The organism is Catellatospora sp. NPDC049133, assembly GCF_040648455.1.
Lineage (GTDB): Bacteria > Actinomycetota > Actinomycetes > Mycobacteriales > Micromonosporaceae > Catellatospora > Catellatospora aurea.
The window spans coordinates 1-47,651 of sequence record NZ_JBEZDT010000056.1; the positions used below are offsets into that span (position 1 = coordinate 1).

The window sequence follows — 47,651 nt, forward strand, 5'->3', positions numbered from 1 at the left end:
GCTAAGCCCTCCAGCGCCGATGGTACTGCAACGGGGACGTTGTGGGAGAGTAGGACACCGCCGGACAAACATCGCTGTTCAAGGCCCGACCGTCACGGTCGGGCCTTGACGCGTTCATGGACCTCTTTTCGGGCCCCTATGCCACGGGGCCCTTTTGCATATCCAGGATCAGGGGCGTAGCAGCTCCAGCAGACGTGTGGCCTGATGCTGATCACCGGCGCTGTTCCGTCGACCCGTGGCACGAGTGCCCCGTCGCCGCGCTGTACCAGATGTCACCGGTAATCATCGAGCCGCCGCCGACACAAGAGCAGGGTGACAATCGCCATCGCAGTAGGGAGTTCGCATGGGCCCGCCGCCCGGCCGCGACGAAGGCTGGTTCACCAAGATTTACGACGACCACTACCAGCAGATCCTTCGGTACGGCCGGCGGCGCCTGGCCGACGAGGACGGACCGGCCGAACTCGCGCAGGAGGTGTTCGCGGTCGCCTGGCGTCGGCGCGACGAGGTGCCCGAACACTGTCTGCCCTGGTTGTACGGGGTGTCTCGACGGCTGCTGGCCAACCAGTGGCGGGCCCGCCGGGCCGCCGGGCGTCAGGTGCCGATCACCGAGGCGGACGCCCTGCGGGTGCCCGGCTCGGCAGGCGCCGACGCGACCGTGGGGGTGGCCGACGTCGGGGCTGCCATGCGTTCGCTGTCCGACCTGGACCAGGAGATCCTCCGCCTGATCGGCTGGGAGGAGCTGACCGTCGCCGAGGCGGCGCAGGTGCTCGGTTGCAGCCGTACGACCGCGGCGGTGCGGCTGCACCGTGCCCGCGGACGGCTCACCGCCGCCATGTCCGCTCCGCTCACCCCGTCCGTGGCACATCGCAAGCTGGCCCGATCGTGAAAGGACTTGAGATGTTCGGAGTACAGCGGACCCGTACCCTGGTCGGCCCTGCCGATCCGGCACGCCGTATGCCGGCGGAACCGCCCCGCCTCTCGGCGAGCGAGCTGATCGCCTGGGCCGAGGCGACCGCCGAGCCGAGTACCGCGCCGGCTGCCGTGCGCAGCGCCGTCCGCCTACCGCGGCGAATGGTCCTCGCGACCGGGGCGATCACACTCGCGGCGGGTGCCGTGGCGGTCATCACGGTGCCGGGCGGGCCTGTCGAGGTGGAGCCGGGTCCCGCCGATCCGTCCGGCACGGGGGCGGGCCGGGTGCTCGTGCCGGTGGCGTACCAGCCGGGCACGGACGAGGCGGCCGGGCCCCGGCTGCGAGCGCTGGCCGACGGGCTGGTCGACGCGGCGTACGAGAGCAGCGCGGGCAGGTACACCTACCACCGCAGGCAGGTGTGGGGTGATCCGGTGATGACGTCGCCCGACGACCGGTTCTCGGTCGCCTTCTCCCAGGAGACGAAGGTCTGGTGGGCTCCCGGCGAGCCGGGGCGGCAGACCACCGTCATGGGCGTGCCGGAGTATCCGGACCAGGCATCGCGTGACTACTGGGCGAGCCGCCTGCCGGTCTCCGCGACGGCCTCGGCCGACGCGATCCCGCTGCCGCCGTTCGAGTCGGCGGCGCTGCCCTCGACGGGGCGGGAGCTGGCCAGGATGCTCAAGACCGAGCTGGGGGCCGGCCCCGCATGCAAAGAGACCAGCAGAATCTTCGGCCGGTACGCCGTACCGCGGCGGACCCGCGCCGAGATCCTACGCGTCCTCGCCGACGTGCAGGGTTTCCGCTGGCGTGGTGAGGTGACCGACCGGGCGGGGCGGGATGGGCTGGCTGTCACGTTCGACGACCGCGAGCACAGCCAGCAGCACCTGCTGATCTTCCACCCCCGGACGGGCGAGCTGCTCGCTTCGGAGCTGCTGACCCTCCACCCGGTACGCATGAACGCCTACGAGCTGATCCTTGAGACCGGCCGGACCGACCGCCTCGGCTGACCCGCGCCTGCCGGGCTACCCGCCTCGGGCGGCCCGGCAAGGCATCCGCCACGCGTGATCGATCATGAAGTTATGGCAGCGACACGCCGTCGAGCCGTGCCATAAGTTCATGATCAACGCGACGAAAGGTCAGGGGCGGGTGAGGGTGGTGGTGCGGATGGTGGTCATGAGGGGGGCGGCTTCGGTGGGGGTGCGGCCGGGGAACAGGGCCAGGGCGAGGCTGCCGTGGTCGGCCCAGCCGCAGACGGCCATGACGCCGTCAGGGGCGTCGGCGGCCCCGCATTTGAGGACGCCGCCCAGGTCGCCGGGGTCGTAGTCGGTGAGGCCGGTGACGCCGCCGGTCTCGTCCTCCATGAGTTTGAGCACCGTGTCGAGTTCGCGTTCGGGGCTGAACATGGTGGTGGTGCCGCCGAAGACCATGACGCTCTTCGCCGCGCCCTCGGCCGGGTCGGTGTAGATGCCGGTCGCCGTGGCGTCGAGTTCGATGCCGGCAGCGAGCGCGGTCAGCAGGTAGCCGGCGGTGTCCTTGGCCGCGGGGCTGTCGTCGCGGACCATCGTGCCGATCTTCTCGGGCATGGTGAGCTTCGCGTCGTTCTGCTGGGTGATCCGGATCAGCGTGGGGCCGAGCGTGAACGCGGCGGCGATCGCGCCCGCGCCGAGCACGGCCATGGCGGTGAGAGTCCAGCGGCGGCGCTTGCTGTGCGCGGCGGGGGAGTCCTCGGGCTCGACCGGGTCGGGGCCGGGCACCAGGCGCACGGCTGGCCGGGCGTACTGGGGGATCTCCACCGCTTCCGGTGCCGCCGATTCCTGGCGTACCTTCGCGTCCTGCTCTGACATGTGCCCACCTTCCGCCGACTCGCGGAGCCTAGCAAGCCGCAGCCTGCCAGCGGTGGACCCAAGGGAGCTTCGTAGAATCGGCGGGTGACCGAACACAGCCAGCAGCCGCGCGAGCCGCGCGCCCCGTCCTCGTCCGAGCTTGCCGCCGCGTACCAGCCCGGCGAGGTAGAGCAGCGGCGGTACGAGCAGTGGGTAGCCGCCGGTCACTTCGACGCCGACGCGAAGAGCGACAAGCCGCCGTTCGCCATCGTGATCCCGCCGCCGAACGTGACAGGTTCGCTGCACGTGGGGCACGCGCTCGATCACACCATTCAGGACTCGCTGATCCGCCGCAAGCGCATGCAGGGCTTCGCGGCGCTGTGGCTGCCGGGCATGGACCACGCGGGCATCGCCACGCAGAACGTCGTGGAGCGCAAGCTGGCCGCGGAGGGTCTGTCGCGTCACGACCTGGGCCGCGAGACGTTCGTCGAGCGGGTGTGGCAGTGGAAGGCCGAGTCCGGTGGCGCGATCCTCGGGCAGATGCGCCGCCTCGGCGACTCCGTCGACTGGTCGCGTGAGCGTTTCACCATGGACGAGGGCCTGTCGCGGGCCGTGCAGACCATCTTCAAGAAGCTGTACGACGATGACCTGATCTACCGCGCCGAGCGCATCATCAACTGGTGCCCGCGCTGCCTGACCGCGCTGAGCGACATCGAGGTGGAGCACAGCGACGACGAGGGCGAGCTGGTCTCCATCCGGTACAGCGACGAGATCGTGGTCGCCACCACCCGGGCCGAGACGATGCTCGGCGACACCGCGGTGGCGGTGCACCCCGACGACGAGCGCTACAAGCACCTCATCGGCACCGAGGTCGAGCTGCCGCTGACCGGGCGGCGCATCCCGATCGTCGGCGACGCGCACGTCGACCCGGCGTTCGGCACCGGCTGCGTGAAGGTGACCCCGGCGCACGACCCGAACGACTTCGAGATCGGCCAGCGGCACAACCTGCCCTCGATCACGATGATGGACGAGCGGGCGATCATCACGGTGCACGGGCCGTTCCTGGGCCTGGACCGGTACGAGGCCCGCCCGGCCGTGGTCGCCGCGCTGCGCGAGCAGGGGCGGATCGTGGCCGAGAAGCGCCCGTACGTGCACGCGGTGGGGCACTGCTCGCGCTGCAAGACGACGGTCGAGCCGCGGCTGTCGCTGCAGTGGTTCGTCAGCACCGGCCCGCTGGCCAAGGCGGCCGGTGACGCGGTGCGCGACGGCCGCACCAAGATCGAGCCCGCGGAGCTGTCGAAGCGTTACTTCGCCTGGGTGGACAACATGCACGACTGGTGCATCTCGCGCCAGCTGTGGTGGGGCCACCGCATCCCGGTCTGGTACGGCCCGGACGGCGAGGTCGTCTGCGTCGGCCCCGACGACGAGGTGCCCAGCGGTGACGGCTGGCGTCAGGACGAGGACGTGCTCGACACGTGGTTCTCGTCGGCGCTGTGGCCGTTCTCCACGCTGGGCTGGCCCGAGCAGACCGCCGACCTGGCGAAGTTCTACCCGACCAGCGTGCTGGTCACCGGCTACGACATCCTGTTCTTCTGGGTCGCCCGGATGATGATGTTCGGGCTCTATGCCATGGACGGCAGGCAGCCGTTCGACGTGGTGGCGCTGCACGGCATGGTCCGTGACCAGTACGGCAAGAAGATGTCCAAGTCGTTCGGCAACGTCGTCGACCCGCTGGACTGGATCGAGCGCTTCGGCGCGGACGCGACCCGGTTCACCCTGGCCCGCGGCGCGAACCCGGGCTCGGACGTGCCGGTCAGCGAGGAGTGGTGCCAGGGCTCGCGCAACTTCTGCAACAAGCTCTGGAACGCCACCCGGTTCGCCCTGATCAACGGCGCGCACACCGACGGCGACCTGCCCACCGAGCTGTCGACGATCGACCGCTGGATTCTGTCCCGGCTGCAGCACACCATCGCCGAGGTCGACGAGTACTTCGAGAACTACGAGTTCGCGAAGGTCTGCGACAGCCTGTTCCACTTCGCCTGGGACGACGTCTGCGACTGGTACGTGGAGCTGGCCAAGCCGGTGCTGACCGGCGACGACGCCGCCGCGGCCGAGCGCACCCGCCGGGTGCTCGGGCACGTGCTGGACCAGCTGCTGCGCCTGCTGCACCCGGTCATCCCGTTCGTCACCGACGAGCTGTGGTGCGCGCTGAACAAGGCCGAGGGCGACGCCTCGGTGATGGTCGCGGCGTGGCCGGCGGCGAACCCGGCGCTGATCGACGACGCGGCCGAGGCCGAGCTGGAGACGCTGCAGCGGGTCGTCACCGAGGTGCGCCGCTTCCGGGCCGATCAGGGCCTCAAGCCGGGTCAGCGGGTGGCCGCGCAGCTCGACGGGCTGGCCGCGGCCGGCATCGCCGCGCACGAGCCGCTGATGCGCTTCCTGGCCCGGCTGGACGTGCCCGGGGACGGCTTCACGGCCACCGGCACGGTCGCGGTCGCGGGTGGGGTGACGGTGTCCCTGGACACCCGGGGCAGCATCGACGTGGCCGCCGAACGGGCCCGCCTGACCAAGGACCGGGCCGCCGCCGAGAAGGAGATCTCGCAGGCCACGGCGAAGCTGGGCAACGAGGGATTCCTGGCCAAGGCTCCGGAGCAGGTGGTGGCGAAGCTGCGCGAGCGGCTCGCCACGGCCGAAGCCGACGTGACTCGCATCGACGCCGCGCTCGCGCAGCTAGGGTGACATTCGTGAGCTCTTCCGCTCAAGACGGACAGGACATGTCGTACGCCGAGGTGGAGGCCGCGCTGGACCGGCGCGGCTTCACCCGGATGGTCTTCGACCTCGGCCGCATCGAGGACCTGCTGGACGTGCTCGGCAGCCCGCAGCGGGCGTACCCGTCGATCCATCTGACCGGCACCAACGGCAAGACCTCCACCGCCCGCATGATCGACAGCCTGCTGCGCGCGCACGGGCTGCACACCGGCCGGTACACCAGCCCGCACCTGGAGACGGTCCGGGAGCGGATCAGCCTGGACGGGCAGCCGGTCGACGAGGAGCGCTTCGCCGCGGTGTACGCCGAGGTCGGGCCGCTGGCCGAGCTGATCGACGCGCGCAGCGACGAGCCGCTGACCTACTTCGACATGACCACCGCGCTGGCGTTCGCGACGTTCGCCGACGCGCCGGTGGACGTGGCCGTGGTCGAGGTCGGCCTCGGCGGCGCGGAGGACGCGACCAACGTGATCCAGGCCGGCGTCGCGGTGATCACGCCGATCGGGCTGGACCACACCGAGTGGCTCGGCGACACGATCGCCGACATCGCGCTGGCCAAGTCGGGCATCGTGCACGAGGGAGCCACGCTGATCTGCGCGCTGCAGCCGGAGGAGGCGATGGAGCCGATCCTGGAGCGCTGCGCCGAGGTCGGCGCGACCGTCGCCCGGGAGGGCAGCGAGTTCGGCGTCATCGAGCGCAACCTGGCGCTCGGCGGGCAGGTGCTGACGCTGCAGGGCCTGGGCGGGGTGTACGACGAGATCTTCCTGCCGCTGCACGGTGCGCACCAGGCGCAGAACGCCGCCCTGGCGCTCGCCGCGGTCGAGGCGTTCCTGGGCGCGGGCAAGGACCGGCAGCTGGAGGTGGAGTTGGTCCGCGAGGGCTTCGCGTCCAGCTCGTCGCCGGGCCGGCTGGAGCGGGTGCGCAACGCGCCGACGGTGCTGGTCGACGCGGCGCACAACCCGCACGGCATGGCCGCGACGGTCGCGGCGCTGACCGAGGAGTTCTCGTTCCGCCGTCTGGTGGCCGTGGTCGCCATGCTCGGCGACAAGGACGCCGAGGGTGTGCTGGAGTTGCTGGAGCCCGTCGTCGACGAGCTGGTCTGCGCCCGCAACTCCTCGCCGCGGGCGCTGCCCGCCGAGGAACTGGCGGAGATCGCGTACGAGATCTTCGGGGAGGACCGGGTGCACGTGCACGCCGAGCTGCCCGACGCGATCGAGGCCGCGGTGACCCTGGCCGAGGCGGACATCGACGCCGGCATCAGCGGCGTGGGCGTGCTCATCACCGGTTCCGTGGTCACCGTCGCCGACGCGCGGAAGCTGTTCCAGCGGTGAGCGGGCGGCCCGGGGCGGGGCAGGCGGAGCGCAGCGAGGAGCGGGAATGACCGAGCACAGCCACCCGGGTGAGGCCCCGGCAGGCTCGACGCCGGAGGGGCCCGCCGGGCACAAGCCGGGTGAGGCCCGCGAGCGGGATCTGCGGCTGAGCCTGGGCGGCAAGCCCAGCGGCCTGCGCAACCCGACGAAGGCCGTGCGCGGCCTGGGCGCGGGCACGCTGGTGCTGGAGGCGCTGGTGCTGCTGCTCGCGCTGATGCCGATCTGGGTGCTGCGCCCGCCGGGCGGCAGTATGGCCGCGGTGACCGTGGCGCTGGTCGCCGTCGTGGTGGCGATGGCGCTGACCGCCACCCTGCGCTTTTCGTGGGGCTGGCACCTGGTCTCGGTGTTCCAGGTGGCCCTGCTGCTGCTGGGCTTCCTGCACTGGGCGTTCGCGGTGGTGGGCGTCGTGTTCGGGCTCACCTGGGCCTACGTGTTGTACGTGCGCCGGACCGTGGCCCGCTAGGCGCGTGCCTTCCACTCGATGACCGCGATGCCGTGGCCGTCAGGGTCCTTGAACGAGGCCGCCCACAGTTCGAGGCGCTCGCCGTGGTTGACGACCCGCGGGGCGTAGGTGAACTTGACCCCGCGCACCTTCAGCTCCCGGTAGACCGCGTCGATGTCGCCGACCTCCAGGTTGAGGTGCACGTGGCGGCGGTTGACCGGGGTCAGCTCGGGGGTCGTGCGCAGCACCAGCCGGGTGTCGCCGGAGGCGAGCACCAGGTTGCCGGGCCCGCCGTCGATCTCGTAGAAGCCGAGCAGGTCGTGGTAGAAGACACGGGACCGGTCCAGGTCGGTGACCAGCAGCGTGATGCCGATGCCCTGAATCGACCCGGCCGAGGCGGGGCGGGCGTGCGGTGACGCGACGAGCAGGTCGTCGATGCCGGCTCCGGACGGTGGCGGCAACGCCACGGGTCCGGTGAGGGTGTCCGAGATCGCGGGCGCGGCCGGCTCCGGCACGTCGGCGAAGTCGATCACGTCGATGGAGGCGAAGTCCGGCGATTCCGCGTCCATCGGGGTGCGCGGTCCGGGAACGTCGCCGCTGTACAGCTCGCCCTCCAGGACGGCGACCGGCGCGGGCTCCTCGCGCGGCGCGGGCGGGCGGCGGTGCGGGCTCGGCTGGCGGCGGGGCAGCGGATCCGCGGTGGGCACCGCGTCGAGGTCGATCGGGTCGTCGTCGCGGAAGCCCGCGTAGGTGTCGTCGGACCCGTGGCGGTCGTCGTGACCCGGGTCGCCGTAGTGGCCCAGGTCGTCGTCATGGTGCGGGCCGTCGAAGTGCGGATCGTCGTAGTCGTCGCCCGGGTCGTGGTAGAACTCGTCGTCACCGTGGTCGAACGCCTGCTCGTAGCGCTCGCCGTGGGTGCCGACCTTCTCCCACTGGATCTTGATGCGGCGCGCGTCCGCGACGGCGACCAGGGCGGGCAGCGTGTCGCCCGCGTCCGGCCACTTCAGCACCGGGACCCGCGGGTCGTTCATGATCACGGTCTGCCCGGGGTGGCCGGGCGCGTCCACCAGCACCTGCATCTCGCAGCGGCCGAACTCGGCGCTCAACGGCGGTTCGGAGGCCTTCACCACGTGCACGGTGCCGGCCACGTACGCCTTGTCGGCGCCCAGCATCGACGCGGTGGTCAGCAGGGCCACGGCGACGACGACCATCGCCGCGCCGACCGCCCCCAGCGGCCAGCTGCCCAGACCCGCTGACATCGAGATGACGAACAGGCCCAGCGCGCCGAGGCACACGGCCGTGGTCACCCGGCCGGGCCGGACCGGTTTGCGCCCTAACCGTGCCAACGCGTGCCTCCCCGAGCGCCGTGTGCACGACCACAGCGCGCCGCCTCCCCGCAACGCTGTGTCTTCAATCCATGACCTTAGGCGGGTCCGTCGATCGAGGAAAGTGCAGTTCGGTAGGCTGATGAGCCCACCTCGTGTTGCCGCAGGTGGGGACATGTGTCGCCTTCAAGGAGGAAGTTCGTGGCGGAACGTTCGCTCGTGCTGATCAAGCCGGACGCGGTGCGCCGCGGCCTGGTCGGGGAGATCATCTCGCGTTTCGAGCGCAAGGGGCTGACCCTCGACGCGCTCATGCTGCGCACGATGGACTCCGACCTCGCCGACGCGCACTACGCCGAGCACGTCGAGAAGGCGTTCTATCCGCCGCTCAAGGCCTACATGACCGCCGGCCCGCTGGTCGCCGCGATCGTGTCGGGCGACGAGGCCATCGCGGTGATCCGCCTGCTGGTCGGCGCGACCGACGGCCGGGCCGCTGCCGCGGGCACCATCCGCGGCGACTTCTCGCTGTCGAACCGCGAGAACCTGGTGCACGCCTCCGACTCGACCGAGTCCGCCGAGCGCGAGATCAAGCTCTGGTTCCCCGAACTGTCGTAGCCCGTCCCTACGGTTGCCGCCATGTCGGTAGCCACCTATACCTACCCGGGACCCTCCGCGCTGACCGCGGAGGGTCTCGCGTTGCAGACCTCCGGCGGGTGCGGCGCGCATCCCCGGTTCTTCGACGGGTTCATGACCACCCCGCAGACCGTCGCGGCCGGCCTGCTCGCCGTCGCCGAGGTCGCCCGCGCCCGATACCACCAGCGCACCGACTGGGCCAGCCTCGACCCGGTGGTCACCGGCAGCGAGGACATGCTGCGCTTCGAGTCGTTCAGCGGCTGCTGCGGGGTGTACGCGCGGATGGACGTGCTGCCGTCCGGTCTGGACGGCGAGCGCCCCGAGCACGGCACCACCAACGTCGACGTGAACGTGCCGCTGCAGCTCGCGCTGGCCCGGGTCGGCGGGCTGGACCCGCTGCACCTGGCCGTCGGCCCGCAGGACCTGACCGTGTCCACCATGGACGGCTCCGTGGTCGAGCGCAAGGTGCCCCTGCCCGGCCGTTGGCTGCGCGGTTTCGCACAGGTTCACGCGGTCACCGCGGGCATGGAGCCGCGGGTGCGGATCAACGCCGCGGCGGCCGCCGAGTTCCTGCGCCGCCTGCCGAAGGACCGCAGCACGCTGTGGGCGGTGCCGGCCGGGCAGGGCCTGCGGCTGACCGCCCGGCCGGTGCCGGGCGCGGTCTGCCTGACCGGCGCGGACCGGCTCGGCGCGCTGCGCGGGCTGCTGCGGCACGCGACGGCTCTCACCGTGTACGGCCCGGCGGTGCGCGCCGGCAGCGCCGCCGTCGCGTCGGTGTGGGAGCTGGAGACTCCGACCCTGCGGCTGTCACTGACGCTGTCGCCCGAGCCTTACCGCGGCTTCTCCGGCGAGGGCGCGGTGCTGTCCGCGCTGGCCTCCGACGACGCCGCCGACGCGGCCGACCGGATCAGCGAGCTGCTCAGCCTCGCGCCCACCCTCGACGCCGACGCGCTCGCCACCGCCACCGGTCTGACCCCGGCGCAGGTCCGGTCCGGGCTCGCGCTGTTGGGCACCGCCGGGCGGGTCGGCTACGACGTCGCCGAGGCCACCTACTTCCACCGCGTGATGCCGTTCGGCACCGCGGCCGCCGAGAAGCTCAACCCGCGGCTGGCGGGCGCGAAGGCGCTGCTGGAAGCCGGGGCGGTGACCGTGTCCGGCGACGTCGCCTCGGTACGCGGCACCGAGGGCGTGTATCAGGTCCGACTGGTCGACGGCGCTCCGGCGGGCTGCACCTGCCGGTGGTGGGCCAAGCACCGGGGTGACCGGGGCCCCTGCCGCCATCAGCTCGCGGTGCGTATCACGGTGACGCAGGGGGTGTCGGCGTGACCGCGGAAGAGCTGCTGCGGGCCGTCGAGGCGGCCGACGTGACCACCGTCGTGGCCTGGGTGCGCCACGCCGACGAGAAGCAGCGCCTCGCGGCGTTCGCCGGACTCGCCGCTGCCGCGAGGCAGGACGAGGACTGGCAGACCTCGCAACGGCGGGCCCCCGCCCGGATCGTCGCGCTGGTGGGCTGCGCGTCCACCGCGAAGAAGGTCGTGACCGTGCTGCATCGCGGCCAACTGCGGTGGGGGCTGCGGGCCGCGCACCCCGGCCCGGTGCTGGAGGTGCTGCGGTTGCGGCAGGTGCCGTGGTTCGGCGAGTTCGCGCAGCTGATGGCCGACCGGCTGCCCCTCGACGGGAGCTGGGGCGCGTTCGGCCACTGGCGGCTGGTGGACGTCCTGGTCCGGGAGAGCGGCTGCGCCGTGCCGACCGGTGAGGCCTTCACGGCCGGCTGGATCGACGCGATGCGGGACGCCGCCGACGCCGACGCCGCGCTGCGGGACAGCCCGTACACGGCGGCGCTGGTGCCGATGCTGTTCACCCATGACCGGCTCGGGTCGCGGCTGGACTACCAGTTCGAGCAGGACGCGCGCGGGTTCGTGCCCGCCCTGGTGCGGCTGGGCGCGGGCGACTCCGCCGTGCGCCGGCTGCTCGTCGAGGGCTGCCGGTCGCGGCTGCTGCGCGGGGGCAAGCCGGGGGAGCTGCGCGCGTACACCCGGCTGCACGAGGCGCTGGCGGTGACCGCGCCGGAGGCGGCCGCCGGGGTCGGCGACTACCTCCGCCTGGTGGAGGCCGGCAACTCCACGGTCGCGGCCATGGCGCTCAAGGCCCTGCGCGGAGCCGACGAGGCCGGGCTGCTGGCCTGGGACACCCTGCGAGACGTCGCCGGACTCGCGCTCGCCCGGCCGGAGAAGACACTGGTCAAAGCGCAGACGACCTGGCTGCGGCAGGCGGCGCGACGGCGGCCGGAGCACGCGGCCGAGGTCGCCGCGCTGCTGTCGGGTCCGGCGTCGCCCGCGTCGGAGCCGGTGCCGGCCGCACTGCCGGTTCCCGTCGCCTCGCCGCTGGGGCCGCCGCTGGGCAGCCTCGCGGAGCTGGCCGAGGAGGTGTCGGCGCTGCTCGCGGGGGACCGGTCGGTGCCGACCGTGGAGCGAGTGCTGGCCGCGATCGCGTACTGGCGGGTGCGGGACCAGGAGGCGCTGGCGCGTACCGTGCGGCCGCTCGTGGACGCGGACCGGGCGTGGTGGGGCAAACTGGCCGAGCAGACGCGCGAGATGCTGCTCACCGCATCCGTCGCGAGTGGACGTTCCGACCGGTGGCGGCAGCTCGCCGACCTGTTCCGCACCGACGGCGGGGTGCAGGCCCAGGCGTTGCGCAAGATGCGCGGCAACAGCAGCGGCCTGCACCTGGTGCTCGCGGCCCGGCTCGCGGAGATGTCCGTGCAGCTCAACCGGCACCCGGTGCCGCTGCTCATGGCGACGCCGACGCACGCCAACGGCCGGCTGGAGCCGGCGGAACTGCTGCGGCGGCTGGAGCAGGCCGAGCGCGAGGGCTGGCAGCCCTGGGCGCTGGACTTCGAGCAGGCTCTGCTGCGGCTGCCCCGCGAGACCGATCCTCAGGTGGTCACCGCGGCGCTGCGGCTGCGCTCGCCCGCCGGAGCGGCGTTCGCCCGCCGGCTCAGCGGTCCGGTGCCCGACCCCGTGTCGCTGCGCCGCAGCCAGCACGCCGACACCAAGCCGTCGAGCTACTCCTATCAGCAACAGCCCGCCGTGCGCCGGGTGGTGGCACTCAAGCCGCCGGAGCACGCGGGCCTGCTGGTCCTGGAGACGATGACGGTCGTCCGGTACGACCACCCGACCTGGGCGCCCGGACACCTCGAGGAGCCGCAGTTGTGGACGGCCGCGCTGCCGTCGCACCGGGAGGTGGTGGCCGCGTCGGCGCTGCCGATCCTCGCCGCCAACGCCGACCTCGACTTCGACGGCGGGGGTTTGCTGCTGGCCCACCTCGCCGAGTGCGCGGGCCCGGTCGGACCGGCGGTGAACCTGGCCCTGGCGTACGGCCTCGCCGCGCGCTCGGCGGCCGACCGGATCGCCGCCGTCGACGGCCTGCTGGGCCTGGCCGCGACCGGGGACCTCGACGCGGCCGCGGTAGGGCGGGAGCTGGGTGAGCTGGCCGCGGCGGGGGTGCTCAAGGTGAACCGGTTCGCGTCGGCGCTGGACGAGGCCGCGCAGGCGGGCGCGGTCGCCGCCGTCTGGGGAATCGCCGTCGCGGCGCTGGTGCCGCTGGTCGCGTTGGACAAGGCGCGCCCGGCGACGGCCGACCTGATGGCGCTCGCGGTCCGGTGCGGCCGTGCCTGCGGGGCCGCGCAGCTGCCGCCCGAGGTCGCGGCGCTGGCCGAACGAGGTGGTTCGAGCCGCCTGGTCGCCCAGGCCCGCGAGCTTCGAGCACTGGTCGCGGCGTGACCGCCGGTTGCCCGGCGTCCCCGGCGAACGGCCTGTGGCGCAGGTCAGAGCCATCGGATGTTAAGAAGGGCACCTTCTTCCACGCATAGCGTGAAGAAGGTGCCCTTCTTTTGTGGAGGGTCAGCCCTTGCCGTTGCTGACGCTCGTGTTGGTGAGGATGATCTCCGTGTCGGCGGCGACCTTGCTGCCGGGCTTCACGGACTGCTTGACGACCTTCCAGCTGACCAGCAGCGTCAGGTCCTTGCCGTCCTCGCCGACGAACTTCACGTTGGTGAAGCCGGCGTCGGCCAGGATCTTCTCGGCGTCGGTGGCCTTCTTGCCGACCACGTTCGGCACCGTGATCAGCGTCGGCCCGGCGGTGGGCGACGGCGACGGGGCAGCGGTCGGCGACGCGGCAGCGCTCGGGCTGGCGGCGGCGCTGGGGCTGGCCGCGGCGCTCGGGCTGGCGGCCGGGGGCGCGACGGTGGCGGTGGCGACCGCGGACGGGGACGCCGACGGGTCCACATCCTTCTTCTGCCACCACTTCATGTACGCGAAGCCGCCGCACAGCAGCAGGAGCAGGATCAGGAGCAGCAGGAGGAGTAGGAGCAGCCAGCGCTTGCGGCCGCCCTTGTCGTCGTCGTCCTTGTCGTCCTTGTCCTTGTCGTCCGCGCCGTGCGCCGGCTTGTAGTCGCCGCCCTTGTCATCGGCGGGCGGCGGGGTCGGGGCGGGGGTGTTCTCGTCGGGGTCTGACACGTCAGGTGCCTCTCGCTATCCGATGTGTACTCACGCAGCAGCACGTATGCAAACATCGGCCATGATGGCGGTCCACGCAGCTCCGGTCACTAGACCGCTGGTAGCGTCCACAGCCGCCGAACGGTCAGCCATCGACCCAGGCAGCGGCGGAGCGGCGGCGGCACGGCCTCCGCGCCTGCTCGCGGCGGCCCAGGTGGCGAGCGTGTCGATCACTGTCGGATTCCGGCCAGCGGCGCGACGTCGGCGGGGCAGCGACTCCCTCGCCTTCGGCCCCTGGCCCATGATCGTTCGATTTGCCTGGCACCTGTGCGTATCTTGAGCCCGCTTTCGCCCACCTGCCTGGCAAGTCGAACGATCATGGTGTGGGATGCGCCCGCACCAGAGAACGGTGAGCGCTATTGTGCTACGAGGCTAGTAGCATTGAGGGATGCTGCTGCAGACCCCGAAGTTGGACGGCGACGATCTGCGCGTGCTGGGCGAGATCGACCAGATGCGCGCGGACCTGCAACTGCACGTCCGCGCCCGCCCGCACTGGACCGGCCAGCTGCGCCGGGAGCTGTTCGCCGCGGCGGTGCAGGGCTCCAACACCATCGAGCAGATCACCGTCACCATGACCGACGCCCGTGCCGCGGTGGAGGGCCAGACGCTGTCCGCGGATGTCGACGAAACGACGCAGCAGGCGATCCTCGGCTATCGGGACGCGATGACCTTCGTGCAGCAGACGCCGCTCATGGAGAACTTCGCCTACGGCGAGATGCTCCTGGCGGCACTGCATTTCATGATCGTTAAGTACAACCCCGCCAAGTGGCCCGGCCGCTACCGGGCCGGTGGCATCTATGTGACCAGCAGCGATCCGCTGGAGCCCGCCTACACCGGTCCGGACGCCGACCAGGTCCCCGGTCTGATGGCGGAGCTCGTGGAATGGCTGAACCACGGGGATCTGGATCAACCCGCGCTGGTCCGAGCGGCGATGGCGCACCTCAATCTCGTCTGCGTGCATCCGTGGCGGGACGGCAACGGGCGGATGGGCCGCTGTCTGCACACCCTGGTGCTGGCGCGGGACGGCGTGCTGGCACCGGAGTTCTCCTCGATCGAGCAGTGGCTCGGCGACCAGGTGCACACGGTGCAGTACTACCAGGCACTGCAGGACACGCAAGGCGGCTTCTACCAGCCGGAGCGGGATGCGCGACCGTGGCTGCGGTTCGCCCTGACCGCGCACCACAAGCAGGCGCAACTGGTGCAGCGCCGGATCGACTACACCGTGCGGCTGTGGCGGGAGCTGGAGTCGGTGGTGGCCGAGCGAGGGCTGCCGGAGCGGACGGTGTCGGCGCTGTACGCGGCGGCGCTGGGCGAGCTGCGGCGGGCCACCTACCAGGGGGACGAGGATCTCAGCCGGGATCAGGCCATCCGGGACGTGCAGGCGCTGGTGAAGAACGGGCTGGTCCGGGCGAAGGGCAACGCCGTCACCCGGGTGTACCTGATCGACGGCGTCGCCCGAGAGGCGCACCTGGCGGCGATGGACGCGGTGCGCAAGCCGATGCGGGAGCCGTACCGGCGCTGAGGTGGCACGTCGGGGGGATTGACATCGATCTTTGCCACTTGTGTAATGGATCGTGAACCCATCGTGATGATGGCCTGCGTCACTGTGCGCCGCCGTCGCCCCCCCCGTGCACCGCCTCCCGGAACGGAGGACCGCCGTGTTCGCCATCCCCCCGGTCGACTGCCCCCTCGCCTCCCGCATGTCCCCGCACGTGGCGCTCGCCGAACAGGACCTCACCGGCTGGGCCCGCAAATGCGGCCTGATCAGCGACGGCGACGGGCAGAGCTGGCTGGCCGGCGAGGCGTACGCCGGACATGCGGGCCGGATCTTCCCCGACGCGCGACCGGACGACCTCGCCCTGCTCGCGATGATCTTCGCCTGGTTCTACCTGGTGGACGACGTCTGCGACGGCACGGCGCACCCCGAGCCGTCCCGCCTGCGCCGTTTCGTCACCGAGCTGCTGGCCCTCCTGCACGGCTCCGACCGCCCGACCGAGGTGTTCGCGGGCCCGGCCCGGCTCATGCTCACCGAGATCTGGGCCGTGCTGCGCGAGCGCATGCCCGACGCCTGGCAGGCCCGCTTCACCGACGCGGTGGCGGTGCACCTCGACGGTGTGCTCACCGAGGCGGAGAACAAGGCCGCGGGCCACCTGCCCGGTGTCGACGAGTACGTCGAGCTGCGCCGGGCGGCGTCCGCGGCGGAGATCTCGCACCTGCTCACCGAGCTGGCCACGCACACCCACCTGCCGGATGCGATCTACCACCACCCGGCGCTGCGCGAGGTGCGGCTGGCCGGCACGGACCTGCTGTCCTGGTTCAACGATCTGTACTCGCTGGACAAGGACATCGCCACCGCGGGCGGGCACAACCTGGTGCTGGCGATCTCCCATGAGCGACGGCTGTCCATCGAGGCGGCGGTGCAGGAGGCGGTGGACATGTGGCAGGAGCGCATGGACGGCTTCGCCCCGCTGCGGGCCCGGGTGCCGTCGTTCGGCACCCAGTTCGACCCGGCGGTGCACGCCCACCTGGACGGGGTGGCCGGTTCGGTGCGGGGCACGCTGGACTGGACCGTGGTCAGCGGGCGCTACCGGGGCGAGACCCGGTAGGGCGACCCACCGGAAACCCGGTGGACGGTCGGGGGTGCGGCGGCGGTAACCTGGAGCGCACAGGCATCGACCCGGCCATCACCGGTGAGCCTCCGGAAGAACAGGCCGCAGTGGCCCCAGTAGAACCGGACGGGACGGCCCGTCACAGCCGACACGAGCGGTCCGCCGTGCACCTGCGGCGGGCAAGCGAGGTGGTACCGCGGGCCCCGGCTCGTCCTCGCACTGTGAGACGACAGTGACGAGTGTGACGAGGAGCCCGCGATGGCTTACCCACTGCATGACGCCGCCGCTGACGGCGTGTCCGCCAGCCCGGACCTACCCGCCCTGGAGCGGCGCGTGCTCGACTACTGGGCCGCCGACAAGACGTTCGCGGCCAGCGTGGAGCAGCGCGACGCCGGGGCGAAGGGGTCGAACGAGTTCGTCTTCTACGACGGCCCGCCGTTCGCCAACGGCCTGCCGCACTACGGCCACCTGCTGACCGGCTACGTCAAGGACGTGGTGCCGCGTTACCAGACCATGCGCGGCCGCCGGGTGGAGCGCCGGTTCGGCTGGGACACCCACGGCATGCCGGCCGAGGTCGAGGCGGAGAAGCAGCTCGGCATCACCACCAAGGCCGAGATCCTCGACATGGGCCTGGCCGAGTTCAACGAGGCCTGCCGCACCTCCGTGCTGCGCTACACCAGCGAGTGGGAGCGGTACGTCACCCGGCAGGCCCGCTGGGTCGACTTCGCCAACGACTACAAGACCCTCGACCTGGACTACATGGAAAGCGTCATGTGGGCCTTCAAGACCCTGCACGACAAGGGCCTGGTGTATGAGGGCTTCCGGGTGCTGGCGTACTGCTGGCGCTGCGAGACGCCGCTGTCCAACACCGAGACCCGGATGGACGACGTCTACAAGGACCGGCAGGACCCCACCCTGGCGGTGAAGTTCCAGCTGGACAGCGGCGAGAAGGTCGCGGTGTGGACGACCACGCCGTGGACGCTGCCGAGCAACCTGGCGCTGGCCGTCGGGCCGGACATCGACTACGCGGTGATGGAGAAGGACGGCGAGAAGCTGCTGCTGGGCGCGGCCCGGGTCGGCTACTACGCCAAGGAGCTGGAGGGCTACGAGCAGACCGGCACCGTCAAGGGCGCGGATCTGGTCGGCAAGCGGTACACGCCGCTGTTCCCGTATCTGGTGGACCACGCGGGGGAGAACGCGTACCAGGTGCTCGGGGCGGACTTCGTGACCACCGAGGACGGCACCGGGGTGGTGCACCTCGCGCCGGCGTTCGGTGAGGACGACCAGAACACCTGCAACGCGGCGGGCATCCCGACCGTGGTGACCGTCGACGAGCGGGCGCGGTTCACCGCGCTGGTCCCGGCGTACGAGGGCCAGCAGGTCTTCGACACCAACAAGTCGATCATCCGCGAACTCAAGGACCGCGGCGTGGTGCTGCGCCACGAGACCTACACCCACTCCTACCCGCACTGCTGGCGGTGTGACACCCCGCTGGTCTACAAGGCGGTGTCGAGCTGGTTCGTGAAGGTCACCGCGTTCCGCGACCGCATGGTCGAGCTGAACCAGCAGATCAACTGGACCCCGGAGCACGTCAAGGACGGCTCGTTCGGCAAGTGGCTGAGCAACGCCCGGGACTGGTCGATCAGCCGGAACCGGTTCTGGGGCTCGCCGATCCCGGTGTGGGTCTCCGACGACCCGAACTACCCGCGCACCGACGTGTACGGCTCACTGGCGCAGCTGGAGGCGGACTTCGGCGTGAAGGTCACCGACCTGCACCGCCCGTACGTCGACGAGCTGACCCGGCCGAACCCGGACGACCCGACGGGCAGCTCGACCATGCGCCGGGTGCCCGAGGTGCTGGACTGCTGGTTCGAGTCGGGCTCGATGCCGTTCGCCCAGGTGCACTACCCGTTCGAGAACACCGAGTGGTTCGAGAACCACTACCCGGGCGACTTCATCGTCGAGTACATCGGACAGACGCGCGGCTGGTTCTACACCATGCACGTGCTGGCCACCGCGCTGTTCGACCGGCCGGCGTTCCGCAGCTGCGTGAGCCACGGCATCCTGCAGGGGTCTGACGGCCGCAAGATGTCCAAGAGCCTGCGCAACTACCCCGACGTGTACGAGATGTTCGACCGCTACGGTGCCGACGCCATGCGCTGGATGCTGATGAGCAGCCCGGTGCTGCGCGGCGGCGACATGGCGGTGAACGAGTCGGGCATCCGGGACTCGGTGCGCCAGGTGCTGCTGCCGCTGTGGAACGTGTACTACTTCTTCACGCTCTACGCCAACGCCGCCGGGCACACCGCCCGGCCCCGGACCGACTCCACGCACGTGCTCGACCGGTACGTGCTGGCCAAGACCCGGGAGCTGGTGGAGACCACGACGGCCCAGCTCGACGCGTACGACCTCTCGGCCGCCTGCGCCGGGGTGCGGACCTACCTGGACGCGCTGACCAACTGGTACGTGCGCCGCAGCCGGGACCGCTTCTGGGCCGGCGACGCCGACGCCTTCGACACCCTGTACACGGTGCTGGAGACGCTGGCCCGGGTGGTCGCGCCGCTGGCCCCGCTGACCGCGGAGGAGATCTGGCGCGGACTGACCGGCGAGCGCTCCGCGCACCTGGCCGACTGGCCGGACGCGGCGGCGCTGCCGGCCGATCACGACCTGGTCGCCACCATGGACCGGGTGCGCGAGGTGTGCTCGGCGGCGCTGTCGCTGCGCAAGGCCAAGGGCCTGCGGGTGCGCCTGCCGCTGTCGTCGCTGACCGTGGCGACGCCGGACGCGTCCGGGCTGCGCGACTTCGCCGAGCTGATCGCCGACGAGGTCAACGTGAAGTCGGTCGAGCTGAGCGACGACCTGACCGGCCACTGCGAGCAGGTGCTCACGGTGGTGCCGCGGGTGCTCGGCCCGCGCGTCGGCGGCTCGGTGCAGCAGGTCATCAAGGCGGTGAAGTCGGGGGACTGGTCGCTGGTCGACGGTGCCCCGGTCGCCGCCGGGGTGACCCTGCAGCAGGGCGAGTACGAGCTGAAGCTGGTCGCGGCCGACGCGGAGCACTCCGCGCCGCTGCCCGGCGACGCCGGTGTGGTCGTGCTGGACACGGCGGTCACCCCGGAGTTGGAGGCCGAGGGTCTGGCCCGCGACGTGGTCCGGGTGGTGCAGCAGGCCCGCCGCGAGGCGGACCTGGCGATCACCGACCGGATCGCGCTGACCGTGCAGGCCTCCGCCGAGGTGGCCGCGGCGGTGCGTACGCACCAGGCGTTCCTGGCCGCCGAGACGCTGGCCGACAGCGTCAGCTACGGCGCGGTCGACGCCGGCTTCACGGGTGAGGCCGGCGACGGCGGCAACGTGACGGTGGCGGTCACCCGCAGCTGACGGGTTCACGAACGGGGCGCGGCCTGTGCCGGAAATGTCACAGGCCGCGCCCCGATCCGTTTGCGGCGCAACGTCCGCGCAGCTCAGAGATGTGGTCCAGGCCCGCAGGCGGGCGTGGAGTATCTCAGACTCCGGGCGCATAGGCGATCGGTTCCGGGGGTATGGGCCCGCTCAGAGGACTACGGTAAGTTCACTGGCCGGCTAGCTCATCACCTGTGGAGGCAGAAAGTGCCGGTGCTCTATACGGTCGGATTGTGGACGGTGGCGCCCGCGATCAAGCTCGGCTGGCGCCCCACCATCGAGGGTGCGGAGCACATCCCCGCCAACGGCGGCGCGATCTTCGCCGGCAACCACCTCTCCGTGGCCGACGAGCTGTTCCTCGGTTCCGCGGTCGGCCGGCACATCTCCTTCTGGGCCAAGGAGGACTACTTCGTCGGCACCGGTCTGAGCGGCCTGTTCTTCCGCACCCTGATGGGCGGCCTCGGGGCGATCCCGGTGCACCGGTCCGGCGGCCGGGCCGCGCTGAGCGCGTTCGACGCGGCGATCCCGGTGCTCCAGGAGGGCGGCCTCGTCGCCGTGTACCCGGAGGGCACCCGCTCCCCGGACGGCCGGCTCTACCGCGGCCGCACCGGTGTGGCGCGGCTCGCGCTCGCCGCGGACGTGCCGATCATCCCCGTCGGCATGATCGGCACCGAGAAGGTGCAGCCGATCGGGCAGGCCCTGCCGTCGCTGAAGCCCGGCCAGGTCACGGTGAAGTTCGGCAAGCCGATCGAGGTCGGCGCGTGGAAGGACGCCGAGTCGGCGAGCACCGCCGCGCGCGAGATCACCGACACCGTGATGATGGCGATCCAGCAGCTCACGGGGCAGGAGTACGTGTCCCGGTACGCTCCGAAGCGAAGCTCTGGCGACGCGGAGCAGTAGACACGCAGGTGGTGACCGGACATCGGGTGCACAATCGCCCGAGGTCCGGCCCTCTCGTGCGACCGCGTACCCTTGTTACCCATGCGTGGCGAGTCGGTCTTTCCCCAGCTTGAGCAGTTGCTGCCTCTGATCAGCAAGCCGATCCAGTACATCGGCGGTGAGCTGGGCTCCGTGGTCAAACCATGGGAGTCGGCCACCGTCCGCTGGGTGCTGTCGTACCCGGACGCGTACGAGGTGGGCCTGCCCAACCAGGGCGTGCAGATCCTGTACGAGGTGCTCAACGAGCGTGAGGACGTGCTCGCCGAGCGCACCTACGCGGTCTGGCCCGACCTGGAGCAGCTGATGCGTGAGCGCGGCGTGCCGCAGTTCACCGTCGACAGCCACCGCGCGGTCGGCGACTTCGACCTGTTCGGCCTGTCCTTCTCGACCGAGCTCGGCTACACGAACATGCTCACCGAGCTGAGCCTGGCGCAGATCCCGCTGCTGGCCGCCGACCGTGACGAATCCCACCCGATCGTGGTCGCGGGCGGCCACGCCGCCTTCAACCCGGAGCCGATCGCCGACTTCGTCGACGCCGCCGTGCTCGGCGACGGCGAGGAAGCCGTGCTGGAGATCACCGACATCGTCGCCGCGTGGAAGCGCGAGGGCAGCCCGGGTGGCCGGGACGAGATCCTGCTGCGCCTGGCCAAGACCGAGTCGGTCTACGTGCCCCGCTTCTACGACGTGGACTACCTGCCCGACGGCCGCATCCAGCGTGTGGTGCCCAACCGCGCGGGTGTGCCGTTCCGGGTGCACAAGCGCACCACCATGGACCTCGACGCGTGGCCGTACCCGAAGAAGCCGCTGGTGCCGCTGGCCGAGACGGTGCACGAGCGGTTCGCCGTGGAGATCTTCCGAGGCTGCACCCGGGGCTGCCGCTTCTGCCAGGCCGGCATGATCACCCGCCCGGTGCGCGAGCGCTCCATCACCACGGTGGCGCAGATGGTGCACGACGGGCTGGAGTTCTCCGGCTTCACCGAGGTGGGCCTGCTGTCGCTGTCCAGCGCCGACCACTCCGAGATCGGCGACATCTGCTCCGGGCTGGCCGACCAGTACGAGGGCACCAACGTCTCGCTGTCGCTGCCCAGCACCCGGGTGGACGCGTTCAACATCGACCTGGCGCAGGAGCTGGCCCGCAACGGCCGCCGCACCGGTCTGACGTTCGCCCCCGAGGGCGGCTCGGAGCGCATCCGCAAGGTGATCAACAAGATGGTGTCGGAGGAGGATCTGATCCGCACCGTCACCACGGCGTACTCCAACGGCTGGCGGCAGGTGAAGCTGTACTTCATGTGCGGCCTGCCCACCGAGACCGACGAGGACGTGCTGCAGATCGCCCGGCTGGCGCACAACGTCATCAAGTCGGGCCGCCAGGCGACCGGCTCCAAGGACATCCGCTGCACCGTGTCCATCGGCGGGTTCGTGCCCAAGCCGCACACCCCGTTCCAGTGGGCCCCGATGGAGCGCCCCGAGGTCATCGACGCGCGGCTCAAGGCGCTCAAGAACGAGATCAACTCGGACCGCTCGCTGGGCCGGGCCATCGGCTTCCGCTACCACGACGGCGAGCCCTCGCTGATCGAAGGCCTGCTGGCGCGCGGTGACCGCCGCGTCGGCGCGGTCATCCGCAAGGTGTGGGAGGACGGCGGGCGCTTCGACGGCTGGAGCGAGCACTTCTCGTACCGCCGCTGGGTCGAGGCCGCCGAGGCGGTGCTGCCGGGCTTCGGCGTGGACCTGGACTGGTTCACCACCCGCGAGCGCGAGCAGTCCGAGGTGCTGCCCTGGGACCACCTGGACTCGGGCCTGGACAAGGACTGGCTCTGGCAGGACTGGCAGGACGCGCTCACCGAGTACGAGCAGGACGACTGCCGCTGGACGCCGTGCTTCGACTGCGGCGTGTGCCCGTCCATGGACACCAGCATCCAGATCGGGCCCACCGGCAAGAAGCTGCTGCCCATCACGCCGGTCAACACCGGCCTGCGCGTGCCCGCGGAGGCCTGACGTGGGACGCACCAAGAATCAGCCGACCGGTGGCCAGGCCCCCGTCGTGCAGCGCATCCGGTTGCGCTACACCAAGCGCGGCCCGATGCGGTTCACCTCGCACCGCGACTTCGCGCGCGCCGTCGAGCGAGCGATCCACCGGGCGGGCATCCCGATCGCCTTCTCGCAGGGTTTCACCCCGCATCCGAAGATCTCCTTCGCCAGCGCCGCGCCGACCGGGGTGGCCTCCGAGGCGGAGTACCTGGAGATCGGCCTGCGCGAGCGGGTCGACCCGGCGGACCTGGCCAAGGCGCTGGACGCGTCGCTGTCGCCCGGCCTCGACGTGATCGAGGCGGTCGAGGCGGTCGCCCCGGGCAGCCTGGCCGACCGGATCACCGCCTCGTCGTGGCGTATCGAGCTGCCCGGGGTGAGCGACGAGCAGCTCGCCGCCGCCGTGGCGGCGTTCGTCGCGCAGAGTGAGGTCCTGGTCGAGCGTTTGACCAAACAGGGCCGCCGCACGTTCGACACCAGGGACGCCGTGGCGTCCATCGCGGCCGTCTCGTCACAGTCCTCGCCACCTGACGTGGTCGGGGCAGCGCCGTGTGCGATACTCGACCTTGTCGTGCGGCAGGTCACTCCCTCCGTACGGCCCGATGACGTCCTGTCCGGCCTGCGCGTGGTTGCGGACCTGGAGCCGTCGGCGCCCCATTCACTGAAAAGTGCCAGGGCGACCCGGCTGGCACAGGGCACGCTGACCCCCCAGGGGGAGATCGTGGATCCGCTCGACGTGGATCGCGACCCCGTCGCCATCGGCGAGCGTTGACCCGACCGGTCTCCGCTCTCGGCAGACTTCGGCGGATGCCCGTCCGAGCGCCTCGACAGGCGCTCTGACGGGCGACCCCGGCGGCAAACACCGGTGTTCCTGAGTGGCTGCGTTGTGACGCGCCCGGGACCGCCAGAACTGGAGAACAGTCCGGATGCTCGACCACGAGCCCGCAGATCGGCACGAGAATGCCGACAACGTTTCGCAGAACCCGCCGAGCGCGGCCCCGGCTGACCAGCCGAGTGCCGTGACCGGCGAGAACACCGGCGGCGGCGCGGTGACGGGCGCGCCTGCGCCTGAGCCCGCGATGGCCCAGCCCACGGCACCGGAGGCGGCCCCTGACACGGCCGCAGCGGAGGGCGAGGCCGCGCCTGCGCGGCGGCGTACCCGCAAGCGTGCCGTCGCGGCTGCCGTCCCGGAGGCCGTGGACGCCGAGGGGGAGACCTCCGAGGAGGCCGCGCCCGCCAAGAAGGCGACCCGGCGTCGGAAGAAAGCCGCAGAGCCGGACATCTCCGGCGAGTCTGGGGCGAACGACGTAATCGAACCGGAACTTCCGGCCGTCGAGGAGCTCGCGCCCACCGTGGCCGACGCGCTCGACGAGGAAGCCGAAGAGGACGAGGAAGCGGCCGCGGCCGCTGCCGAGGCCGCCGAGCAGGTGGGCGAAGCCCCGCGCCGGCTCGCCCCGTCCGTGCTGTTCATGGCCCCCGAGGCCACGGCCACGCCGGTGCGCCCGGTGGCCGCCGCGCGGCCCGTGCCGGTCGAGGAGCCCGCCGAGCCCGCGGAGCCGGCCGAGACCGGCCGCCGCCGCAAGCGCCGTCGCGGTCGGGACGAGGAGGAGGCCGTCGTCGAGGCGGAGGCCGCCGAGCCGGTCGCCGCCGACGAAGAACAGGACGAGGACGAGGGCGAGGAGAACGGCCGCGCCCGCCGCCGCCGTGGCCGCCGTGGCCGTGGCCGGGGCAAGGGCGGCGCCGAGGACAACGGCGACGAGGAGCAGCCCGAGGCTGTCGAGGCCGAGGAGGAGGCGACCGACGAGGACGGCGAGCCGCTGACCCGCCGTCGCCGTCGCCGCCGCCGCAAGGGCGCCGGGGACGAGGGCGCCGAGGCCGAGGACGGCGTGCACACGGTCGTACGCATCCGTGAGCCGCGTGCCGCCAGCGACGAGGTGCAGGGCGTCTCCGGCTCGACCCGGCTGGAGGCCAAGCGCCAGCGCCGCCGGGACGGCCGCGAGCAGCGCCGCACCCGCCCGCCGATCCTGACCGAGTCCGAGTTCCTGGCCCGCCGCGAGGCGGTCGACCGGGTCATGGTCATCCGCGAGAACCCGGACCGTACCCAGATCGCGGTCATGGAGGACGGCGTGCTCGTCGAGCACTACGTCACCCGCGCGTCCACCGCCACCATGGTCGGCAACGTGTACCTGGGCAAGGTGCAGAACGTGCTGCCGAGCATGGAGGCCGCCTTCGTCGACCTGGGCCGGGGCCGCAACGCGGTGCTGTACGCCGGTGAGGTCAACTGGGACGCGGCCGGGCTGGAGGGCCGCCAGCGGTCCATCGAGCAGGCGCTGAAGTCCGGCGACTCGGTGCTGGTGCAGGTCACCAAGGACCCGATCGGGCACAAGGGCGCGCGGCTGTCCAGCCACGTCGCGCTGTCCGGCCGTCACCTGGTGTACGTGCCCAACGGCAACGCCTCCGGCATCAGCCGCAAGCTGTCCGACGTGGAGCGCAAGCGGCTGCGCGACATCCTCAAGAAGCTGGTCCCCGAGGGCGCGGGCGTGATCGTGCGCACCGCCGCCGAGGGCGCCTCCGAGGAGGACCTGGAGCGCGACGTGCTGCGCCTGCAGGCGCAGTGGGAGGACATCCAGGCCAAGGCGTCCGAGGGCGGCGCGCCCGCGCTGCTGTACGGCGAGCCGGACCTGGTCGTCCGCGTGGTCCGCGACCTGTTCAACGAGGACTTCAAGGAACTCGTGGTGCAGGGCGACAACGCCTACGACACCGTGCAGACCTACCTCGGGCACGTCTCGCCCGACCTGGTGGACCGGGTGCACCGGCACACCGGCGTGTCCGACGTGTTCGCGACGTACCGCATCGACGAGCAGATCCTCAAGGGCCTGGACCGCAAGGTGTTCCTGCCCTCCGGCGGCCACCTGGTGTTCGACCGCACCGAGGCGATGACCGTCGTCGACGTCAACACCGGCAAGTACACCGGTGTCGGCGGCAATCTCGAGGAGACGGTCACCCGCAACAACCTGGAGGCGGCCGAGGAGATCGTGCGTCAGCTGCGGCTGCGCGACCTCGGCGGCATCGTGGTGATCGATTTCATCGACATGGTGCTGGAGAGCAACCGCGAGCTGGTGCTGCGCCGGCTGACCGAGTGCCTGGGACGGGACCGGACCAAGCACCAGGTCACCGAGATCACCTCGCTGGGCCTGGTGCAGATGACGCGCAAGCGCATCGGCGCGGGCCTGCTGGAGGCGTTCAGCGAGCCGTGCGAGCACTGCAAGGGCCGCGGGGTCATCATCCACACCGAGCCGGTCTCCGAGCGCCGCGCGCCGGTCCACGTCGCGCCGCCGGCCCAGGCCCCGCCTGCGCCGGTCAAGCAGGCCGCCGCCGCGCCGCCCGCGCCGAAGCAGCAGAAGCCGACGGCCGCGGACACGGGGTACTACGACACCGAGGGCTACGACCTGTCCCGGTACGAGACGGCGGCGGTCGAGGACGACGACGAGGCGGGCGAGGAGCCCGGTGAGGACGGCGGCGACACGCCCACCAGGCGGCGTACCCGCCGCGGCGGTCGGCGGCGCACCCGCCCGTAGACCGACAGGGATCGCTCGCGGCTGATCCGCCGCCGGGGGACTCGCATAAGCTGCCCGGGGTATGGGTGCACCATTCCCCGGGCAGTTCGCTGTCCGCCCCCCGCAGAGCCTGGAGGACCCCTATGCGACGTTTCCTCGCCGCAGCCGTGCTCGGCGCGGCCCTGCTGACCGCCACCGCCTGTTCCGGCGACCCGACGCGGCCCGGCGCGGGCTCGGGGCCCTCGGCCGGGGCTTCGGCCGAGACCAGCCCGGGAGCGAGTGCGGCACCGGGCGTCTCCGGGGCCGTCACCGGCACCGCCGACGCGAAGGCGACCTGCGCCGCGGTGATCGCCGAGAGCAAGAAGTTCGTCGCGAACCTCGTGGTCAGGGCTCAGGAACTGGGCGAGTCGCTGAGCGACCCCGAGAAGGTCAAGGTCTTCTTCGAAGCGCTGTCCAAGGACTACGTGGCGCTGTCCGGCACGGTGAAGGCGGAGGCGGCCAAGAGCGCCGACCCGAGGCTGCGCAAAGCGCTGGAGGACCTCGCCAAGGCCCTGGACGCGGCGGTGGCGCAGCTGAGCGACCCGCAGAAGCTCGCCGAGGACCCCTCGAAGATGCAGCAGATCCTGTTCAGCCCGGAGCTGACCGCGGCCAATGAGGCGCTGAACGAGATCTGCCCGGCGGCCTGACGGCTGACGGCGACCCCCGCACCACCCCTCTGGAGGCAATTCCATGCGACGTTTCCTGACCGCCGTCCTGGTGGCCGGATCCCTGCTCGGCGCGAGCGCATGCGCCGACGACACGCCCAGCCCGTCGGCATCCTCGTCCAGCGCGGCCGCCGCGCCCGCGCCGAGCGGTTCGACGGCGGCCGCGGCGGTCTGCGCCGAGTTCGACAAGGTCTTCAACGGCAAGGCCCGGACCGACCTGACCACCGCGATCGGCGGGGTGCTCAAGGCGCGGGCGGGCACCGACGCCGCGAAGACCCAGGCCGCGGAGACCAAGCTGCGCGAGGCGCTCACCGCCCTGGAGACCCAGATCACGGGGGTCGGCGCGGTTGCCGCCGATCCCGCGGTCAAGGCCGCCTTCGACCAGGTCGCCGCGAATGTCCGGCAGACCGGTGCCGACCTGGCGTTCCTCGATGGGGTCACCAAGATCTCCGAACTTGAGGCGAAGCTCACCCCCGCCCTGCTGTCCTGGATCATGCCTTTGGCCAGGATCTGCCCCTGAGACCGTTATCAGGCCGTCATCAGGCTTCCCTAAGCTGCCCCGGGGCGATCACGCCACCCCGGGGCGGCTTTGTCCGCTGCCGTCACCTCTTACGTGTCAAAGGAACTTCTCGCACATGCGTCGCGTTCTGACCACCGCCGTTCTCAGCCTGACCCTGCTCGGCGCCGCCGCGTGCGCCGCCGACCCGGCCGAGACCACGGCCGCGCCCTCGTCGTCGGCCGCCCCGGCCCCGGCGGCCTCGTCCGCCGCTCCGGCCGCGCCCACCGGCACCCACGACAAGGCCACGACGTGCCTGGCGTTCAGCATGCTGAACATCAGCGAGAAGAGCCTGGGGGTGCTGGCGGCCACCACCAAGATCATCGGTGCGGCTCTCGACGACGAGGAGAAGGCCAAGACCCACGTCCCGGCGCTCATCACGGCGATCGAGGTCTACCGCGGGGAACTGGCCAAGCTCTCCGCGGACACGGCGGATGCCGAGGTCAAGGCGGCCCTGGACGCGGACATCGCCACGGTCGCCGGTGCCGGGCAGGCCCTGACGGCCGCGAGCGGCGACTTCAACAAGGTGCTCGAGGTCCTGGAGGGCACCGCCCTGGACCTCCACGAGAACAAGACCTCGAAGGTCTGCGGCTGAGGCTGCCGATTCTGTTGTCGGCCACCGTGACTAGGCTGCCACGGTGGCCACAAACGAGGGTTCGGCGTGTACGGGGCCGAACCTTCGGCCATATGACAAGTAAGCACGGGTGCCCCGCTGACCTGGCGCACCCGATCACCCCGCATAGACAAGGAAGAACATGCGACGGATTCTGGCCACCGCCACCCTCGGCCTCGCGCTGCTGGGCATGACCGCCTGTGCCGACACCGACACCCCGACCCCGGGCGCCTCGGCGTCGATCCCGGCCGCCGCCACCAGCGCCGCCGCCGCGGCCATGGACAAGGCCGCCGCCTGCGCCGCGTACACCAAGGCTGAGGACGCGGCCAAGGCCCCGCTCATGGAGCTGGCGATGCAGCTGGACGCGATCAAGGCCGACCCGGCCAAGGCGCAGGAGGCGGTCGGCAAGCTGACCAAGGCGTTCACCGACTTCCAGGCCGCGCTGGAGCCGATCGCGGCCGGCGTGAACGACGCCGAGCTGAAGGCCGCCGTCGAGTCCGACATCGCCTCGCTGAAGAAGGTCATGCCGGCGATCGCGGCTTCCGGCGGCGACGTCACGAAGGCGATGGCGGCTCTGGAGACCCCCGAGTTCGAGAAGGGCGGCGAAGCCGTCCGCGCGCTCTGCGGCAAGTGAGCACAGCCCCGGCACGCGGTGACAGCCGTCACCGCGTGCCGGGCCGGGGGGTGCCCGGTTTGGGCATCGGGCCGGGCATGACGTAGTCTTCTCCACGGTGCCCATGACAGGGCGCTGCATGCGTGCGTGTGTGCCGGCCGTCTGCGGCCAGGACTGCCGAGCGCAACAAAGTAGTGAAGAGTCGGCTCGCCTCGCGGGTCGATGGACCAACCGCCAGCACCTACGACAGGAGTCCGCGTCTCATGTACGCGATCGTCAAGACCGGCGGCAAGCAGTACAAGGTCGCCGAGGGCGACGTGATCGAGGTCGAGAAGCTCGCGGGCGCGCCCGGCGACGTGGTGGCGCTGTCCGCAGTGCTGCTTGTTGATGGCAGCGACCTGGTGACCGACGCGGCGAAGCTTGCCAAGGTTTCTGTTTCCGGTGAGGTCGTGGCCCACACCAAGGGCCCGAAGATCCGGATCCACAAGTTCAAGAACAAGACCGGCTACCACAAGCGGCAGGGTCACCGTCAGCCGCTGACCCAGGTCAAGGTCACCGGCATCAAGAGCGGGAAGTAGGCCTCGAGATGGCACATAAAAAGGGTGCATCCAGCTCGCGCAACGGTCGCGACTCCGCCGCCCAGCGGCTCGGCGTGAAGCGCTTCGGCGGTCAGGTCGTCAGCGCCGGCGAGATCCTCATCCGCCAGCGCGGCACCAAGTTCCACCCGGGCGACCTGGTCGGCCGTGGCGGCGACGACACGCTGTTCGCGCTCGCCGCGGGCTCGGTGCAGTTCGGTCTCAAGCGGGGCCGCAAGACCGTGAACATCGTTCCGGTCGAGGCCTGACAGTTCGTCGGAGGCGGGAGGGCGCGCGAAGCGCCTTCCCGCCTTTGCTGTTTCCGGCCCCGGAAACGCCGAGGTGAGACGCGGCTAACGCCGTCCACCGGAACACCCGGCCCCCACCGCGCGCTGCCCTAGGGGGCACGTGCGCCCCGCTGCCTCCCTGTCGCGACTCTTAAAGACATGCGGCCTCCGGAGGCCGTCTTGGCCGCGACTCTTCAAGAGCTGCGGCAAGGGGACGGTCGCGGCGGGCGGGGTGCAAGCGGGCATATGCTGGTTTTTCGTTGATGTATGTGGAGGATGGAACGTGGCTACGTTCGTGGATCGTGTGGTGCTGCACCTGCAGGCGGGTGACGGTGGCCACGGCTGCATCTCCATCCACCGCGAGAAGTTCAAGCCGTTCGGCGGGCCGGACGGCGGCAACGGCGGGCATGGCGGCGGCATCCTGATGGAAGTCGACCCCAACGTGCATACGCTGCTGGACTTCCACTTCCACCCGCACATCAAGGCGACCAACGGCAAGGGCGGCGCGGGCAACAACCGCGAGGGCGCCAACGGCGGCGACCTGGTGCTCAAGGTGCCCTCGGGCACCGTCGTGCAGACGCTGGACGGCGAGGTCATCGCCGACCTGGTGGGCGCGGGCACCACGCTGGAGATCGCCCGGGGCGGCCGGGGCGGCCGCGGCAACGCGGCGCTGGCCAGTGCGCGGCGCAAGGCCCCCGGCTTCGCCGAGCTGGGCGAGCCGGGCGACCGGCTGGACGTGGTCGTGGAGCTGAAGAGCGTCGCCGACGTGGGCCTGGTCGGCTTCCCGAGCGCCGGCAAGTCCTCGCTGATCTCGGTGATCTCCGCGGCCAAGCCGAAGATCGCCGACTACCCGTTCACCACGCTGGTGCCGAACCTGGGCGTGGTGCAGGCCGGCGAGCACGTGTTCACCGTCGCCGACGTGCCGGGCCTGATCCCGGGCGCGGCCGCGGGCAAGGGCCTGGGCCTGGAGTTCCTGCGCCACATCGAGCGCACCGCGGTGCTGGCCCACGTGGTGGACACCGCGACCCTGGAGACCGACCGCGACCCGGTGGCCGACATCGAGGCCCTGGAGGCGGAGCTCGCGCAGTACGGCGGGCTGGAGGACCGGCCCCGGATCATCGTGCTGAACAAGATCGACGTGCCGGACGGCCGGGACCTGGCCGACATCACCACCCCTGACCTGGAGAAGTTCGGCTGGCCGATCTACCAGGTCAGCGCGGCGACCCGGGAGGGCCTGCAGGACCTGGTGTACGCGCTGGCCCGGATGGTGGAGGAGCACCGGGCGGCCGCGCCGGTGCTGGAGCCGACCCGCATCGTGCTGCGCCCGAAGGCGGTCGACGACTCCGGGTTCGAGATCGCGCAGGACCGCGCGGGCGTTTGGGTGGTCAAGGGCACCAAGCCTGAGCGCTGGGTGCGCCAGACCATGTTCGACAACGCCGAGGCGGTGGGCTACCTCGCGGATCGGCTCGCCCGGCTGGGGGTCGAGGAGAAGCTGGGCAAGCTCGGCGCGCAGCCGGGCGACCCGGTGCGGATCGGCGAGCGCGAGTTCGACTGGCAGCCCACGATCTACGCGGGTAAGGACTTCACGCCGGGCAACCGCTTCACCGACGAGCGCCTCGAGGACGACATCACGCGGCCGAGGGCCGCGGAGCGGCTCGCGGCCCGCAAGGCGCGGCGGGAGCGCCCGGAGGGCGACACCGCGGGCGACGAGTGGCTGCCCGACGAGCGGGATCTGCGCGCCGCGGACGATGACGACGACGACGACGATCTCTAGGCGGCGGTACCAGGGCGGACACTGTTAAGTAAAGGTTCGGTGACAGTGTCCGCCATCTCACCGTGTACGGCCTCGCTGTGCGGTTTGTGAAACAACGCGGAAACATGCCCTGGCTAGCGTCCTGACGGTGTTGATCCAGCACCGTGAGATCACCCACCCTGATGTCACCGCGCTCGTGCTCGCCGCTGAGGACGAACTCTTCACGCGGTATCCGGGCACCACCCGTTCGCCCCTGGACCCGCACGCCCGTTTCGTCGTGGCGTACGTGCTGGGCAGGCCTGTCGGCTGCGGCGGCATCGTGCCGTCCGCGCCGGGTGTCGGCGAGATCAGGCGGATGTTCGTACTGCCGGCGCATCGCCGCGCCGGGGTGGCCCGCCGCATCCTCGCGGCATTGGAACGACGGGCCACCGCCCAGGGCTGGGACTCGATCATCCTCGAGACCGGCGTGAACCAGCCTGAGGCGATCGCACTGTTCGACTCGTCCGATTACCAGCGGACCGAGCCGTACGGCAGGTACATCGGCAACCCCTACTCGGTCTGCTTCACGAAGAAGCTCATCAGAAGCTGACGAGTCCTATCGCCTCGCCGGCTCGCCGCAACGTGGCGGCGGCCCGCGGGCGTGCCCGTGACGCGCCCTCGCGCAGCACGCGCTCCACCGCTTCCGGCCGCCGGCGCAGCGCCTCGTAACGCTCCTGGATCGGCCTCAGCACCGCCACCACGGCCTCCGCGGTCTCCCGTTTGAGCTGCCCGTACGAGGCGAAGTCGCCGGCGGACCCGGTGCAGGCCTGGTAGATCTCCAGCAGGTTGGTCACGCCGGGCTGGTTCTCCCGGTCCCGGCGCACCGTGCTCCCGCTGTCGGTGACCGCGCGCATCACCTTGCGGCGCACCACGTCGGGTTCGTCCAGGATGGAGATGACCCCGGCGCTGACCACATTGGTCTTGCCCATCTTGGCCGTCGGGTCGGCCAGGTCCATCACCCGTGCGGCGACCGGGGCGGGCACCGCCACCGGCACCGTGAAGGTCGGGCCGTAGCGGCCGTTGAACCGGGTCGCCACGGCCCGAGCCAGTTCGACGTGCTGCATCTGGTCGTCGCCGACCGGAACCTGCTCGGTGTCGTGCAGCAGGATGTCGGCCGCCATCAGCACCGGGTAGGTGAGCAGGCTGAGCCGCACCTGCTCACCGCGGGCGGCCTTCTCCTTGAACGCGACCATGCGCTGTGCCTCACCGAAGCCGGTGGCGCATTCCAGCAGGTAGTGCAGTTGGGCGTGTTCGGGTAGGTGGGACTGGACGTACAGGGTGCAGCGCTCCGGGTCGACCCCGGCGGCGAGCAGCACCGCGGCCTGTTCCAGGGTCAGTCCGCGTACCGCTGAGGGGTCGTGCTCGACGGTGAGCGAGTGCAGGTCGGCGAGCATGGTGATGGTCTCGGTGTCGTCCTGGCCGGCCACCAGCGGCAGGACCATGCCGAACAGGTTGCCGAGCTGCAGGTGGCCGGTCGGCTTGCAGGCGGACAGCCGGCGGGCGCGCACGCGGGTCGGGGCGATGGTCATGTCGGTCTCCTCGGGAGTCGGGCCACCCCGTCCGGAGACCCCGGCACGGCGGGTGCCGTGCACGAAGAAGGCCGCCCGGAGGGGCGGCCTGGGTCGTCTACTGGGTTCGCGGAAGCGGGCCGCCCGTCAGGGCAGCCACCACATGAGGTTCGTCGTCCGCATGGAGCCCATTGTCGCCGCACCGGCCTTGATCGGCAAGAACGTTGCGGAACGTAAGGGGTTACCGGCCGTTCACCACCTGCCGTCATCAGGCAGGATGGGCGTCATGTCGCATCGTTGCCTCAGCCACCTCGAAGCCGTCGCGCGGGCCGCCACCGTCCGGAACCTCGCGTACGCCCTGGACGTGGACCTGACCACGGGAGACGAACTCTTCCGCACGGTCACCACCGTCCGCTTCACCGCCGACCCCGGCGCCGAGACGTTCCTGGAGGCGCGGCCGGAGCGGCTGATCAGCGCCACCCTGAACGGCGTCGCGCTGCCCGCCGAGGCGTTCGCCGAAGGGCGGCTGCGGCTGGCCGACCTCGCCGCGGACAACACCGTCGTGGTGTCCGCCGAGTACGCCTACACCCGTTCCAGCGAGGGCATCCACCGCTTCGTCGACCCGGCCGACAAGCAGGTCTACGTGTACGCGCAGCCCTCGATCACCGACGCTCCGCGCTTCATGGCCTGCTTCGACCAGCCCGACCTCAAGGCGCCGGTCACGCTGTCCGTCACCGCCGACCCGTCCTGGCTGGTCCGGGCGAACGCGGAGGGCGTGCAGAACCCGCCCGGCCGCTGGGAGTTCCCCGCCACCAAGCCCGTCGCGACCTACCTGATCACGCTCGTGGCCGGTCCTTACGTCGAGGTGACCGACAGCCACGACGGCATCCCGCTCGGCCTGTACGCCCGCGCCAGCTACGCCGAGGTGCTGGAGCGCGACGCGCCCGAGATCCTCTCGCTGACCAAGGCGTTCCTGGACCGCTACCACGAGCTGTTCGGCGTGCGGTACCCGTTCGGCAAGTACGACCAGGCGTTCGTGCCCGAGTTCAGCTGGGGCGCGATGGAGTTCCCCGGCTGCGTGGTGTTCCGCGACGAGCTGCTGTTCCGGGCTGCGGTGACCGACACCGAGCGGCTGGAGCGGGCCGCCATCATCGCCCACGAGATGGCCCACATGTGGTTCGGCGACCTGGTGACCATGCGCTGGTGGGACGACCTGTGGCTGAACGAGTCGTTCGCCACCTACATGGGCTACCGGCTGGTCGCCGAGGTCACCCCGTGGCCGCAGGCCTGGACCCGCTTCGGCGTCGGCCGCAAGGCCTGGGGATACGCCGCCGACCAGCGCCCGTCCACGCACCCGATCGCGCCTACCGAGGTCGCCGACACCGACGCCGCGTTCGCCAACTTCGACGGCATCTCCTACGCCAAGGGCTGTTCGGCGCTGCGCCAGCTGGTCGCGTTCATCGGCGACGAGGCGTTCCTGAACGGGCTGCGGGCGCACTTCGACAAGCACGCCTGGGGCAACGCGACGCTGGCCGACCTGCTCGGCGCGCTGTCGCTGGCCAGCGGGCGCGACCTGGACGCCTGGGCGCAGGCCTGGCTGCGCACCCCGCAGGTCAACACGCTGCGCCCGGTGATCGAGTGGGCGCAGGACGGTTCGTACGCCTCCGTCACCGTCGAGCAGACCGCCGCCGAGCAGTACCCGACGCTGCGCCCGCACCGGGTCGGCCTGGGCTGGTTCGACGAGCACGGAGCCTGGCAGCACACGGAGATCGAGGTGACCGGCGCGCTCACCCCGGTGCCGCAGCTGTCCGGCGTACGCGGCCGGGGCCTGCTGCTCAACGACGGCGACCTCACCTTCGCCAAGATCCGGCTCGACGAGCGCACCCGCGCCGAGCTGCCCGCGCTGCTGGCCGCGCAGCCCGACCCGCTGTCGCGCTCGCTGTGGTGGAACAGCGCCTGGGACGCCGTACGCGACGCCGAGTGGCCCGCCACCGAACTGGTCGAACTGGCCGCCGCGGCCCTGCCCGCCGAGCCGGACGTGACCATCGTCGAGTCGGTGTTCGGGCTGGCCCGGTACGCGGCCGCCCGCTTCGTGCCCGTGGACGGGCAGGCGGCGGCCCGCGCGGCGCTGGCCGGGGCGGCCAAGACCCTGCTGGCCACCGCCGAGCCGGGCAGCGGCCACCAGCTCGCCGCGGCCCGCACGCTCCTCTCCACCGCCGCCGAGGACGACCGCGCGGTGCTGCGCGGCTGGCTGTCCGGGGCGGACGTGCCCGCGGGCCTGGCCGTCGACGCCGAGCTGCGCTGGGCGATCCTGGGCCGGCTCGCGGTGCTCGGCGACGTGGCCGAGGAGGAGATCGACGCCGAACTGCAGCGCGACACCAGCGACAAGGGCGAGCAGGAGGCCGTCCGGGTGCGGGCGAGCCGCCCCGACCCGGCCGCCAAGGCGCGGGCGTTCGACCTGGTCGTCACCGAGCAGGGCCAGTCGAACCGGATCGCGGCCGCGGCCGGGGCCGGTCTGTGGCAGCCGGAGCACGCGGAGCTGACCGCCCCGTTCGTGGCCCGGTACTTCGTCGAGCTGCCGCGCTCGGAGGGCCGCTCCGGCGACATGCTGGCGCACCTGGCCAAGGCGTCCTACCCGGTGTACGCCGTGTCGGAGGACACATTGGCCGCCGCGCGGGCGGCGCTGGCGGGGGACATGCACCCGCTGCCGCGCCGCGCGCTGGCCGACGAGACCGACGACCTGGCCCGCGCCCTGCGCGCCCAGCAGGCCGCCTGACCAGCCCGTTCACCCCGACGTCCGGCCCGGCCCAGCTCGGGACGGGGCGGCCGGCGGGGTGCACGCGTCCCCGCCCCCGCCATTCGTGGACGTTGGCCTATGACATCGAATACGATCGCCGATTTTCGATGTCATAGGCCAACGTCGATGACAAGCCGGGGCGTGACGCGCGGAGGCATAGAATCGGCGCGTGGCGACACGTATCGGGATCATGGGCGGCACCTTCGACCCCATCCACCACGGTCACCTCGTCGCGGCCAGCGAAGTGGCTGACCGGTACGCCCTGGACGAGGTGGTCTTCGTGCCCACGGGCCGGCCGTGGCAGAAGACCGAGCACGCGGTCACCCCGGCGGAGGACCGCTATCTGATGACGGTCATCGCCACGGCGTCGAATCCGCGGTTCAGCGTGAGCCGGGTGGACGTGGACCGGGTCGGGCCGACGTACACCGTCGACACGCTGCGCGAGCTGCGCGACCAGTACGGCGAGAAGACCGAGCTGTTCTTCATCACCGGCGCCGACGCGCTCTCCAAGATCCTGTCCTGGAAGGACGCGGACCAGCTGTTCGAGCTGGCCCACTTCGTGGGGGTCACCCGTCCGGGGTTCATGCTGACCGACGCGCACCTGCCCGCCGACGTGGTGAGCCTGGTCCAGGTGCCGGCGATGGCGATCTCGTCGACGGACTGCCGCCGCCGGGTCGCCGCGGGCCAGCCGGTCTGGTATCTGGTACCGGACGGGGTAGTGCAATACATCACAAAACGGCATCTATACCGCTGATGTCCGGGTGTCCCGGCCCACCGCGTGTCTATCTCAGCGGCAGACCGGGTAATCACTGTGAGACTCTGGATGCTGAGCCTGATCGCGAGCATCGCGACCGGGCCACCGACGAAAGGACCAAGGTGCCCGCAACCGAGCGTGCCGTCGAGATGGCCCTGGCCGCCGCGCAGGCGGCCGCCGACAAGAAGGCCGAGGACATCGTCCTGCTGGACGTGGGCGAGCAACTCGTCCTCACCGACGTCTTCGTGGTCGCCTCCGCTCCGAACGAGCGCCAGGTCCTGGCCATCGTCGACGCTGTCGAAGAGGCTCTGCTGAACCTGCCCGAGAAGGCCAAGCCGGTGCGCCGCGAGGGCGAGCGGGCCGGCCGCTGGGTGCTGCTGGACTTCGGCGACATCGTGGTGCACATCCAGCACAGCGAGGAGCGCGAGTTCTACGCCCTCGACCGCCTGTGGAAGGACTGCGCCCGGATCGAGTTCGTCGACCGCGACCTGGCGACCCAGGACGCTGCGTGAGTCTGGAGCGGGGCCAGGAGTCGATGACGCGTGTGCTGCTCTGGCGGCACGGCAACACCGACTGGAACGCCGCCCAGCGGGTGCAGGGCCAGCTCGACGTGCCCGTCAACGACCGCGGCCGGGCCCAGGCCCAGGCCGCGGCCGCGGTGCTCGCGCGCGGCGAGGCCCAACTCATGATCACCAGTGACCTGAGCCGGTGCACGATGACCGCGGCGCCGCTGGCCGAGCTGACCGGCCTGACGCCCGAGCGGGACGCCCGGCTGCGTGAGCGGCACTTCGGCTTGTGGCAGGGGCTCACCACCCCGGAGGTGCGTGAGCGCTTCCCCGAGTCGTACGCCCGCTGGCGCGCCGCCGACCCGGACCCGGGCGACGGCATCGAGTCGCTGCCCGACCTGGGCAAGCGGGTCAGCGAGACGATCCGGCAGGCCGCCGAGCGGGTGCCCGGCGGCACCGCGGTCCTGGTCAGCCACGGCGGAGCCATCAAGTACGGGGTGGCCGCGCTGCTCGGCTGGCCCGAGGAGATGCTGCCGACGATCGCGCCGGTGCAGAACTGCCACTGGGTCGACCTGATCCTGCAGCCGTCGTACGGGTGGCGGGTGTCGGCGTACAACGTCGGCGCCTGACGCCCCCCTCGCGCAACTTGCCCCCGGGCGGTAGCGTCCGAACTGACATGACCACACGAAGCCCCCTCACTCATCTGTTGCTGACCGGCGCGCTGCTGGGCGGTCTCCTGCTCACCGCGTGCGCCCCGAGCGAGGAGCCGGAGGTGGGCAGCTCCATGACCCCGCAGCCGTCAGCCTCGGCGGTGCCGCCGAGCACCCCGGGCGGCAAGCCGAAGCCGAGCATGTCCGGCCCTGTGGTGCCGCCGCCGGCCAAGGACGGCCGGCCCATCACGGTGCGCGGCCTGGTCGAGCGAGTGGAGTTGGAAGGCGGCTGCACCGTGCTGCGCGCCGACAACGGCACCACATACCAGCTGATGGGTGGCGACCCGAACGTCGTCAAGCCCGGCGCCACCGTGCGGATCAGCGGCCGCCTGCGCGCCGACATCATGACGATCTGCCAGATGGGCCCCGTGCTCGAGGTCGACTCGGCGCAGCCGGCATGACGAGTTAACGTGCCCGCATGTCCGTAGCAGTCGTCACCGACTCCACCGCCTACCTGCCCGCCACCGTCGCGGACGGGTCGCTGACCGTCGTGCCGCTGCACGTCGTGCTGGGCGGCGTGTCCGGGCGGGAGGGCGTCGAGGTCTATCCCGCCGAGGTCGCCGTCGCGTTGGCCGCCCGCCGCGTCGCGGTGACCACCTCGCAGCCCACTCCGGCCGAGTTCGCGCAGGTCTACGACAGGCTGTTCGCGACCGGTGTGGACGGCATCGTCTCGGTGCACCTGGCCGGCGCGCTGTCCGGCACGCTCGGCGCGGCGTCGACGGCGGCCGGTGAAGCCGCCGGGCCGGTCGAGGTGATCGACTCCTGCTCCGCCGCGATGGGCGTGGGCTTCCCGGCCCTGGCCGCGGCGCGGGCCGCCGCGCAGGGCGAAGACCTCGCGGGCGTACGCGAAGCCGCCCTGCACACCATCGACCGGACCAGCACCTTCTTCTACGTGGACACGCTGGAGCACCTGCGCCGTGGCGGCCGCATCAACGCCGCCTCGGCCCTGCTGGGCACCGCGCTGGCGGTCAAGCCCCTGCTGGAGGTCTCCGCGGGCGGCATCACCATGCGCGACAAGGTGCGCACCGCGGCCCGCGCGCTCGACCGGCTGGTCGCGCTCGCCCTGGAGGCGGCCGGGGACGGCCCCGTCGAGGTCGCCGTGCACCACCTGGCGGCCGCGGAGCGGGCGGAGTGGATCGCGCAGGCGCTGCGGGAACGGCTCGGCGATCGGCTGTGCGAGCTGTACACCAGCGAGGTCGGCGCGGTGGTGGCCGCACACGTCGGCCCCGGCCTGGCCGGCGTCGTCGTGCACCGCCTCCCCGAGGCGGCTCAGTCGCTGCTGGACGAGCAACTCTGACCCTTATGGGTGGCGCTGCGGCGGGGGCGTGGTGATACTCAGCGTTCATGGAGAAGGCTCGTTCTGAACTTCTCGGCCGGGACCTGGCGCATGCGCTGCGTACCGGCCCGTTCTCCGCCGCGTTGCACCTGGCCATCGAGGACCGGGGCATCCGGCCGGAGGAGATCCAGGAGAAGCTGTCCGCCGCCGGCATCAGCGTCAGCCTGGCCACCCTCAGCTACTGGCGGCGAGGTCGCAGCCGCCCGGAGCGCCCCGAGTCCATGAAGGCGGTGCGGCTGCTGGAGCAGATCCTGTCGCTGCCCGCCGAGTCCCTCATCGCCCAGCTCGGCCCGCGCCGCCCCCGGGGGCGCTGGCTCAACCAGCCCCCGGGGACCATCGACATCGACCGGCTCTTCGAGGACGGCAACAGCGTCTCGAAGATCATCCGTGAACTGGACCGGTGGATGTACCACGAGCTCACCCGGATCAGCCTGCACGACCTGTACCAGGTCGGCGCGCAGCGCCAGGAGCTGCGGCTCAACTGCCGCCAGGTGCTGCGGGCCAACGTGGACCGGGTGTCGCGCACCGTCGGCATCTTCCGCACCGACGACCTGGGCGCGCCCACCGGCGTGCAGGCCCTGCGCAACTGCCGGCTGGGCCGGGTGCGCTCCGACCCCGAGTCGGGACTGCAGGCCGCCGAGATCATCTTCGACCGCATGCTGTCCCAGGGCGACACCGTCGTGCTCGAGTACGAGTTCGAGAGCGGCTCGATGATCGCCACCGACAACTACTACCGGGGCTTCTCGGTGCCGGTGGGGGAGTACGTGCTACAGGTGCAGTTCGACCGCGACGCGGTGCCGGCCCGCTGCTACCGCTTCGAGCGGCGCGGTCTGCACGCCCCCGACCAGGGCGTACGCGAGGTGTGGATCGGCTCGACGCACGGCGCGCACCTCGTCGCGACCGACATCCCGCCGGGCATCGTCGGCATGCGCTGGGAATGGGAGTGAGCGGCCGGGCATCGTCGTGAGATGCCCGGCCGCTCCGCCCCCCGTCGGCCTCCTGATCAGAAGGCCGACCCGGATCAGGAGACGCTGATGGTCACGTCGTCGATCACCCAGCTGGTCTGCAGGGACTGGTCCTCGACGCCGTTGAACTTCAGCGTCACGGTCTGCCCGGCGAACTGGCTGACGTTGACGACCTTCTCCACGTACGCGGAGTTGGCGTCGAGGTTGGTCTGGGTGGCCACGGTCGTGCTGCCCATGGTCACCGTCAGCCGGTCCCAGATCTGCCCGTCGGTCTCGGCGGTGCTGATGCGCACCCAGTACCGCAGCGTGGCGCTGGTGCAGCTCGCCGGGATGGTCACCGACTGCTGGACCCAGTCGGTCTGGGTCTGGCCCTGGCCGCCCAGCCAAGCGCTACGGGTGCCGGTCTTGCCCGGGTAGCCGTAGCTCGACCAGGCGCCGACGACGCCCGTGTCGGCCGTCCACGGCGTGGTGCCGCTCTCGAAGCTCGAGTTGCCGACGACCTGCGCCGCGGTGCAACCGCCGCCGCCGGTGGTGATCGTCCAGGTGAAGTTCGTCGACCCGGTCCTGCTCGCCGAGTCGGTGACCGTCACCGTGACGTTCGAGGTGCCCGCGGTGGTCGGGGTGCCCGAGATCAGGCCGCTCGACGAGCTGATCGACAGCCCGGCCGGCAGGCCCGACGCGCTCCAGGTGTACGGCGACGTGCCGCCGGAGGCCTGCATCTGGAGGCTGGCCGCCTGCCCGACGACGCCGCTCCTGTTACCCGGGTTGGTGACCGACGGGTTGTTGGGGTTCGTCCCGCCGTTCATGAAGCCCGTGTAGAGCAGCCGGTTCGGCGAACCCGTTCCCGGCGAGGTGACCTTGCCGGTGGTGGCGTTGTTGACCAGCGCGTCGCGCACCTGGGCGGGCGTCGCGTTGGGGTTCAGGCCCAGGTACACCGCTGCGGCGCCGGCCGTGTGCGGCGAGGCCATCGAGGTGCCCGTCATCGTGGCGCTGCCGTTGTTGCTGGAGTACGACGCCGACACGATGCTCGTGCCCGGGGCGAAGATGTCCAGGCAGGAGCCGTAGTTGCTGCTGCTGTTGCGGGCGTCGGAGCTGTTGGTGTTGCCGACGGTGACCGCCGCCGCGACGGCCTGCGGGCTGTAGTAGCAGGCGTCGTCGGAGGAGTTGCCGGCCGCCTGGACGAACTGCACGCCCGAGGAGATCAGGCTCGACACGGCGCTGTCCATGGCCTGGCTGGTGCACCGGCTCTGGCAGCCGATGCTGTAGTTCACCACGGCCGGCTTCTGGGCGTTGGTGCGCACCCAGTTGATACCCGCGATCAGGTCGTCGTTGGTGCCGCTGCCCTGGCAGTTCAGCACCCGGACGGCCACGACGGAGGCCTTCTTGGCCACGCCGTAGCTGGTGCCCACGGCGGTGCCGGCCACGTGGGTGCCGTGTCCGTGGCAGTCCGTCGGCGAGCTGTCGTCGTCCACCATGTCCGTGCCCTGCTTGACGCGGCCGGTGAACTCGACGTGGTTGGCGTTGATGCCGGTGTCGAGCACATAGACCGTCACCCCCTGACCCGGGTTGGTGGGGTACGTGTAAGCCTGGTTCAGCGGCAGGTTCGCCTGGTCGATCCGGTCGTCGCCCCAGTTCGGGGGGTTGTTCTGGGTGTCCAGCACGCCGATGCGCTGCACCGCCTCGACCGAGGCGACCGCGGGGTCGGCGGCCAGCTTGCGCGCCTGCGCCGCGGTCATGCCGACCGAGAAGCCGCGCAGACCGGCGGTGTAGACGTGGCGCGCCTTGCCGCCGAAGCGGCCGGCCAGGTCACGGGCCTTGGTGCCGACGGTGCTCGCGGGCACCGCGGAGTCCTTGAAGACCACGATGTAGCGGTCGGCGACAGCGCTCGGGCTGTCGGCGTACATGATGCTGCCTTCGGCCCCGGCGGGAGCGGCGTTGGCCGTCCCACCCGCGCCGAGCGCCCCGGCGAACGCGACGATGATCGCGAAGCCGAGAGCGGAGACTCGATGCCGCAAGGTTCTCTCCTCCCAGAGATCCCCGCTGCGCGGCCGGGTCCCGATGACACCGGCCGCGAAGGGGTGACGCAGAACCTAGGAGCGGATGAATCAGTTGCGGCAGAGCCGTTAACAGCGATCGATGATTCGTAACGTCAAAACTGTTTATTGACGTGGCACGACACTCCAGGTCGTGATCGGACTGATCATCGCCTTCGTGGCGGTCATAGCACGCCGGGGTCTTGATCAGGCGGTTGTCCACAAGCGGCGCGCTGTCCACAGGCAAGAGATTTGAGGCGTACGCCCACCACCCGCCCCGTCCCTACCGTGGCCGTGTGCCGTCGTCCCCGTTCCGCAAGCCGCCGCCCGTCGAGGCCGACCTCGACCGGCTGCACCGTGTGCTCACCCCGTCCCCGCCGTCGGCCCGGCTGCCGCTCGCGCCGCCGCCCTGGCCGGACGCCCTCGACGCGCCGTTCCTCGACGTCCTGCCCGACTTCCCGCTGTCGCGGCCCGCCCCACCGGCGTCGCCGTCGGACCCGAGCGTCTTGCGCGACCCTCGGGCGTACGCAGCCGCGTCATCGGGGGCCGCCGTTCCCGACTCGGACGGGTCGCCGACGGCGGACAATCCCCCGAGCGCGCTGCCGGGGCGGGCGGCGTTCGACCCGGGGCGGCGCGGGCTGCGGGCGCTGGCGGCGGTGGCCGCGCTGGTGGTCGCCGTCGCGGCATACCTGGCCTGGCAGGCGCGTCCGTCCGTGGAGCCCGCGCCCGAATCGGTGCCGGTGCCCGTCGCGGAGCCGGGTCGGCCGGTCACGTCGCCCTCACCGCTGACACTGGTCGTGGCGGTCACCGGGCGGGTGCGCAAGCCGGGCCTGGTCCGGCTGCCGCCGGGTGCACGGGTCGCGGACGCCATCGAGGCCGCGGGCGGGGTGCTGCCCGACACGGACCTCTCCACGGTGAACCTGGCCCGCAAGGTCACCGACGGCGAACTCATCGCGATCGGGGTGCCGGGCGTGGCCGCAGCGGACGGTCCGGCCGCCGGGGCGGGACCCGGTGCGGGGCCGGTGAACCTCAACACCGCGACCCTCGCCCAGCTCGACGCCCTGCCGGGGGTCGGTCCGGTGCTGGCACAGCGCATCCTCGACCATCGGGCCCGGCACGGCGACTTCCGCAGCGTCGGCGACCTGCGCCAGGTCGAGGGCATCGGCGAGTCGAAGTTTGCGCAGCTCAAAGATCTGGTGACGGTCTGATGGAGGGCCCCGCCGGACCGGCTCACCGACCGCTGGAAGGCCCCGACCTGCGGCTGGCTCCGTTCGCGCTGGGCTGCTGGGCGGCTTCACTCGCGGCGCTCTTCACCGGGCTGGGCGGCACCCTCGCGCTCGGCGCAGCGGGTGCGCTCGGCGCGGCGCTGGCTGCGGTCGGCGTGACCGGTTCACGCCGGGTGGCCCGTTCGCTGAACGGGGGGCCGGGGGTTCCGTTGCCGGTCTGGTGGTCGGGAATGTGGCCGCGCGGTGGTGGGCGCAGGTTGTGGATGGTCTGGCAGGGAGCCAGGGCAGCGAAGCAGGGCACCTGGCGGTGGATCGTGGCGGGGGCGTTTCTCGGGGTGCTGTGTGGGGCGGCGGCGACCGGGGCGCGGCTGGCGGGGAGGGATGCCGAGGAGATCGCCGCGCTGGTGGACGGGCGGACGTCGGTGACGGTGACGCTGGTCGTGCGCGACGATCCGCGCCAGTCGCCCGGAATCGTCGGCCGTCCGGCGACCTGGGTGGTGGCGGCGGACCTGGAGCAGGCCGGTGACCTGCGTGCCGACGTCGGGGTGCTGGTGCTGGCGAGCGGTGACGGCTGGGCGGGGCTGCTGCCGGGGCAGCGGGTGCGGGTGCCCGCCCGGTTCGGCCCGTCCCGGGGCGGTGACCTGCGAGCCGCGGTGCTGTCCACGGAACGGCCGCCGGAACCGCTGGGGGAGGCGTCGTGGGCGCAGCGGGCGGCAGGCGGCCTGCGCGCGGGGCTGCAGCGGGCCTGCGCGCCGCTGGACGCCGCCACGGGCGGGCTGCTGCCGGGACTCGTCGTGGGCGACACCAGCCGCCTCGACCCGGCGGTCGAGCAGTCCTTTCGCGACACCGGCATGACACATTTAACGGCTGTTTCGGGCAGTAACGTAGCAATCGTCACCGGGGCTGTACTGCTGCTCGCGAGGCGGACCAGGGCCGGGCCACGGCTGACCGCCGTGGTGTGCGCGGTGTCCGTGGTCGGGTTCGTGATCCTGGCCCGGCCGTCACCGAGTGTGCTGCGGGCCGCGGTCATGGGCGGGATCGCGCTGCTGGCGCTCGCCTCGGGCCGGTCGCGCGCGGCGCTGCCCGCGCTGTCGGCGGGTGCGGCGGTGCTGCTGATGGCCGATCCCGAGCTGGCCGCCGACGCGGGCTTCGCGCTGTCGGTGCTCGCCACGGCGGGGCTGCTGCTGCTGGCGCCGCCGATGCGCGACGCGCTGCGCCGCCGGGGAATCCCGGGCGGGGCCGCCGAGGCGCTGGCCGTGCCCGCCGCCGCGCAGGTGGCCTGCGCACCGGTGGTCGCGGGCATCAGCGGCACGCTGAGCCTGGTCGCCGTACCCGCGAATCTGGTCGCGGTGCCCGCGATCGCGCCCGCGACCGTCACCGGAGTCGCCGCCGCGCTGCTGTCGCCGGTGTGGCCGGGCGGAGCCGAGTTCGCGGCCTGGCTCGGCAGCTGGCCCGCGTGGTGGCTGGTCACCGTGGCCAGGGTCGGCGCGCAGGTGCCGGCCGGGGTGCTGCCGTGGCCGGGCGGGCCGCCGGGCGCGTTGCTGCTGGCCGGGCTGACCGTGCTGCTCATGGTCGGTTTCCGGCGGCCTGCGGTGCGTCGGCTGGCAGCCGTCGTGGCGCTCGCGGGAGTCCTCGGCGCGCTGCCGGTGCGCGTGCTCACCGGCGGGTGGCCGCCCGACGGCTGGCTGGTCGTGGCATGTGACGTAGGCCAGGGCGACGCCACCGTGCTCAACGCCGGGGGCGGCGCGGCCGTGGTCGTCGACGCCGGTCCCAAGCCCCGTGACGTCGACCGCTGCCTGCGCGAGCTGGACGTGGACGAGGTGCCGCTGCTGCTGGTCAGCCACTTCCACGTCGACCACATCGGCGGGCTGGACGGGGTGCTCGCCGGGCGGCGGACCGGCGCCCTGGTCACCACCCCCTGGCCGGAACCCGCCACCGGTCGGGAAGCGGTGATCCGAGCCGCCGCCGCGCACCGGGTGCCGGTGTCGGACGCCCCGGAATCCGGTGGCTGGACCGTCGGCGACGTACGGCTGGAGGTGCTGCCCGCGCCGCCCGAACGCGGCACCCGCAGCGACCCGAACAACAACTCCCTGATGCTCGTCGCGACGGTACGCGGGGTGCGGGTGCTGCTGACCGGCGACGCCGAGACCGAGCGGCAGCAGGCGCTGCTGGCGGCGGGCGTGGACGTGTCGGCGGCCGTACTGAAGGTCGCCCACCACGGCAGCGCGTTTCAAGAACCGTCCTTCCTGGACGCTGTCGCACCACGGATCGCCCTGGTCAGCGTGGGGGAGGGCAACGACTACGGGCATCCGAGCGGCTCCGTGCTCGCGCGGCTGTCGGGGCGCGGCGCGCGGGTGCAGCGCACCGACATCAGCGGCGACCTCGCGGTGGTGCTCGACGCGGGCAAGCTTTCCGTCGTGCTCCCGACGCGCCCGTTGGAGTGACGGCGGGCGGGTGCCAGTTCGCACGTGCGACGATAGCGAGGTGGTGAGCCAGGTTCCGTCCCCCGTCCTGACACCCGTGGTCCTCGTGCTCGGCGACGAGGAGCTTCTGGTGGCGCGCGCGATCGCCGACGCGGCCGCGCAGGCGCGTGCCGCCGACCCGGCGGCCGAGGTCCGCGAGGTGGAGGCGGGCACGATGCTCGTCGGCGAGCTCGCCGAGCTGCTCAGCCCGTCGCTGTTCGGCGGGGTCCGGGTGGTGGTGCTGCGCGCCGCGCAGGACGCCAAGAAGGACGTGTCGGCGGTGCTGCTCGACTATGCGAAGTCGCCTGACCCGGACGTGACCCTGGTTGTCGCCCATGCCGGCGGCGCGAAGAACAAGGCGCTGGCGGACTCGCTGACCAAGGCGGGCGCGTCCGTGGTGCCCGCGGCGAAGCTGAGCAAGCATCGCGACCGGGTGGATTTCGTCACCGGCGAGGTGCGCCGGCTCGGCGGCCGCTGCGCGACCGACGCCGCCGAGACGCTGATCGAGGCCGTCGGCAACGACCTGCGCGAGCTCGCGGCGGCCTGTTCGCAGTTGATGGCCGACACCGGTGGGCGGATCGACCAGGCGACGGTGGCGCGTTACTACCGGGGCAAGGCCGAGGTGAGCGGGTTCGCCGTCGCCGACGCCGCGGTCGCCGGGGACGTGCCGGCCGCACTGGAGGCGCTGCGCTGGGCCCGGCACAGCGGCGTGGACCCGGTGCCGATCGCGGACGCGCTGGCCGACGGCGTGCGCACCGTGGCGCGGGTCGCCTCGGCGGGGCGCGGCAACGCGTACCAGCTGGCTTCGACGCTCGGCATGCCCGCCTGGAAGATCGAGAAGGCGCAGCGGCAGGCGCGCGGCTGGACCCCGGACGCGCTGGTGGTCGCGATGCGGGCGGCCGCCGACTGCAACGCCGCCGTGAAGGGCGGCGAGGAGGACCGCGACTACGCGCTCGAACGCGCCATCGTGGCGTTCGCGCAGGCCAAACAGGCGGGGGGTGGGCGATGACAGGGGGTGTCCGATCCCGGCGCGCCGGGGGCATCAGCCCCGAGGAGGCGCGCAACCGGCCGCTGTACGCCCGGGTCCTGGGCCTGCAGTACGTACGCCCGAGCAGCCTGCTGTGCTTCCTGTACTTCGAGGGCACCGTGGCGCTGGCAGTCCTGCTGTCCCTGGCCGAACTCACCGGCTGGTGGGCCGTCGCCGTGCTGCCCGCCTCGGTGGCGGTGATGGTGAAGCTCAACGACGTCATCGCCGGTGCGACGACCCGGTCGGGCGGTGCGGCCACCCGGTCCCGCGGCCAGGCGACCCGGCCGAAGTCCGCCACGCGACGGGCCCTCGCCGCCCCGACCATGCGGCTGCGAGTGGCCGCCCCGGCCGAGGACACTCGGCCGGCCGGGCGCGCCGAGCGGCCCACTGCCGACGAGCGCGACCCGTTCCCGAGCAATGCCGGGCACCCCGACCCGTCGCCGGAAAGCCGTCCAGGCAACGGCCTCCAGGACCCCTACTCCAGCCGTACCGGCACCGGGGAGCGGGGCTATGCCGACCAGGACACATACGCAGACCAGACCTGGTACGGCGCACGAGGCGCCTACGCCTCCGGCGGGTATGCCGACCGGCCGACGTATGCGGGGCTGCCTGATCATGGCGCGCCGACACAGCCCGCATCGACCGGTCCGGACGCCGAGGAGCCCTGGCTCAGCACGGCCGAACAGCGCGCCCGCCAGTCCGCCGCTCACCGCTACGAGTAGCCCCTGCGCCACCGCAGCCCCGCCCCCGCCCCCGCCCCCCGCCCCCCGCCCCCCGCCCCCGCCTCGGCTGCGCTGCGCCGCGCCGCGTTTATCTTGTACTTATGGCACGGCTCGACG

At 71.9% G+C, this 47,651-nt stretch carries 38 protein-coding genes and 1 pseudogene; 34 read left to right on the plus strand and 5 right to left on the minus strand.

Going from position 1 to position 47,651, the window contains the following annotated elements:
- The first annotated feature begins 343 nt into the window (after window positions 1–343).
- Complete coding sequence (locus tag AB0B35_RS39110) at window positions 344–886, plus strand: sigma-70 family RNA polymerase sigma factor (protein ID WP_361056093.1); 543 nt, start codon at window positions 344–346, stop codon at window positions 884–886.
- An 11-nt stretch (window positions 887–897) separates the two neighbouring features.
- Entirely contained in the window at window positions 898–1,917 is a 1,020-nt protein-coding gene (locus tag AB0B35_RS39115; RefSeq protein WP_361056096.1) for a CU044_5270 family protein, read from the plus strand.
- Window positions 1,918–2,046: 129 nt separating this feature from the next.
- Here the strand turns inward: AB0B35_RS39115 and AB0B35_RS39120 are convergent, their stop codons facing one another.
- On the minus strand, window positions 2,047–2,754 hold the full coding sequence (locus AB0B35_RS39120; RefSeq protein ID WP_361056099.1) for a hypothetical protein: 708 nt from the start codon (window positions 2,752–2,754) through the stop codon (window positions 2,047–2,049).
- A gap of 84 nt (window positions 2,755–2,838) precedes the next feature.
- Between AB0B35_RS39120 and AB0B35_RS39125 the strand changes: the two genes are divergently transcribed.
- From AB0B35_RS39125 to AB0B35_RS39135, 3 genes are read left to right on the plus strand one after another with little or no spacing between them, the layout of a single operon-like run.
- Window positions 2,839–5,472 (plus strand): valine--tRNA ligase, encoded by a 2,634-nt coding sequence (locus tag AB0B35_RS39125; RefSeq protein WP_361056102.1) that lies wholly within the window; start codon window positions 2,839–2,841, stop codon window positions 5,470–5,472.
- 35 nt (window positions 5,473–5,507) lie between these two features.
- Window positions 5,508–6,830, plus strand: a complete 1,323-nt coding sequence (locus AB0B35_RS39130) for a folylpolyglutamate synthase/dihydrofolate synthase family protein (protein WP_360533658.1) — start codon at window positions 5,508–5,510, stop codon at window positions 6,828–6,830.
- Between the two features lie 46 nt (window positions 6,831–6,876).
- A complete protein-coding gene (locus AB0B35_RS39135; protein WP_361056105.1) occupies window positions 6,877–7,332 on the plus strand; it encodes a DUF4233 domain-containing protein in 456 nt (151 codons plus the stop codon).
- Here the strand turns inward: AB0B35_RS39135 and AB0B35_RS39140 are convergent.
- A complete protein-coding gene (locus AB0B35_RS39140; RefSeq protein WP_361056108.1) occupies window positions 7,329–8,657 on the minus strand; it encodes a VOC family protein in 1,329 nt (442 codons plus the stop codon). The genes AB0B35_RS39135 and AB0B35_RS39140 overlap by 4 nt on opposite strands.
- Before the next feature lie 180 nt (window positions 8,658–8,837).
- Here AB0B35_RS39140 and ndk point away from each other — a divergent pair, with 180 nt between their 5' ends.
- The 3 genes from ndk to AB0B35_RS39155 are packed head-to-tail and all read left to right on the plus strand — an operon-like array spanning window position 8,838 to window position 13,048.
- The gene (gene ndk / locus AB0B35_RS39145) at window positions 8,838–9,248 is read left to right on the plus strand and encodes a nucleoside-diphosphate kinase (RefSeq protein WP_361056110.1); all 411 of its coding nucleotides are present in this window, start codon (window positions 8,838–8,840) and stop codon (window positions 9,246–9,248) included.
- A gap of 21 nt (window positions 9,249–9,269) precedes the next feature.
- Window positions 9,270–10,592: an SWIM zinc finger family protein gene (locus AB0B35_RS39150; protein WP_361056113.1), complete on the plus strand. Its 1,323-nt coding sequence runs from the start codon at window positions 9,270–9,272 to the stop codon at window positions 10,590–10,592.
- Window positions 10,589–13,048 carry a DUF6493 family protein gene (locus AB0B35_RS39155; RefSeq protein WP_361056116.1) on the plus strand — a complete coding sequence of 820 codons (2,460 nt, stop codon included), beginning with the start codon at window positions 10,589–10,591 and terminating at the stop codon, window positions 13,046–13,048. The genes AB0B35_RS39150 and AB0B35_RS39155 overlap by 4 nt, the downstream gene beginning before the upstream one ends.
- A 120-nt stretch (window positions 13,049–13,168) precedes the next feature.
- Here the strand turns inward: AB0B35_RS39155 and AB0B35_RS39160 are convergent, their stop codons facing one another.
- Window positions 13,169–13,783, minus strand: a complete 615-nt coding sequence (locus tag AB0B35_RS39160) for a PASTA domain-containing protein (RefSeq protein WP_361056119.1) — start codon at window positions 13,781–13,783, stop codon at window positions 13,169–13,171.
- A gap of 427 nt (window positions 13,784–14,210) precedes the next feature.
- Between AB0B35_RS39160 and AB0B35_RS39165 the strand changes: the two genes are divergently transcribed.
- From AB0B35_RS39165 to AB0B35_RS39235, 15 genes are all read left to right on the plus strand, one after another.
- On the plus strand, window positions 14,211–15,344 hold the full coding sequence (locus tag AB0B35_RS39165) for a Fic family protein (protein WP_361056122.1): 1,134 nt from the start codon (window positions 14,211–14,213) through the stop codon (window positions 15,342–15,344).
- Window positions 15,345–15,480: 136 nt separating this feature from the next.
- Window positions 15,481–16,428 (plus strand): terpene synthase family protein, encoded by a 948-nt coding sequence (locus tag AB0B35_RS39170; protein WP_361056125.1) that lies wholly within the window; start codon window positions 15,481–15,483, stop codon window positions 16,426–16,428.
- A 261-nt stretch (window positions 16,429–16,689) separates the two neighbouring features.
- Window positions 16,690–19,806: an isoleucine--tRNA ligase gene (ileS, locus tag AB0B35_RS39175; RefSeq protein ID WP_361056128.1), complete on the plus strand. Its 3,117-nt coding sequence runs from the start codon at window positions 16,690–16,692 to the stop codon at window positions 19,804–19,806.
- Between the two features lie 228 nt (window positions 19,807–20,034).
- On the plus strand, window positions 20,035–20,727 hold the full coding sequence (locus AB0B35_RS39180) for a lysophospholipid acyltransferase family protein (RefSeq protein WP_361056131.1): 693 nt from the start codon (window positions 20,035–20,037) through the stop codon (window positions 20,725–20,727).
- A gap of 81 nt (window positions 20,728–20,808) precedes the next feature.
- The gene (locus tag AB0B35_RS39185) at window positions 20,809–22,761 is read left to right on the plus strand and encodes a TIGR03960 family B12-binding radical SAM protein (RefSeq protein WP_361056133.1); all 1,953 of its coding nucleotides are present in this window, start codon (window positions 20,809–20,811) and stop codon (window positions 22,759–22,761) included.
- A gap of 46 nt (window positions 22,762–22,807) precedes the next feature.
- Window positions 22,808–23,563 carry a TIGR03936 family radical SAM-associated protein gene (locus tag AB0B35_RS39190; RefSeq protein WP_361056171.1) on the plus strand — a complete coding sequence of 252 codons (756 nt, stop codon included), beginning with the start codon at window positions 22,808–22,810 and terminating at the stop codon, window positions 23,561–23,563.
- A gap of 307 nt (window positions 23,564–23,870) precedes the next feature.
- Entirely contained in the window at window positions 23,871–26,369 is a 2,499-nt protein-coding gene (locus AB0B35_RS39195; RefSeq protein ID WP_361056174.1) for an Rne/Rng family ribonuclease, read from the plus strand.
- 122 nt (window positions 26,370–26,491) lie between these two features.
- Window positions 26,492–27,034, plus strand: a complete 543-nt coding sequence (locus AB0B35_RS39200) for a hypothetical protein (RefSeq protein WP_361056136.1) — start codon at window positions 26,492–26,494, stop codon at window positions 27,032–27,034.
- 43 nt (window positions 27,035–27,077) lie between these two features.
- Window positions 27,078–27,572, plus strand: a complete 495-nt coding sequence (locus tag AB0B35_RS39205) for a hypothetical protein (protein WP_361056139.1) — start codon at window positions 27,078–27,080, stop codon at window positions 27,570–27,572.
- Between the two features lie 115 nt (window positions 27,573–27,687).
- Window positions 27,688–28,203, plus strand: coding sequence for a hypothetical protein (locus tag AB0B35_RS39210; RefSeq protein ID WP_361056142.1), 516 nt, complete (start codon window positions 27,688–27,690; stop codon window positions 28,201–28,203).
- 160 nt (window positions 28,204–28,363) lie between these two features.
- Window positions 28,364–28,855: a hypothetical protein gene (locus AB0B35_RS39215; RefSeq protein ID WP_361056145.1), complete on the plus strand. Its 492-nt coding sequence runs from the start codon at window positions 28,364–28,366 to the stop codon at window positions 28,853–28,855.
- 242 nt (window positions 28,856–29,097) lie between these two features.
- Window positions 29,098–29,412, plus strand: coding sequence for a 50S ribosomal protein L21 (gene rplU / locus AB0B35_RS39220; protein ID WP_155374923.1), 315 nt, complete (start codon window positions 29,098–29,100; stop codon window positions 29,410–29,412).
- 8 nt (window positions 29,413–29,420) lie between these two features.
- Window positions 29,421–29,678: a 50S ribosomal protein L27 gene (gene rpmA, locus AB0B35_RS39225; protein WP_191841170.1), complete on the plus strand. Its 258-nt coding sequence runs from the start codon at window positions 29,421–29,423 to the stop codon at window positions 29,676–29,678.
- Between the two features lie 301 nt (window positions 29,679–29,979).
- Window positions 29,980–31,470, plus strand: coding sequence for a GTPase ObgE (obgE, locus tag AB0B35_RS39230; protein ID WP_361056148.1), 1,491 nt, complete (start codon window positions 29,980–29,982; stop codon window positions 31,468–31,470).
- A gap of 127 nt (window positions 31,471–31,597) precedes the next feature.
- Window positions 31,598–32,038, plus strand: coding sequence for a GNAT family N-acetyltransferase (locus AB0B35_RS39235; RefSeq protein WP_360533568.1), 441 nt, complete (start codon window positions 31,598–31,600; stop codon window positions 32,036–32,038).
- Here the strand turns inward: AB0B35_RS39235 and trpS are convergent.
- Window positions 32,028–33,017: a tryptophan--tRNA ligase gene (trpS, locus tag AB0B35_RS39240; RefSeq protein WP_361056151.1), complete on the minus strand. Its 990-nt coding sequence runs from the start codon at window positions 33,015–33,017 to the stop codon at window positions 32,028–32,030. The two genes, AB0B35_RS39235 and trpS, sit on opposite strands and share 11 nt — an antisense overlap.
- A gap of 265 nt (window positions 33,018–33,282) precedes the next feature.
- Here trpS and pepN point away from each other — a divergent pair, with 265 nt between their 5' ends.
- From pepN to AB0B35_RS39275, 7 genes are all read left to right on the plus strand, one after another.
- Window positions 33,283–35,772, plus strand: a complete 2,490-nt coding sequence (gene pepN, locus AB0B35_RS39245; RefSeq protein WP_361056154.1) for an aminopeptidase N — start codon at window positions 33,283–33,285, stop codon at window positions 35,770–35,772.
- A 190-nt stretch (window positions 35,773–35,962) separates the two neighbouring features.
- Complete coding sequence (gene nadD, locus AB0B35_RS39250) at window positions 35,963–36,547, plus strand: nicotinate-nucleotide adenylyltransferase (RefSeq protein WP_120316517.1); 585 nt, start codon at window positions 35,963–35,965, stop codon at window positions 36,545–36,547.
- A 122-nt stretch (window positions 36,548–36,669) separates the two neighbouring features.
- Window positions 36,670–37,059 (plus strand): ribosome silencing factor, encoded by a 390-nt coding sequence (rsfS, locus tag AB0B35_RS39255; protein ID WP_203692539.1) that lies wholly within the window; start codon window positions 36,670–36,672, stop codon window positions 37,057–37,059.
- Between the two features lie 23 nt (window positions 37,060–37,082).
- Window positions 37,083–37,682, plus strand: a complete 600-nt coding sequence (locus AB0B35_RS39260) for a histidine phosphatase family protein (RefSeq protein WP_361056177.1) — start codon at window positions 37,083–37,085, stop codon at window positions 37,680–37,682.
- A gap of 47 nt (window positions 37,683–37,729) precedes the next feature.
- Window positions 37,730–38,164 carry a DUF5818 domain-containing protein gene (locus AB0B35_RS39265; RefSeq protein ID WP_361056157.1) on the plus strand — a complete coding sequence of 145 codons (435 nt, stop codon included), beginning with the start codon at window positions 37,730–37,732 and terminating at the stop codon, window positions 38,162–38,164.
- Window positions 38,165–38,181: 17 nt separating this feature from the next.
- Window positions 38,182–39,060, plus strand: a complete 879-nt coding sequence (locus tag AB0B35_RS39270) for a DegV family protein (RefSeq protein WP_361056160.1) — start codon at window positions 38,182–38,184, stop codon at window positions 39,058–39,060.
- 47 nt (window positions 39,061–39,107) lie between these two features.
- Window positions 39,108–40,046: a hypothetical protein gene (locus tag AB0B35_RS39275; protein WP_360533552.1), complete on the plus strand. Its 939-nt coding sequence runs from the start codon at window positions 39,108–39,110 to the stop codon at window positions 40,044–40,046.
- Window positions 40,047–40,120: 74 nt separating this feature from the next.
- Here AB0B35_RS39275 and AB0B35_RS39280 read toward each other — a convergent pair whose 3' ends face one another.
- On the minus strand, window positions 40,121–42,079 hold the full coding sequence (locus tag AB0B35_RS39280; RefSeq protein ID WP_361056163.1) for a S8 family peptidase: 1,959 nt from the start codon (window positions 42,077–42,079) through the stop codon (window positions 40,121–40,123).
- A 314-nt stretch (window positions 42,080–42,393) separates the two neighbouring features.
- On the opposite strand from AB0B35_RS39280, the gene AB0B35_RS39285 reads away from it, so the two are divergent.
- The 4 genes and pseudogenes from AB0B35_RS39285 to AB0B35_RS39300 all read left to right on the plus strand — a co-directional run.
- Window positions 42,394–43,305 carry a ComEA family DNA-binding protein gene (locus AB0B35_RS39285; RefSeq protein WP_361056166.1) on the plus strand — a complete coding sequence of 304 codons (912 nt, stop codon included), beginning with the start codon at window positions 42,394–42,396 and terminating at the stop codon, window positions 43,303–43,305.
- The gene (locus tag AB0B35_RS39290; RefSeq protein WP_361056169.1) at window positions 43,305–45,767 is read left to right on the plus strand and encodes a ComEC/Rec2 family competence protein; all 2,463 of its coding nucleotides are present in this window, start codon (window positions 43,305–43,307) and stop codon (window positions 45,765–45,767) included. The genes AB0B35_RS39285 and AB0B35_RS39290 overlap by 1 nt, the downstream gene beginning before the upstream one ends.
- Before the next feature lie 43 nt (window positions 45,768–45,810).
- Window positions 45,811–46,794 carry a DNA polymerase III subunit delta gene (gene holA / locus AB0B35_RS39295; RefSeq protein WP_361056180.1) on the plus strand — a complete coding sequence of 328 codons (984 nt, stop codon included), beginning with the start codon at window positions 45,811–45,813 and terminating at the stop codon, window positions 46,792–46,794.
- A pseudogene (locus AB0B35_RS39300) lies at window positions 46,791–47,039 on the plus strand (hypothetical protein); the annotation flags it as partial. The gene holA and the pseudogene AB0B35_RS39300, both read left to right, overlap by 4 nt.
- Between the last annotated feature and the right edge of the window lie 612 nt (window positions 47,040–47,651).

Coding starts and splice junctions, on each gene's coding strand:
- trpS (WP_361056151.1), bottom strand. CDS start 33,017: ATGACCATCGCCCCGACCCGCGTGCGCGCCCGCCGGCTGTCCGCCTGC.
- rpmA (WP_191841170.1), top strand. CDS start 29,421: ATGGCACATAAAAAGGGTGCATCCAGCTCGCGCAACGGTCGCGACTCC.
- AB0B35_RS39260 (WP_361056177.1), top strand. CDS start 37,083: ATGACGCGTGTGCTGCTCTGGCGGCACGGCAACACCGACTGGAACGCC.
- AB0B35_RS39185 (WP_361056133.1), top strand. CDS start 20,809: ATGCGTGGCGAGTCGGTCTTTCCCCAGCTTGAGCAGTTGCTGCCTCTG.
- AB0B35_RS39195 (WP_361056174.1), top strand. CDS start 23,871: ATGGCCCAGCCCACGGCACCGGAGGCGGCCCCTGACACGGCCGCAGCG.
- AB0B35_RS39205 (WP_361056139.1), top strand. CDS start 27,078: ATGCGACGTTTCCTGACCGCCGTCCTGGTGGCCGGATCCCTGCTCGGC.
- AB0B35_RS39110 (WP_361056093.1), top strand. CDS start 344: ATGGGCCCGCCGCCCGGCCGCGACGAAGGCTGGTTCACCAAGATTTAC.
- AB0B35_RS39165 (WP_361056122.1), top strand. CDS start 14,211: ATGCTGCTGCAGACCCCGAAGTTGGACGGCGACGATCTGCGCGTGCTG.
- AB0B35_RS39270 (WP_361056160.1), top strand. CDS start 38,182: ATGTCCGTAGCAGTCGTCACCGACTCCACCGCCTACCTGCCCGCCACC.
- AB0B35_RS39200 (WP_361056136.1), top strand. CDS start 26,492: ATGCGACGTTTCCTCGCCGCAGCCGTGCTCGGCGCGGCCCTGCTGACC.
- AB0B35_RS39130 (WP_360533658.1), top strand. CDS start 5,508: ATGTCGTACGCCGAGGTGGAGGCCGCGCTGGACCGGCGCGGCTTCACC.
- AB0B35_RS39215 (WP_361056145.1), top strand. CDS start 28,364: ATGCGACGGATTCTGGCCACCGCCACCCTCGGCCTCGCGCTGCTGGGC.
- AB0B35_RS39210 (WP_361056142.1), top strand. CDS start 27,688: ATGCGTCGCGTTCTGACCACCGCCGTTCTCAGCCTGACCCTGCTCGGC.
- rplU (WP_155374923.1), top strand. CDS start 29,098: ATGTACGCGATCGTCAAGACCGGCGGCAAGCAGTACAAGGTCGCCGAG.
- pepN (WP_361056154.1), top strand. CDS start 33,283: ATGTCGCATCGTTGCCTCAGCCACCTCGAAGCCGTCGCGCGGGCCGCC.
- AB0B35_RS39290 (WP_361056169.1), top strand. CDS start 43,305: ATGGAGGGCCCCGCCGGACCGGCTCACCGACCGCTGGAAGGCCCCGAC.
- AB0B35_RS39275 (WP_360533552.1), top strand. CDS start 39,108: ATGGAGAAGGCTCGTTCTGAACTTCTCGGCCGGGACCTGGCGCATGCG.
- AB0B35_RS39120 (WP_361056099.1), bottom strand. CDS start 2,754: ATGTCAGAGCAGGACGCGAAGGTACGCCAGGAATCGGCGGCACCGGAA.
- AB0B35_RS39150 (WP_361056113.1), top strand. CDS start 9,270: ATGTCGGTAGCCACCTATACCTACCCGGGACCCTCCGCGCTGACCGCG.
- ileS (WP_361056128.1), top strand. CDS start 16,690: ATGGCTTACCCACTGCATGACGCCGCCGCTGACGGCGTGTCCGCCAGC.
- AB0B35_RS39135 (WP_361056105.1), top strand. CDS start 6,877: ATGACCGAGCACAGCCACCCGGGTGAGGCCCCGGCAGGCTCGACGCCG.
- AB0B35_RS39265 (WP_361056157.1), top strand. CDS start 37,730: ATGACCACACGAAGCCCCCTCACTCATCTGTTGCTGACCGGCGCGCTG.
- AB0B35_RS39115 (WP_361056096.1), top strand. CDS start 898: ATGTTCGGAGTACAGCGGACCCGTACCCTGGTCGGCCCTGCCGATCCG.